Here is a 46,836-nt window from a genome sequence, read left to right on the forward strand (position 1 = left end):
CCTACAGGAAGTGAATCACGAACGTCGCCTCACTGGAATCCCCTCTCGATTCAACCTGAGCGTCCGACGCTCTAGTGTCATCATCAACGGTGAGATCATCGTGCTCAATGATGCCGCCAGACGGATTTCGCGGCTCTGCGCAAGGCCATCACGCGGCGCCGGCATGACCTCTATTTCGTCGCCTTTGATCTGCTGCATCTAAACGGCCACGACCTGCGCGACATGGCGCTGCAAGAGCGCCGCGACATCCTTGCCGGCATCATCCCGCCAAACATCCGCATCCAGTTCAGCCAGGCGCTTCCGGGCGACGCCAATGCGATCTATCACCTGGTCGACCAGGCCGGCCTTGAGGGAATGGTGTCCAAGCGTCGGGACAGCAAGTATCGCAGCGGCCCTTCGACCAACTGGCTGAAGACGAAATGCTACACGGGGAATTTGAACTGCTCGGCGTCGAGCGTGAGGCTGGAAAGCCGGCATTCGCGTTGATGGCCGAGCCTGGCACCGGCAAATACGTCGGCAGTGCCTTCGTCAGCGTCAATCGTGAGATGCGGGAACGGCTTTGGAAGCGAGTGCAGGAATACGCCGGCGAGGCGCCGAAAGACATGAAGAAGCGGCCGGCAACGCAATGGGTCAAGCGGCGAAGGAGGACCTCCGCCACGCGTCGCTGCAGGATTTTTGGCAGGGAGAATAGCCGGAATTCCGCCTCGGTTTGCGGGAGTGTTCATCAAGCGGAACATAAACTTGTGCTAACAGTTGTGGAGGATCAGTGGGCCAACCCCCCAAGATTTAGCCCCCTGCAGATCGGGCTGCAATCCGGTCGGCCCGCGCTCGGAGGAGTGAGCGCGGGCTTTGCTTGCGCTATTACCGGCTCAGCTTTTCGACCTTTCCAATTATCCTTCGCAAGCGCTTCGCCCTCAAACTGGTTCTCATATCGATCGAACAGACCTGCCCCGCCAGCATGTCGCCGAGCAAGGAAGCCGCCCTGTTATTACCGAGCCTACAGGAGATCATTGCGTTTGCGCGGGCATCTCCGGCCCTACGAATGGAGCCATGCCCCATCGGCTGTTTTGGCGTCGAAAGTAACGGGCACGCTGTGAATCACGCACGCTGCCGCCAATATCTCCTCCAACTCGTGATCGGTCGCGTTGCAAGCCGGCATGAGTTTCCGAAGGGCGCGGATTGCCTGTCCGATCGATAGGAAGCGGGCCTTGCCTATGGAAAGAACGTAGACTTCGGCGACTGTTTCAACCGTGACTGTGGGAAAAGAGTGAGTCATCGAGAATTCCTCCCTGAAACCCTGACCAACACGATTTCCGGCCAAATGTGGCGGCCTTCAACGCTCTGTCTGATTGCGGACGGTTAGGCTCGCCGACCATTTCGGCCATTGTCTGTAGGCAATTCATTGAGTTGCTGACCCCTAGAGAGGCCGGCCGGCACGGCTCATTGCCCGTGCGATCGCAAGCTGCGCCTCGACCTTGGCATTTTCCTTTTGCGTCATGTTGTCTGCGGAGATCAGCCGGCGTAGCGAGCGCATGATCTCTCCACGGGCCCAGCCTGCTTCCAGCATGCAATCTACGATCGCCTGAAAGCTTGGCTCTATGGCCCTCTCACAATCGATCTCGCGATCGGGATGTTCGCCGGGTCGTTTCGGCGGGTTTCTCACCCGGTGCCGTTTTGTCCAGCTTGCGATTGTGATCCCGCAGGCCATGCCAGCACAGTCGGCAATCCAGTCGAATACATCCGGTCCGCGCCCTATCAGTTGCGCGCCCTGAACAACTTCAATCGCCACGCCCGAAAAAGCGAGGAGAACAATCAGCCTTGCCTTGTGTTTCGTCCAGCCGACACTTGCTAGGGCCGCCAAAACGGTGAATGCGGCGGCGTGGATGAGCTTGCCATGATGCGTGAAGCTCACTTCCAAATTCCGCAAGAGCCACTCCGGAAAAAGGGCGAGCAGCAGGAGAACGCCGGCCGACGCGGCAAGGAAAGTAACCCTTGCCACGATCGGATATGAGCCTGCGCGCAACACTATAGGACAGCCCTTCATCCGAAATTTGCAGACGCCACCGCCAGCACGAAGCGGTCTAGAGCTGGGGCAGATTGTCAATTTCCAGCGGATCGGCGCATCGGCCGAATAGATGAAGGCCTTTGAAGCTGCGGCCAGATGAGGCCAAGATGCTATTCCCTTCGGACTGGGGTCCTTACCAGCCGGCCAGGAACTCTAGTCAGAGGAAACGCTCCCCCTCGGCACGGTGCTCGAGACAGAACCAGTGGGGCGTCTGCCTCGGCTTCGCAAAGCCCCATCCCGCATTCTTCCCGCAACCGGGGTGCTCGCACCCGATCCTGCTATGTTAGCGCGATGACCGACAAACCGGCGACAACTTACATTGTGGGTGTCTTCGAGAAACCGCACTGGCGAACGATGCTGACCACGAAGGACAAGGCCAAGGCAGAAGCTATGGCGAAGAGATCGGCGAGAAGGTCAGATCGAAGAGATCACGCCGAAAGGGGAAGCGCTAGCCGGTCAGCTTAGTGAAGTCGTGGCGGCGCGCGCGAACATGTGCCAGCAAATTCGTTTCATTGACGACCCCGGATTGAAAGAGAGCCAGCGTGGTCGAGGCCAGAATCTGGCCGTCTATCGAGGTGCTGTCCCATTTAGCGTCGGCGGTTATCTGGTCGACCACCCGCTGGCAGATCGCCCGATCTTCAGGTTTCAGGAACTGGCTTTCCTGTGCTCGCAGCATCTCGACGCCTTTGAAATTGTTACTGTGTGTCCCACGCGACAGCCGATGCGTGGATCTCCGAGAATGGACCGTAAACGCATTCAGACAGAAAATTGCCATTCGTTTGACCGGTGCACGCGAGGTCTTAGTCAAGAGGATTCCTACTATGCTAGGACAACCCGCTTCGCTCTAACGGGGACGGCCCAGCGGCTTTGGGGGGCCGCTGGGCCTGACCAGCGAGCCTTCGGGGGGGGCGCGCTCACATGGCTGGCGGAATACATGCGCTCAAGCTAATGGAGTCGAAACATTCGAACGAAGTACGTGGCGGCAATTCCGCTGTGTAGAACCCATAAGGTGCGCCGTAATGGGTCAACACGTCTGGCACCGCAATTGCACGGTTAGATATGGGGGAATGGGGTGGAGGCCCGTCGCTTCGCAGATGTAGCGGCGGGTCTTCTACATACCAGTCGCGTCCCAGCCTACGCGCTGCCTCCGTCTTGCTTCCTCATCAATCGCTCGGACCGGCAGATAGGCGGCCGGCATCGCAATGGGTCAAGCCGGGGATCAAAGCCCGCGTGAAGCACTTGCGTTGCGAGGAGGACCTCCGCCACGCTTCGCTGCAAGATTCTGGGAGGAGGGCTAAAGCGGGACATCTCAGATCCCATACATCAGGGCAATGAAGATCACCGGTGCAAAGATCAGGAAGATCGCCATTGCTATAATCACGGCGAGGGCGAGGCGCTCTGTTCGCCTGACGATTGCAGCGACCTCGTCGTCGCCCGACGAAATAAGATCAACCGCCGAGAAATCTGTGGGGTCAGGAGTTTGATTGTCATTGGCGGGTCGGCTTGCGACCTCATCGACATTCTGTCTGCTCTGGATAAGGGTCACAGTTCTTTCCGCCGTTAGGGTGTCATATCGGGTGCCCGCCGAAAAGGACAAACAGCGGGCACCCGGTGAACCACCGATGAAGGGACTTTGCTCGGCGGCTCAATACTAATCCGTTGCTAAGATCTTGGTTGCCAGCCTCAGCCCTCTGTCTTTGACGCAAAGACTTCAGTCTTACTGCATCATGGACCATAGCCCGGCGGCGGAACTAAGTGCCCGCCGGTCCCGTTGCCGACCAGTGATAATTCAGAATAGGAGAGATAGTGATGGCTGACGGTCCCACCGTTGTTAACTCAGGCGGAAATGGCGCCGGCACTGCTGTCGCCGTCGTTCTCGCAATTCTCGCAATCGTGATCCTGCTGTTGTTCACCGGCGTTATCAACATCAATGGCGGGGGCAGCACCGGAAAGGACGTCGACGTAAAGGTTGAGGCGCCCAGGGTTGAAGCGCCTACGGTCGAAGCGCCGAAGGTCGAAGCGCCAGCCGCGCCCGCTCCGGCAGAGCCGGCCGCACCTGCTCCAGCCGCGCCCGCTCCGGCAGCACCTGCTCCGGCAGCACCTGCTAACGGCGGCTGAAGGACCGCCTCCGTTTGCGGGAGTGTTCTCTGGACATTAGCGTGCGCTAACACATGGCTGGGACCAGCGGGTCTTCCCCCCAACTTTAGCCCCGCTGCAGGTCGGGCTGTAACCCGGTCGGCCCGCGCTCGGAGGAGGCGCGCGGGCTTCTCCTTGTGAGTCCGACGCGCCAGACGACGCTGGCGCCGCTAAGGGGAGAGTAGCATGCCCAGGGGGCCGGCCGGCGGATCGCGGGTGTCCGCCACGCACTCCGCCGTTCGGCCCCTTGCGCGGGGCGTTTGTCCTCAGCCTTTGCGCTGCTTGGACACGTCTTCTTCCGATGAGGGCTTTTCCTGTCCGGTGTTCTCGCCAATTCCGGACTTGGCTGCAAAACTATAAAGAAGACCTGCAACGACAAGCACCAAAAGCGTGCCGAGTGCCGCCACTTGCCACAGACCGAGCCCGCACGCCACGCCAATTGCCCCAGACAGCCACATGCCTGCACCGGTCGTCAGCCCGTGGACCTCGCCTCTCGAAAACAAAATCGATCCGGCAGCAAGGAACGCGACGCCAGCGGTAACCGCTTCGACAACACGAATCGGATCGACCTTCACGGAGTCCTGCAGAAACATCGGCGCGTGAACGATTTCAATCGTCAGAATACCGAAAGTAGCCGCTGCCACGCAGATCAGAATATGAGTGCGAAGCCCAGCAGGCCGATTTCGCCATTCGCGTTCGAAGCCGATCGCCGCACCGAAGATCGACGCCAGGAGAAGCCTCGCCGCAATAACGGGAAACGGGACGTATGTCGGATGGCCGAATTCTTGGAAAAGCTGTTGCATGCGTAACCCAGGCTGACCGGCCACAACGTGCTCGGGCCGGCCAGGTTCCCCACGGTCTGCCGGAGGGAGCGCGCCTAGGTGAGGGCAGAGGCTCCGCTAGCTTACCACTGACCTGACCGGTTTCCCTGCCGCTTGGGGGCCAGCGCGCAGAAGCGAAGCGGATCGAAGCGTAGGGAAAAAATCGTATGCTGGCGCGCAGTATCGCGCCCTAGCGTAGAAATGAACGTTGGCTCCCCGGACCGAACGAAACTGCGAACTACGAGCTGCCGATTCCCCTCGAAATTACGCCACAGCCCACCATCAAGATTCGGAAGCGTGACCGCGAGCGCGCCGAGCGCATCCGAATGGCCGAGCCGAGACACTCACGGTCGAAAAGACCACGCAGAACCATCTGCTCGTAAAGCCCATTTCTCCGAGCAATCTTGATCGCAATTTTTGACAAGGCTGATTGCTTTCCCTTTGTCATAAGGTCAAGCGAAATGTCTTCTTCTGACAGGAGGATGGGAGAGATCATCAGGGTCAACCTCCGTGTCGATCCAGACGCGATCGCAAATGAGCGTTCAGCCGCCACAGGTTAAGCAGGACAAAGTTCTCAGTGGACTGAGGTGTGGAGATGAGGCTGGCTGTCCCGGACGCGAAGCCAGGACTTTCTCGCGTCCGGGCTAATGGCCCATTTTGAGGCGTTTAGGCTCCCGCCGGAAATCAAGGCTGAAAATATTCATAGCAGTTCAGAGTAGTGAAAGATTTTTTGAAATCAAGAAAAACAGGCGCGCACCTGACTAGCAGAAATAATGCATTTAAACGCCATTTATTTTCGTTTGACGAACAGAACAGTCTCCTGCTTGCTGGCTGGACGCGAACAAGCCGTGTCAGAAAGTGAAAATCGAATCTCTAGACGGTCTTACAGACTTCGGCCGTCGCGATTCTATTTCAACAAGGAGATACCGAGATGAAAAAACTCGTCCTCGCAATTGCTCTGACAGTGGGCAGTTCGCTTTGCGCCGTGGCGGCGAATGAGGTCACCAAAGCTCCGCCAGCCGCTCCTTACGAACAGGTCAGCAAGCTTGTGAAACTGCCCGACTTCCTGCCGGGCATGGGCCAACTTTTCGTTGATCCGACAACATTGCCTGCCGGACCATTCCTTGCCTATGACCACGATGGCGAGCTTGTCAGCACGATTTATATGCTGCCGACCAAAGACCTCAATCCGGACAAGCGTTTTGACGACCTCGCTTCACCCGGCGGCCATGTCGACCATGTGGACGTCTACTATAATGCCGGCCATCCGGGGGTAGAAGAGCCGCATGTCCATGTCGTGCTGTGGCATGTTTCGGCTGCTGACGAGGCACAGGTCGCCAAATGACACTGACGCGTCGTGAGATACTGGGCGCTGGCGGCGGGCTCGCCGCCGCCCTTTCCCTCTCTTCTCTGGCCGGGTTGGGTGGTGAGATGGTCGAAGTCAAGATGCACGGGCGCAAAGATGGTTCCCACGTTTGGTTCGACCCGATAGGCATTCTAATCAAACCAGGACAGACGATCCGCTGGACCAATCTCAATCCCGGCAATTCGCACACGACGACGGCGTACAATCCCACAAACTTCGAGCGGCCGCTCCGCATGCCCAAGGCGGCAAAATCTTGGGACTCTGACTATCTCCTGCCCAACGAGAGCTTTTCAGTAACTTTCACCGAGCGGGGTGTCTATGACTATTATTGTATTCCGCATGAGCATGCTGGAATGGTCGGTCGTATCGTCGTCGGCCAGCCCGAGGCGCATGGCTGGACGGAGCTAACCGGAGCGAATGGAGACCTACCGGAAGAGGCTATCAAGTCGTTTCCGATGGTCGAAGACATCATGACGAAAGGGATCGTACGGCGCGCCTAGGCGTGCGTGCAGGAGGCATGACGACCAGCAACGGGAGAACCGACCCAAATACGACGATGCGAATGGGAGCGCGAGTTTCCTGTTTGTCGTCAATGATCAATAGGCGACCATCATGACTGGCGGCGCGTTTCCATACGATAATAAACTGCGAGCGAAGCACGACGAGCGCTCTCAGGAAAATATGCCTCCTTGGGCCGCAGCCCAACAACGTGAGCGTGCCACCCATCGGCTTGCCGCCTTAGGCGAAATGACTGGCGGTATTGCCCATGATTTCAGAAACCTCCTAGCAGTCATCGGATCCGGCCTGAGGCTTGCCGAAAAAAGGGCCGAGGACGCCGAAAGCGTGAGGACCTACATTGCGGCAGCGCGGCAGGGAATCGATCGAGGTATCGAACTAACGTCACTGGTACTGGCCTTCGCAAAACATCAGGAACTCGATATCCACGCTGGCAATTTGAATGAATTCCTCAGGTCTTTCGAGCCTTTCCTAAGGTATGGCGCAGGCCCCGATGTCCGCGTCGAACTGGAGCTTGGTTCCGATATCCCGGACTGCTTGATCGACCCGGCGCTGTTCGACTCTGCAGTGCTTAATCTCGTAATGAACGCACGAGATGCAATGCCAAGCGGCGGCGAGATTCGCGTCACCACTGAGCGATTGGTGCAGACGGCCCCGACGCCTGACCCGCCCGGGCCCGGAACCTACGCATGCGTTCGCGTCAAAGACCATGGTTGCGGCATGGATCCGGAAGTCTTGCGAAAGGTGTTCGATCCTTTCTTCACGACGAAGGGTGAGAAGGGCACCGGGATAGGGATGTTGCAAGTGCAGGCATTGGCGTACATGGTTGGTGGTCGGATCCGGATAAGGAGTGAAAGAGGGATAGGAACAACGGTCGACCTTCTGTTCCCGTCAATCCAAACGGTACTTTAGACGCCCAACAACTCCTACAATTTGATGTCGGCGTTCGCGACGGAATGCAATCCTGCCAGGGCAGGACCTACCACGCTCTCGTCCGCGCTTGCGGATTGCACCGCGTAAACCGGATAGGAGAACTGCGGCATTTCAGGCACAAGGTGCAGCCGGCCGGCCTCTATGTGAGGCTGCACAGAACTCATCCTGAAATATCCGGAGCCGCCAGTCGCAAGAACATAGCTCAATGCGAGCGAACCGAGATCGAAAGAAAGATCCGGCGCTGCACTCGGGAAATTCATCCCGTGGTGAAGTCCAAAATCCGGCCCCCAATCCATATAAACATAATCGGATTCGTACAGGAGGCGCGCTTCGGAATTGGTAGTCACGAGGACGAGTTTTTCCTCCAGAAGCAGATCGATCTTCAAGCCCGGTCTGTGGGGGGGCGCGTACATGATAGCTAAGTCGACCATTCCTGACGCGACCTGATTGATCAAATCCTGCGGCACATCGACGTGTACTCGAAGTGCAACATCCTGAAGCGAGCCGCGCATCCATCGGACCCAATCGAGCAGAAGAGGTTGCGCAAGGCTGACTTCGCTGCCGACCGTCAGAACAGCTCGACGTCCCGGGGGCACGGCAACCTGGTGAAGGGTGCGTTGCCATAGTTGGACGAACATCGGGGCGTGGCGCAGAAATTGCTCACCGGCCGGGGTGAGCGAAGCTCCGCCTTTGTGGCGAACAAAAAGCGCGCGGCCCAATTGCTGCTCGAGGTTGCGGATTCGTGCGCTTACGGTCGTCTGGGCGACATTCAAGCGCTCCGATGCCCGAATGAAACTCCCCGTCGAAACTATCTCGATAAAAGTGCGGGCGAGCTCAATGTCCATGGGGATATAGCATAAATATTGCGTTTAAATGTCAATCAATTTCGTTTGCTAGATAGCTAACCCCGGCACTAGGCTCGAACAATTCCACCAAGCCTAGCGCTGGATGCTGCGCAGCGCCGGTTAGGGGCTCTCCGGCACCCGATCCGAGAAGAGCGCAATCAGAAATGACCGAAAGGAATTCGACTATGTCAAAAGTGCAGCAGGAACTTAGCGTCACCAGCGGTTTGCGCACGGTTGCGCCCGCTCAGTACTATTCAAAGGTCGTGAAATTCATCAACGAGGTCGCCAAGGAGGCGGCCAACGATGCACCGACCTCGGTTGAAATCTTCTCTGACAGCGGCCACTGGTACTGCCGGGTTCGTCGCGGCGACGAAAAGACCCGGCCGATGGGTCCTGCGTGGCGGTGACATGCGCTTGTGCCACCCACCCCGGAGCCGGGGAAGTAACCGGCAAGCTCCTAGAAATTAGAGCGCTGGCACCGCCACCGTTGCGCAACCTGCAAGGAGGGCGACGCATACTAGAGTGGTAATAATTCTCATGACCACGTCCCCGGTTTCCCGGTGAGTTTGACGACAAAAACATTCGCCAAATCAAGCGAATGTACCACCACGCGATTGCCGTGGATAGGAACGCGATCGGCGGGCCAGAGGGCCAGGGCAGGGGACGCTTATCTACCCTTCAAAACCTTCGGGATGGTCGATCTCTCAGGCGGCCTGGGTCGTCGAACCCGGTGTCGAAAGCCGCCATGACTTTGTTCTCTGCGTTGTCCTGCAGCTTATCAGAACGATGGACGACGCGGAGGACAGGCCTGCCCGGTTGCGACGAGCCCGTCTCCGCCCCCAGCGCCAGCTTTGATCTCTCGCGCATTGCGGCTTCCGGCTGATAGAGCACTTCGTGGACTGTCAGCGTTTCAGGGCCGTCCGCACTCGGAATGGTCATGGATTGACCTTCGGCCAGACCAAGCAGTGCCAGACCGCGCGGATTGGTGATTGGCAAAAGCATGCCAACCAAACCGCGCATCTCACCATGTGTGAGGATGCGCATTTCGGTGGAGCCATCGTTTACCCGGTAAGCCACGCGGCTGCTGAGCGTCACGACTGTTGCCGGGATGTCTCCCCGAAACATTACGAGTGCGCTCGAAATCTTCCGGTCGAGGATAGTCAATAGCGTTGGGGTGCGGGCCGGATGGCGCTCCCGCATTACTTCCAGAATGGTGTAATCCTTTGTCGTCAGTTGGCAGCTATCGATGTTGGGCATGGTGCGTCTCCAGCCGGTCCGTGAGGAATCCAGCGTCAGGAATTGATCGCGTGTGCAAGGCTACCCCTGTGCCGGACCCATATGGGCCGGCGCAGGGGTCACACTCCTGCGATCAGGGCACCTGCATGAATGAGGAGACGGACGGAGGCACCCATGTCTAGAAGCTCGCCGCAATCGTCGGAGACGACGGTGCGAACCGATCGGCTTCATCACCTTCCGGAGCGGGCTTGTTCACGGCAAGCACCAACAATTCGTGGCGGCGCCCGTCTCGGGCGGTCCACATGATCGACTGTCCGGCCGAGAGGCCGATCAGGGCCGTGCCAATCGGTGTAAGAATTGAAACCTTGCCTTCAGAGATGTCCGCATCCCCAGGAAAAACCAGCGTGATCGTTTTCCGATCGCCGGTGTCGGGCTTGAACGTTACAGTCGAACCCATCCGGACGGTGCCGGCGGAGACCCTATCATCAGCAACGATGCGTGCGCGCTCGAGTTCGGCGAGCAGTTCATCGGAAGCCTCCGGATTTCGTACAGCCACAGTGCTCGCGAGCGCCGATAGACGTGCATGGTCAGACTGCGAGATGCGGATGTTCGGCTTACGCCGGATTTTGATGTTGTTCTGCATTTGGACACTCATATTTAGTTGGGCCAGCCGCCATCGAAGCTAGCGGAACTGGCCAATTCGGGAAAATCTTCGTCGCTGCACCCCAGAGACGGTGCAACCCTGCAGATCATCACATGTTGATTAGATGTTGCCCCTCGGCTCGGGGCGCATGGCAGCCGAGCCGGGGGTTACGATCCCGCGATGGGGCAAACCCGGAAAAGAAAATCGAAACGGATTTTGGTCGTGGCGTTCATAAGACCATACTTGGTGAAGCAATCTTGGAAGTCAAGGCAGCAGCCTCGTCAACCTCACGAACCTAGCACCTCGTTGTCAGGCTCGGTCGAAGCGGACGGGTTGCCAGTGTCGATCGCCAGCGTGAGGGGCAGCGCAGCCTGTCGCATGCACGGTGCGGGCGGTGGCGCACCTGAAGGCAAGCGGAACGGCAACTATCGCCACGGAGGCAGGACGAAACGCACAATGGCAGCCTTGGCGGTTGTCCAGGCAATGGCGCGAATATGTCGGCAGACGATCGATGATCTACCGGATTAATTGGGAACTAGTCGCCATGCTGCTCGCCGTGGCCTTCATTCGTTGGCCTGAGAAGCCATGAGGGCCGACTGCGAGACCGCGGCCGAATTGCGGGGCAGGTTAGCGTTGCAAGACCATGGATCGTTCGGGCATCCTCCGGCGTTATGGTGTCACCCAAGCGGTGATTTTCATCAGGGAAGGAGCGAAGCGATGAAAGAAATGGTTCTCGCAGGAATCGTCGTCGCGCTGTCGGCGTCAACATCGCTGGCGCAGACGAGCACTGCACCCGAGCCTACGGCTCCAGCAGCCGCTACTGCAACGCCTGCTGCCCAGCAGGCAGGCGGGCCAGCAAATCTCTGCCAAGAGCTCCTCGCCTTCATGAAGGCGCCTGCCGAAGCGCCTGCCCCGACCGCTGCTGCCCCGGCGCAGCAGTCTGGCACATCCTCTACCAGCGCAGCCGCGCCCGCCAAGCCGGAGGCAGGGACGGGCTCGGCGCAGAAAATTACCGGGCAGACTGGGGTTGCCAGCGATTCTCCACAACCGAGCAAGGAGAAGGTGGCCAACGGATCGGCGACGAACGCGCCCCAGAAGGAAAGCAGGGCCGCGCCGGTGCCCCCCGCCGATAGTTCGAGCACTCCCAAGGATGCCGTGATCAATACAGCGAAAGCGGAGGAACTGGCGGCCGCCAATGACATTGCACAATGCCAGAAGACCGCGCGGGAAATGCGAGTGGCCGGCGTCGCCATGCCGCCGCCGTTGCTTGCACTGGCGGCACTCGACCTCAAGTATCAGCAAAAATCCGGTGAGGCCCCCCAGGGCAATCCACCTGCGACGGGGCAGGATCCAGCGCAGCAGACGCAGACGCCACAATGAGGGCATGATTGCGGACTTTGAAGAGGTGAAAGGGAGAAGGCGGGATGGGTATGATCTTGACCGGAATTGTCGTTTCGATCGCAATTGCGTTCGGGGCCGGCTATTTTCTTCTGAGCGCGCAGCAGCAACAGCCGGCATGGCAGGTCTACAGCAGCGAGAGCACTCGCGTGGGTGATCCAGGACACAATCTGGTCGGTCAAAACTGGACGGGCGAGCCGGGCGCCAACTCCACCGCAGCCGCGGGCGGCGAGGAGACGCCTTCCTAGCTAGCTATATCCGAGCTAGACCTGCGCTCGCTGACGTGGACCTCGAGGCCGCGCAATGAAAGCCTCGAACACGCCAAAAAAAATGCCCGGACCAATGGCCCGGGCATTTCATTTCGGTTCCGCGCAGAAGCTACTATTCGGCCGGTTCGGCCGCCGAGCGCGGCGGTATCGCACCTTTGGCCTCCTGTCTTTCGACCCAAAGACTATGATGCTCCTTCGCCCAGTTCATATCGACCGTGCCCGAGCCCATTGCCTCATAGGCGCCTTCGATGCCGAGCGTGCCGATATAGATGTGAGCGATAATAACAGCGATCAGGATGACGCCTACAGTCGCATGAACATACTGGGCCGTCTGCATGCCGTTTATGTCGGTGAATGCGAACGGGAACAGCATGAATATGCCGGATACCGACAGCGCAATTCCACCGAGCACGACGGCCCAGAAGATGAGCTTCTGGCCGGTGTTGAAACGTCCGGCCGGCGGATGTGTCCTGTTGGATTTGTCGAAAAAGCCCCCACCGACCTTGAGCCAATGCCCGTCATGGCGATCGGGAAGGTTGTCCCAGACCCATGTCACAAGCATGACCAATATACCGAGCATGAACGCCCAGGAGACGAAGTCGTGGGCGTATTTCGCCCAAATCGACCAGGTTGAAAATGCATCGGCCCCGATCAGCGGCATCAGCAGACGTTTGCCGAAGATAAAGTTCAAGCCGGTGATGGCCAGGATGATGAACGCGGTGGCAGTCATCCAGTGGGTCAGCCGCTCAAGAGCACCGAAGCGCAAAATCCTTGCGCCCGATTCGGGCGCCAATGTGCGGATGCGGCCCCTGTAGAAATAGAACAGCGCCAGCAGCAGCAAAATGCCCAGTATCGCGATGCCGCCGATCCACGGCAGCCAGCCTTCGTGGAAGCTGCGGTAGTCGCGGCCTTGCGGCTGCTCGAGCAAGCCGGCGGCCGTATTGGGCAGGGTGACGCGCCCCTCGATCTTCTGCAGCTCATCAAGAAGCTGCCGTTCGTTCACCGCCTGTGCGGTCGGGTTGCTCCCGGATGGGGCTTGCGCGTACACGGGCCCTGCCACCAGCAGCGTGAGCGTCATGAACGCCGCGACAGCCTGCGGCGTCACTCGACCAAGCCTGTTGTCCGGCATTTCTGCGTCCTCCGTGGTAGCTCCGTTGCGCGCGGGACGAGCCCGACTGCCTCCTACACGTCGATTGTTTCTCGATAGGCCGTCTGCCAGCCCCAGGCTCCCGAACCATAGCCACGCTGCGTCACACGCTCCTTGTAGATCGCCGCGATGATCTCCCCGTCGCCGGCCAGGAGCGACTTGGTTGAACACATTTCGGCGCAAAGCGGCAGCTTGCCTTCAGCCAGCCGGTTGGCTCCGTACTTGGCATATTCAATTTCGGTGGAATCACCTTCCGGGCCTGCGGCGCAGAAGGTGCATTTGTCCATCTTGCCGCGCGAACCGAAGTTTCCCACACGGGGATACTGCGGGGCGCCGAATGGGCAGGCGTAGAAGCAATAGCCGCATCCGATGCACAGATCCTTGGAGTGGAGCACCACCGCGTCCGCCGTTGTGTAGAAGCAGTCAACCGGACAGACTGCCGCGCAAGGCGCGTCGGTGCAATGCATGCACGCCATCGAGACGGAGCGTTCGCCGGGCTTGCCGTCATTGATGGTGACGACGCGGCGGCGGTTGATGCCCCAAGGCACGTCGTGTTCGTTCTTGCAGGCGGTGACGCAGGCATTGCACTCGATGCAACGATCAGCGTCACAAAGGAATTTCATCCGGGCCATTTTTTTCCTCCCGTCACGCCGCAACGATTTGGCAGAGCGTACACTTCGGCTCCTGCATCCCCGTCACCGGGTCGTAGCCGTAGGTGGTGATGCTGTTGGCGCTCTCTCCCAGAACATATGGATCGGAGCCCTGCGGATAGTGAGCCCGCAGATCCTTGCCCTGGAACCAGCCACCGAAATGGAAGGGCATGAAAGCGACGCCCCGGCCGACGCGCTCCGTGACCAGGGCCTTCACCCGCGCCCTCGAGTTGTTCTCCGCACCATTCACCCAAACCCAAGTCCCATCGCCGATGCCGCGTTCGGACGCATCGGCCGGGTTGATCTCGACGAACATCTCCTGCTGCAGCTCGGCCAGCCATCTGTTCGACCGCGTTTCCTCGCCCCCGCCTTCATATTCGACGAGCCGGCCGCTGGTCAGGATCAGCGGGAATGTCTTGGCGATGCCCTTTTCCACCGCCGCCTGCTGCACGCTGAATCCTATGTTCGGCAGCCGGAACTGTGTGGCGTCGGGATAGGTCGGATATTTTGCGACCAGGTCCACCTTCGGAGAGTAGATCGGCTCGCGATGGATCGGCACTGGGTCGGGCAGGTTCCACGCTACTGCGCGAGCTTTGCCGTTGCCGTAAGGATGGCAGCCATGGCTGAGTACGACACGCTGGATGCCGCCTGACAGGTCTGTCGACCACGAGACCTTGTTGATGTCGTCGCCGATCTTTTCGATCACGGCGCGTTCTTCCGCCGTCAGATCCTTGTCCCAGCCGAGTTTCTTGAGCACGGCCATGGTGAACTCCGGATAGCCGTCGGTGAGTTCCGAGCCTTGCGTGTACGAACCTTCCGCCAGGAGGGTTTTGCCGTTGCGTTCGACGCCGAAGCGGGCGCGGAACGGGCTACCGCCGTCCATGACATGCAGGCCGGTGCTGTAAAGATTGGCCGTACCCGGGTGGCGGATCTCCGGCTTGCCCCAACATGGCCAGGGCAAGCCGTAATAGTCGCCACCGACCTCGGGATCATCTTTCGGAGCGCGCATCGTCACCAGGTCGAACTTGTGCTGGTTCTTCATATGCGCCTTGAGCCGCTCCGGCGACTGACCGCAATAGCCCGTCGACCAGCTCCCGCGATTCATCTCGCGCAGCACCTCCTCCGGCACCGGCCGGTCGCCCTCGACGGCTATTTTCTTGAACATCTTGTCGGCAAGCCCGAGCTTCTTCGACAAGAGATAGATGACCTGGTAATCGTCCTTCTGCTCGAAGCTAGGCTTTACGATCTGCTCGCCCCACTGGATCGCCCGATTTGAGGCGACGCGCGAGCCTGACGTCTCGAACTGTGTGCAGACCGGCAAGAGATAAGTGTTGTCCTGACGCCCCGCCTCCACCGCCAGTGATGCCCAGGTCGTGGGATGGGGATCGGCGACAACAAGCAACTCCAGGCCTGTCAAGCCTTTCATCGATTCCGGAATACGAGCGATACTGTTGCTGGCGTGGCCCTGAATGAACATAGCACGCATGCTGTCGCGCTGCCCGATTTCGTCCTTGGGCAGCGCGACGGAATCGAACCACCTTGTCAGCGGAATGCCAGGGGTTTCCATGGCTTCCTTCGAGTCGAATTGGCTCAGCAGGTCCTCGTAGGGGATCTCCCAGACGCGCGACCAATGCTTCCAGGCGCCTTCCGTCAATCCGTAATAGAAGGGCAGGGTAACCACATCGAGCCCGATATCCGTCGCGCCCTGTACGTTGTCGTGGCCACGGAAGATGTTCGCGCCCGTACCCGGCTTGCCGACATTGCCGGTGGCGAGACACAGGATGCAGCTCGCGCGCGTATTGGCGGTACCCACCGTGTGGTGTGTCTGGCCCATGCACCAGATCATCGTCGACGGCTTCTGCGTGGCGAACAGCTCGGCGACGCGCTTCACCTGATCACCAGGCACGCCGGTGATCTGCTCCACCTCCTCCGGCGTGTACTTGGCGACTTCCTTGCGGACCTCATCCATCCCGTAGACGCGCTGCGCGATGAATTCCTTGTCTTCCCAGCCGTTCTCGAAGATGTGCCAAAGCATGCCCCACAGCAGCGCTATGTCAGTGCCGGACCGGAACCGGACGTACTCGGTCGCATGGGCGGCGGTGCGCGTGAATCGGGGATCGATGACGATCAGATTGGCTTTGTTGAGTTCCTTGCCTTCCAGCAGATGCTGCATCGCTATCGGATGCGCCTCAGCCGGGTTGCCGCCCATGATGATCATGGTCTTTGAATTGCGAATATCGTTGAAGGAGTTCGTCATCGCGCCGTAGCCCCAGGTGTTGGCGACGCCGGCGACGGTCGTCGAATGACAGATGCGGGCCTGGTGGTCCTGATTGTTTGTTCCCCACAGGGCCGCGAGCTTGCGGAAGAGATAGGTTCCTTCGTTGGAAAACTTGGCCGACCCCATCCAGTAGACGGATTCCGGGCCGGACTTTTCACGGATCTCGAGCAGTTTGTCGCCGATCCCATTGATTGCGTCGTCCCAGGAGACACGCTCCCACTGCCCTGCAGCGAGCTTCATCGGGTATTTCAGTCGACGGTCGCTGTGTACGAGCTCGCGTACGCTTGCTCCCTTGGCGCAATGGGAGCCACGGTTGATCGGGCTGTCCCACGAAGGCTCCTGACCGGTCCAAACCCCGTTCTGGACTTCGGCGGTAACGGTGCAGCCGACCGCGCAATGCGTGCAGATGCTTTTCTTGAGTTCTATGGGCTCTCCCGGCTGCGGCGGACTGATGGCCGCCGCCTTTTGAACGGTGCCGAGCTGGAACGACCCGATTGCAGCCATTCCGCCGGCCACGAGACCGGAACGGCGAAGGAAGGTTCGCCGATCGATGGGAGCGGAGGCGACCGTTCCCATCAGCGTGTGCAATCTTGTGCGGTTCGCCTGACCGCTCTTGCGCTTGGTCAGCATGGCGCTCTCACTTCTTCAACGTCTCATAACCGTTCACACGGTAGAATGCCTTGACGTGATCGGTCTCGCGGTAGCGGGCTCTCGTCTCCTCCTCGCCGGGATCATAAGCTTGCGCTTCTCCGGGGCTGAGCGTCACGGCGGCCACGGCGGTCGTGGACGCGCCGCCGAAGGCGCGAAGGAAATTGCGGCGGTTCATTGCCGTCTGTTTCTTTTCCTGCATCTGCGATCCTCCCTATCTGTCGACGCGATCAGGTCACGAGCTTCGTCGCGCCTCCATGGTGAAGCCCTCGGCTTCGATGTCGATGAGAATCCGCCCCAATACGCCCACTGCCCGGTAAAACCTGGCAGACGGCGCGTTCTCCAGATCGGCGAAGAAGCGGCTCGCCCAAGGCGCGATGTGCCGTTCAAAGAAGTCCCGCTCCTCGCCAGCGGGAACCACGAAATGTGTGGCGGCAAAGCCGCTCATGATCTCGAATAGCGTGCCGAGATGATCTTCCGGGTCAAAATGACTGTCGGCGCGTTCAAGGCCGAGGCGCTTCATGTCCGCGCGTAAACGGGCAAGTGGCCGTTCGTTGAGAAAGCCCGTCAGGTAGTATGAGGCGTAGGGAAGGAGTTCGCCGCGCCCGACCCCGATGAAGAGCTTGAAATACTCGCGACTGACCGCTGTCGGGGAGGCCGAAGCCGCCGCCTGGCCGAGTGCGGCATGAGCCAGGCCGAGCGGGGTCTCGGTGTCGCCCAGCAAACCGGAAAGCCGCGCCATAAGGTTTGCATCCGGAGCGGCTAGGAGAAGCGTGGCGAGCAGCGCGTACTCATCCGCGCGTGCGCTGTTCACGTCGTCGACGTCAGCGTCTTTAACGCCGGGAACCAGAGCGTCAGCTCCGCACGACGTGCCAATTGCCTCCTCTAGGCGCAAGTCTGGGTTCATGTACTGACCTCGACCGTGCCCCTCAACGAGTGGGTAAAGTGAATACTAGTGCCCCGCCCGGCAATTGCAACAGCGACTGTGCCAAAATGGCAACAAATCCAGATCAGCGCGGCATGGCGCCGCCATGGCGTCGCTGGCGATCGATCGGCGATGATTCCGCGGCGCCGGCGCCATCGTCGCGGTCGATGGCGGTCCCGGCGCCGTCGGCCGAAGGAGATTCGGGGTTTGCCGGTTCGATCGAACTGTCCGGCGTGACAGAATCCGACCCATCGGCTGAGGCGTTCACGCCCTCGTCCGCCAAAACGGCGCTGGTCGCTGGCGCCGTCTCCGGCGCCTGCGAAGCCATGGCGGCGGGTGCCGGATCGGTCGGGTTGCCGCCGTTCGACAGGAAATCCACGACAGCTTCGCTGGATGCTTTCAAGGGGCCGAATCCCGCCATGGATCCAGGGCTGTTGAAGTCCCAGGCATATTCGGAAGGCCCGATATGATCACGAATTGCCGGATCGAGCGACCACATCTTGCGCAATGCGGCGCGCTTCAACATCTTGGGAACGCCTTTGCGCAGGAAGGCCGAAAGATCGCTTTGGGCGGTCAAATCCTCGACACGAGGGAGCGGCTCGGCAGGCTCGGCGGCCTCCGGCTCGGAAATTGCTGGTGCAAGCTGCTCCCCAACACCCGATGGCGCCACAGCTGCGTCAGGCGCAAGCTGATCCTTCTGCGGCTCCGCAGTCGCGCTGTAACGCGCCGCCTGTTTTCGGCGCGACCAGCGGGCGAAGACATTGTCACTTCCCGCGCTCATTCGGCATCATCCATCGTTCCGGAGCGAGGACCGCGCCTCGCCAGGGCGTTGCTGTCCGCCCGATCGCGCTTGCGCTTGATGAAAGGACGCTCAACGTGATGCGTCTCGATGAAGGCGGCCACCCATTGCTGAAGCTCGATCGGCATTGGCACCGCCTCAATGACGTCGGGGCCAGCCTCTGTCAGCGACTCGCCTTCGAAAGGGTCAGCGGTCACCAGGTGCAGCACAACTCCGGGTGGAGCATCGCTCGACCGGAGCGCGATCCAGAGGCTAGGCCGCCCCGAACAGAGGTTATCCCGGTACATGCCCGTGTCGCACCCGAAGAGCTCGAGCTGGAAAGTTCCGGCATAAAGGCGCGTCAGGCCGTCGGATTCGTGCAGCACTGACCATGGCGCAGCGCTCGGCGCGCCCGCCAGCACGGCCACGGGCACCCAGACATGGTCGACCCACGGGCTGTTCAGGGCCCGTCGCTCGACGATCACCCCGACTTCCGTAGCCTCCCGCACCATGGCACCAATCCTCCTAGTTCACCGTGCCCGGGGCGCGAAACGGCAGGCCTGCGACGAGGTTCTGCGGCTTCATGCGGATCGTTCGGTCGGCGGTCATGGCCATAATGAGCCAGACGGGCTTGGCACCCACTTCCGGCTGAACTTCGCCTATGTCGGAAAAAGTGAGCCGGAATAGTGCAATGACGCGCTTTGCTGCCTCCGGGTCAAGTTCACCGCCGGCCCAGAGCGTATTGCCGATGCGGGTCGCTTCGGCGTCGAGGCCGACGAACCAGACCCAGTCCTTGTCCTCGATCCGCTCCACCGGCTCGATCTCCACGCCCACCGCCACAAGATGGCGAATCCAAATCTCCATTGCGGTCGCAAGGCCGCGCCGGGCGGGGCTCCGGGCGCTGCCGAGCTTGAGCACCATATCGAAAGCGTCGCTCCTGGCGAAGTAACTCTCGGGATTCTTCTCGTCGAGTATCTCGAATTCCGTGACAGCTGGGCCACCAAGCATGTTGAGGAGCGGCGAGGCATGGCGGTTCTGTTCGTGCAGTTCGATGGTTTCAGCATCGGCGAGAAGCACAGCCCCCTCGTGAGACGTCACGCGTTGCGGCCGATAAAACAGCTCAGCGGCCCGCAGAACGCAGGCGTCGTGCTGACCATCCAACGCATTGCGCAGCACGACCTGGGCAAGCTGGTTCATGAACAGCGGCGGGATGTTTTCCGCCGAGCCACGCGCCAGCGCGAGATATGCGGCTTCGAGTGAGGGAGCGGCCAGCACATGGTCGCGAAAGGCAATCATGAACTCCCAGTTCTCGCGCGCATCCGGATCCTCCAGGGCGGCGATCTCCTCCTTTGCCACCGGCCGGCGCGGATGATGCATCAAAAGTTCGTGATGCAGGCGCAACTCCGCCGTGCAGGCGGATTCGGGGGGGAGAAGCTCTGGCCGAGCAAAATATGCCTTCAGAAAGGAGTCGGTCACGAGCAGGCGCCCGGCCTCATCTCTGTCGAGAAGGTGATGACCTGAGGAAACCCAGAAATCCTTCACTTCTGCCTCCCGGCAAGTGCAAGGAGATCGAACCTTTCCGTCGACGCGTCTTCGCCCTCGATTTCGACGAAGCGGAATGCCGTTGCCGGCTCCAGCCGGCTCGCCTTGCGATGCAGGGTGCGGAACGACTCTCGTATGCCGGCCTGTTCGCAGGTGCGGTTGACCCCAATCAGCGTGTTGGGCGGGTGGTCGCACAGCGACTGCGCGAAGGCTATCTCCTCTTCGGCGGCGGCGCGCGCCGTTTCGATGTCCGGCGCACCGCATCGCACCACAAGCTGCTCGGCCAGCCGATCGACGGCTGCCGCGCGATCATGCGCGGTCGCGTCCGTGACCACGACGAGGGTGGACCAGCCGAAGCTGTCAATGCCGAGGAACCCGGCGCGGAATGCCTGCCGTGCCTTGCCGGAAAGCGTGGTCGTATTGGCGCCGAAGAACAGGAAGGTGCCGGTCACCGCCCATTCGCCTGGTTCTGCAGCGCGCGAATAGACAAACGTGTCCGAAGCGTCGAGGCGGATCGTTCGCGGCAGCTTCAAAGCCATGGCGTTCCCGTCCTCGGATCGAGCCAGGAAGGCCTGGCAAGCGCTTCGGGCAGGCTTTTTCGCTCGCCAAGCCTTTGGGAGGCCACGTGGGAAATCAGCAGATCCCCGTTACCGGCAAGCTCTGTATGCTCATCGCCCTTTCGGGGCAGCCGATCGAGCCAGCGGCTGGCGATCGAACCGAAGCCGGTGTCGCTCCATTCGTGGAATGCCGCCATCAGATGGCGGGAGAAGCTCGCAACGATCTCACCGGCATCGAGCGCAGCGAAGCCTAGTTCGTCAAGCGCGCCACGCAGCGGACGCAGACCGGGCTCGCCGGCGCGGATGACGGCGGTGCGGATCATGCCGGAGAACACGAGCCAGTTGGGGATCTCGTGCTCCTGTGCCCCTTCTGGCCAGCCCAGGCGGGCGCCTCCGACGAGAACTCCGTCGACGCGAATGGTGTCTGGCCAGTCGAAGGTGATGGGCCGCGACGGCGGAGCATGGACCGCAAGCGCATCGGCGAGCGCGTTCATGCCTGCATAGATTGCGCGACGCGCTTCATCCAAGGGCTCCTCAGGCTCTAGCACCACTGCGAATTCGGCCAGATCGTAGCGGCGCACCCAGGCGAGCGTGCCTGCGCCTTCCTCTGCCGCGATCGCGCAGGCATGCGCGAAGGCGTCGCCAGCCTCTCTGAGCGGCACGAGGCTGTAAGGCGGTGGCAGTTGGAGGCCGCTGACAGATGGGCGCATAGGTGCCGATCCATATTTTGATGACGGCGACTGTAATGTCTTTATAATACTTCCAAGGAAGAGGCGCTACCGCGTGGGCAAGGAAGATGCCACGGGAGTCGGAATGAGCCTGGCCAAACGACCCACGGTCCTGGTCTGCTCCTGCGAGCGGAGCATGCCGGGCTTCGGCGCCAGCGTCGCCCGCGGATGCCCGGGCGCACGGGTCGAGGCGGGGGACCAGTTCTGCGGCGCGGAGCTCGACCGGGTGCGCAGCGCGCTGGGCAGCGGCGAAGCTGTCACCATCAGCTGCACGCAACAGGCGCCGCTTTTCGGCGAACTCGCCGAGGAACTCGGTTTCGCAGGCGATCTGGTTTTCGCAAACATTCGCGAGACAGGGGGCTGGTCGCAAGGCGCGGCTGCCGCCGGCCCGAAAGCGGCGGCTCTGCTCGCTATGGCTGCCGAACCCGCTTCGGCACCCGCGCTCGTTACACTTTCGAGCAATGGTGTCGTCCTGGTCTATGGCTGCGACGCAACGGCGATCGATGCGGGCCGGCAACTCGCCGAGAAGCTGGACGTCACTGTGTTGCTTAGCCGTCCAGGCGAAATTGCGCCGCACCGGGTCTGGGATTTTCCCGTCATGCAGGGCACGATCCGCAAGGCGCGGGGCCATCTTGGCGCCTTCGAGCTGACGGTCGACGATTTCGCGGCGCCCAGTCCATCTTCGCGCGATCGGCTTCGCTTCGGGATGCCGCGCGATGGTGCGGTCTCGAACGCCGACATCATCCTTGATCTCTCAGGCGGAGTTCCGTTTTTCCCTGCTCCTGAATTGCGCGACGGCTACGTGAAGGCCGATCCCGGCGATCGCGCCTCCGTCGCCACTGCGATCGCAAGGGCAGCCGACTTGCTAGGCGAGTTCGACAAGCCGCGCTTCATCGATTTCTCCGCCGATCTGTGCGCCCATTCGAGATCCCACATCACCGGCTGCACGCGGTGCCTCGACCTGTGCCCGACAGGGGCTATAACGCCTGCCGGCAACCACGTCGCGATCAATGCGGAAGTATGCGCCGGCTGCGGCAGCTGCGCGGCGGCATGTCCCACGGGTGCTGCGGCCTACGCCGTGCCGGATGCAGAATCGCTGCTCCGGCGGCTGCGGACGCTTCTGTTCACCTATCAGGAGGCGGGCGGCCTGGATGCGATCGTGCTTTTCCATGATGTCGGCCATGGCGAGCCGCTGATCGACGCTCTCGCCCGGTTCGGCGCGGGTCTGCCCGCAAATGTCCTGCCGGTCGCGGTGAACGAGATAACTCAGTTAGGGGTCGAGGCGTGGACCGCGCCGGTCGCCTGGGGCGCTTGCGCCGTAAGGGCGCTGTCCTCGGCCAAGCCAAGGCATGAGCTTACGGGGATTGCCGCAAACATCGCAATCGGCAACCTTCTGACCCGGTCTCTCGGTTATGGCGCGGAGGTCTGCGGAATGATCGAAGCGGACGATCCCGACATCCTCGCCTCGGCGCTCGACCTGATTACCCCAGACGTTGCGTCGCGGCGTCCGGCGGCATTCCTGCCGATCGGCAAGAAGCGCAGCTTGCTGACGAGCACCATGGTCGAGCTGCATCGAGCTGCGCCGACGCCTGTCGACCGCGTGGCGTTGCCTGCTGGAGCTCCGTTCGGCGGCCTGGACGTCAATGTCGACGGCTGCACGCTCTGCCTCTCTTGTGTATCAGCCTGTCCAACAGGGGCGCTTTCCGACAGCGAGCAGCAACCGGCCTTATATTTTTCCGAGAGCGCCTGCGTGCAGTGCGGCCTTTGCGCCGCGACCTGCCCGGAGAAGGTCATCACCTTGACGCCGCAGGTGGATTTCCAGGCATGGGGCGCTCGCAGCCGGGTTGTGAAGCAAGAGGAGCCGTACAACTGCATCCGCTGCGCGAAGCCGTTCGGCACAAGGAGCACTGTCGAGCGGATCGTCGCGAAGCTCGAAGGCAAACACTGGATGTTTGCAGGCGAGAACGCACGGCGGCTCGACCTTGTACGGATGTGCGACAATTGCCGTGTCGATGCGGCAATGAATGAGGGCTTCGATCCTTATGCAGGCCCTGGTCGCTCGCCGCCGCGAACCACGGAAGACTATCTGCGGGAGCGCAAGGCCTCGGGCGATGACGCGGTCTGAGCCCTAGTCAGTACGTGTCTCGGCCTTAAGAAAGCGGATCAGGGCTGCCCGGTCCTCGGCGTTGCTGATCGTCTGTTCAGGCATCTTGGTGCCGGGGGTGTAGGCGTTCGGACCCAACTCGAACAACTCCGACACGGTTTCCGGTGTCCAGACGATGTCCATTTTTCTGAAAGCGGGCGAATAGTGGTAACCCGGCACGGATGCTATTTTGCGCCCGAAAATGCCATGCAGCGTGGGCCCGGCTCGATTGCCGTCGTTCGGGTCGAGCGTATGGCAAGCAACGCAGGCGCGAAATACTTCCGCGTCCGGATTACCCGCGTATCTGGCCATCGGATCGGCTCTGCCGGCCGTAGCTGCCCCAATGCGCTCGCCCGTCTCGATGTTCCATTCCCGCACCAGATGGTCGGCGCCACCAGCCAGAAGCGTCTTGCCGCCAGCCGCGAACGCAAGCGACCATACCGCCACGCCGGATGTGTCGAGAGTGCGGATTGTGGAGAGGCTCATAGCGTCCAGCAACAGGATTTCATCACCGATGCCGGCGGCGGCGAGATAGTTCGCGTCTGGCGCAGCCGCGAGAGCAATCACCGGTTTGCGTAAGACCTGAACTTCTAACTGCACTTTGCCGCGTCGATCGAGCAACCGTACCCGCCCGTCCGCACTTCCGACGAACAGCCGGTCGCCGGGCGCTCTTACAAGCGTGTTGAGCGGCGTCGGCATGACGGCCCGAACCGGCGGCGCCCCAGCCTGGCTCGGCCAAAAGATGACTGTCGCGTCATAGCCGGCACTGACGAGGGTTGCGTCCGCCAGGAAGGCGAGTGCATTCACGTTTGCGCCATGGCCTTGCAGGACGCGCGCTTTCCCACCAGCAAGGGGCCAGAGCCGGACGGTGGTGTCCCAGGACGCCGAAGCCAGCATCGATCCGTCGGGTGACAGTTCGAGGTCGGCGACAGGTCCGGTGTGACCCTCCAGAATTTGGGCCGGCTCGCCTCGACCGATTTGCCAGATCGCGATGCGACCATCCGCACCGGCGCTGGCAAAGCGCCCGTTCGGCAGTGCGGCCACAGCACTTACCTCACCTTCATGAAAGAGCAGCACGTCGCGCGCTTCGCCGGTCTCCAGCGACCAGACGATCGCCTTGGTGTCAAAACTGCCGGTTGCCACCGCCTTTCCGTCCGGCGCCACGGAAATCGCCCGCACGGGACCGCCATGCCCGCGCAGTTCGGCACTATGTGCCGTCGCACCGGCGAGGAAAACAGCAGCGAGCAAAGCTATTGCGAGCGTCTTATGCATTGCGCATCATACGGTTCCGTGTTCCGCTGGCCGGCAGCGCCTTCGCCGGGAGAGCAGCATGCGATCGCACCCGACCAGCCGCACCGTTACAGCTATTAGAGGCAATCATATGACCCAAAACATGGAAACCGATCCCTTCAACGTGTCGATGCGCAAGTTCCTGAAGCAGGTCGGCGTAACCTCGCAGCAGGCGATCGAAAAGGCCGTGGCGGATGGGGGACTGAAAGGGCAGGGGCGCCTGACTGTGAGGGCCGTGATTACGGCTGAACGCGCCGGTCTGCACCACGTCGTCGAAGGTGAAATCGACCTTGGTTGAATAGGCGGGGCGGCGCGCCCGGCGCCCATTGACACCCACCTTAATGGAAGAACCGGACCTGCCCGGCCGCGCTCGTGTCATACCCCGTGAGTTCTGCCGCGCGCCGGGCGAAGCTGTCCTGGGTCATGAGGCGGATCAGCGCCTGGATCGAAGGCTGGAAATAGGTTCGCTGCCGCATCAGCAGATCGAAATCCTCCCACGCCAAAGATACGAACTCGAGGCCGGCGGCGCGTGCGGCGGCGCGTGTGGCGATGCCGCAATCGGCCCGCCCGGTCCGGATCGCGGCAGCGAGATCGGGCCCTGTCAGGCATGGCGGCGCGAGCCGGTTCAACCGATTCTGGCTGGCGCCGGCGCGGGCGACCAGGACGTCCAGCAGCATTTGGGCTCCGGCCCCGGTCTGACGCACCGCCATTTTGGCGCCGCTTTCAAGGACATCGGCCAGGCTGTTGAGCGATCGGGGGTTGCCCGGCGGCAGCAGCAGCCCCTGTTCTCGCCGCGTGAAACCGATCAGCACCGCATCGTGCAGCCGCGGCATTGCGCGCGCGGCCTCCACATTTGGGTCGGCTGCATCATTATGGAAATGGATCGCCGCAGCGGCGACTTCGCCACGCAAAAGACGCGCAACGCCGGCTCCCGTCCCCTCGGTCAGCGAGGCGAGGCCGGAGCCTGCCTGGCGAAGGCTCCATTCAAGCAGATCGTCCTGGCTGCCGCCGACTATGGGCGGCGGCTCGGGCGGAATCATTCCCTCAGGATGCACCAATCCCGAGAGAACCCACCGGTCGAGTTCGTTGCGCGGAAACAGCCACTTGCCCGTCACTTTGCTGCACGGGATCCTGTTGGTGGCGACCAGTTCGTAAAGCTTGCGTTCGCCCAGGCGCAAATAGTCTGAGGCTTCTGCAGTCGTCAGCAAATCCATCCTGCAAGGTTATGCATATTCCTGCGCAAGTTCAATTGTTTGACGAATGTGGAAAAAATGCAGCAAAAATAGCAGGGTGGCGCGGCGCAGGTGAACGGGAATGTCAGAAGGCCTAAGTGCATGGCAGCTTATCGCGAACGGCGACGCGACGCTGATATCGATAGTGCGTCTTTCGCTAACCATCACCATGGCCGCCGTTGCAATTGCAGCCGTCGCGGGACTGCCGCTCGGGGCGTTGCTGGCGCTGACGCGTTTTCCGGGACGTTCCGCGCTCGTCGTACTCGTTAACGGCTTCATGGGCCTGCCGCCCGTTGTCGTCGGCCTGACCGTCTACCTGATGTTATCGCGATCAGGGCCGCTCGGCGAGTTCGGCCTGCTGTTCACACCGGCCGCCATGGTCATCGCGCAGGCGCTTCTCGTCCTGCCTATCATCGCGGCGCTGACGCGCCAGACCATCGAGGATTTGTGGCGCGAATATCGCGACGAACTGACAGCGATGGGCGTCGGTCCGACAGGCAGGGTGGCGACGCTCTTGTGGGACAGCCGTTTCAGCCTCATCACCGCAATGCTCGCCGGCTTCGGGCGGGCGGCGGCCGAAGTCGGCACAGTAATAATCGTCGGCGGCAACATAGAGGGCTTTACACGAACCATGACGACCACGATCGCGCTTGAAACCTCAAAGGGAGACCTGCCGCTCGCGATGGGGCTCGGCGTCATCCTGATCGGTCTCATCCTTGCCATCAATGCCGCTGCCTGGGGCCTGCGAGCGTGGTCGGAGCAACGGGTGGCTTGATGATGCGTGCCTCGCTTACCGACCTTCCTCTCATTCTGGACCACGTCTCGCTCAGCGCCGGCGCCACGACTATGCTTGACCGCGTGAACCTGGCGATTACCCCTGGCGCGCCGACACTCGTGCTCGGTCCCAATGGGGCGGGCAAGACGTCACTGCTTAGGGTTTGCATGGGACTTGCCGCGCCTTCCGCAGGAACTGTGAGTTGGGGTGGACGTACCGATCGCGGGCTAGGGCGCCGCGCAATGCTGCTCCAGAAACCGGTTATGCTGCGCCGCTCCGTCGCCGCCAACGTGGCCTACGCACTGGCGCAAGCTGGTTGTCCGCGCCACCGTCGCGCGGCGCGCACCGAGGAACTTCTCGACCGTGTGGGGCTTCTGGGCTTGGCGGCGCGACCTGCGCGGCGCTTATCCAGCGGCGAGCAACAGCGCGTGGCGCTTGCCCGCGCACTGGCGCGCGAACCCGAGATCCTGCTGCTCGATGAGCCCACCGCCAGCCTTGATCCCGCGGCTACCCGCCATGTCGAGGAGATCATCCTCATGGCCTCCCAATCGGGCACCAAGATCGTCATGGCTTCGCACGATCTCGGGCAGGTGCGCCGGCTCGCGGAAGATGTCGTCTTCCTCGTTCGCGGCCGACTGTGCGAGCACGCCAGCGTCGCTGATTTTTTCGATCGCCCCTCATCCGCAGAAGCTGCCGCCTTTATCCATGGGGAACTCGTTCTCTGACCGCGGAAATGGAGCTTCCAGTGCTGAACCGTCGACTGTTTACCGCAATTGCGGTCATTTTGACTTTCCTCGCCTCCAGCGGCGCATCGGCCAGCGCACAGGAACAGTCGATCGTCGTGGCCTCGACGACCTCGACACGGGATTCCGGCCTTTTCGATCACATACTGCCTTTGTTCACCGCAAAGTCCGGTATCGAGGTGAGGGTGGTCGCGCAGGGAACCGGCCAGGCGCTCGACGCCGGCCGCCGGGGAGACGCGGACGTGGTCTTCGTCCATGCCAGGGCGCAGGAGGAGAAGTTCGTCCAGCAAGGTTTTGGCGTGAGACGCTTCGATGTGATGTACAATGATTTCGTCCTGATCGGGCCCAGAAGCGACCCGGCCGGAATCAAGGGTTCGCCAGATATCGCAGTCGCCTTGACATCGATCCAGAACAAGAAAGCCACTTTTGTTTCCCGCGGCGATAAATCGGGAACTCACTTTGCAGAACTCGCGCTCTGGAAGGCGGCAGGTGTCGACATCGCGGCGGTGAGGGGACCCTGGTACAAGGAGATAGGGCAGGGCATGGGCGCTGCGCTCAACACAGCCAGCGCCGTGGATGCCTATGTGCTTTCCGATCGCGCCACATGGCTGGCGTTCAAGAACCGCGGCGAACTGGAGATCGTGGTCGAAGGCGACAAAAGGCTGTTCAACCAGTACGGCGTCATGCTGGTGAATCCCGCGAGGCATCCGAGCGTCAAGGCTGAACCCGGCCAACGCTTCATAGATTGGCTGATCTCGCCTGAAGGACAGCAGGCGATTGGCGAATACAACATTGACGGCCAGCAACTCTTCTTCCCGAACGCTGAGCAGGAGCGCTTCTGAAGTCGGTTGCAAAGCGGTTCGCATCTGCCCCATCATCGGACATGATGAGAATGCAGCCATCCATCGGCGCGCTGACCGGTCTCGAGGCGGCTCTCGCCGCACTCCTCGACGGGGTGGCGCCGGTTGCGCCCACTCTTTTGCCGCTTGACCAGACGCTTGGGAAGATTGGGGCCGCTATGCCGCCCCTGGTCTACGCGCAGCCCACCCGCGACACGGCAAAGACAGATGGCTGGGCGTGTCGCGCCGTCGATCTTGCCGGCGCGTCGGCCTATTCGCCGCTGCCGCTGATGGCAATTCCGGTCTGGGTAGAGGCAGGCGGCGCCATGCCGGAGGGATGCGATTGCGTCCTCGATGCCGATCTCATCGATTGCAGCGGGCCGATGCCCCAGGCGATCGAGGAGGCAGCACCGGGCCAGGGGGTGCGACGCGCTGGCGAGGACATGGAGGCGGGCCGACCGCTTATAATCGCAGGGCACAGGCTGTCAGCCGCAGACCTTCTGGCCGTGCGAAGTGTGGGAATTGGCGAAATTGCGGTGCGGGCGCCGGAGGTGCGCCTGGTCGATGTCGCCGCGCCGGCGAGCGATACCTTCACGGCGCATCTTGTCGCCGACCTCGCAAGAGCCTCTGGCGCGACGGTGTTCGATACCGAAACGGTTAGGCGCGACGCCAGATCCGTCGCCAAGGCCCTTGCGAGTGCAGCCGGCGATTTGATCATCCTGATTGGAGGCACTGGTGCGGGGCGCGCCGACGCAACAGCCGACGCGCTTGCGGCGCGTGGCGCGTTAATCGCCCACAACATAGCGCTACAGCCCGGCCGAACCGCGGCGATCGGCCGGCTCGACGCGGTCCCCATCATTGCTCTGCCCGGCGCGCCCGATCAGGCCTTTGCCGCCTTTCTGGCGCTTGTTCAGCCGGCTATCGATCGCCTAACGGGCAGGAGCGCCCGGCGAGAGATGGTCTTGGCGCTGGAGCAAAAAATCTCTTCCACGGTCGGGCTGGCCGAGATCGTCCTCCTGAAGCAGGAACAAGACAGATGGGCGCCGCTTGCGATAGGAGATTTTTCTCTGGACGCGATCCGTATGGCGGATGCATGGGTTGCTATTCCAGGCGGCAGTGAGGGGTGTGCCGCGGGAACACCTGTCGGCGCCTTTGTGTTCGATGATCCCAGATGAGCCAGACATGACCAGACCCACCCGCCAAGATACCGGCCAGGAGCAGTTCCTGACGGTCCTGTCGCGCGACGAGGCGCTCGCCCGTTTTAAGGCGGCGCTATTTCCGCGAACGATCCCAACCGAAGAATTGATGCTTGCGGAAGCCCTTGGGCTGGCGCTTGCCGATGATGTCACGGCTCCTATCGACGTGCCGCCCTTCGACCGTTCGAACGTCGATGGTTTTGCCGTGCGCGCCGCCGACCTGGCCACCGCGTCGGAGGCCCTTCCTGCCAGGCTTCTGCTCAACGGCGAAACTATCGCCTGCGGTGTCGCCCCTCAAATACCTGTGCTCGCAGGTACCGCCACCTCCATCTCGACGGGCGGGCCCGTGCCGCGCGGCGCCGATGCCATCGTCATGGTGGAGCACACTCAACCAACCAAAGGTGATGCCATCGAGGTCAGGCGCGGAGCCTTGCCCGGCCAGTTCATCTCGCATGCCGGATCCGACATTGCCCGCGGTGAGGTTCTGCTGCGTGCTGGAACGGTGATCGGCTCGCGAGAAATCGGCATGCTTGCCGCCTGCGGAATTGCGATGGTGACGGTGGCGCGAAAGCTGCGCGTGGCGGTAATGTCGACTGGCGACGAACTGGTCCAACCGGGCGACACACTGCGACCCGCCGGCATTTACGACGCCAATGGCGCAATCGTCAGCGCGGCGATAAATGAAAATGGCGGCGAGGCGAGCTTTCTCGGCGCGTATCCGGATGACGAAGCCACGCTGGAAGCCGCCATGCGCGAGGCGCTGGCTGCCCATGACGTGCTGATACTGTCGGGTGGGACGTCCAAGGGCGCGGGTGATGTCAGCCACCGCATCGTGAACCGTCTCGGCGCGCCCGGCATCGTTGCCCATGGCGTCGCGCTGAAGCCGGGAAAGCCGCTTTGTCTCGCCGTTTGCGACGGCAAGCCGGTCGTCGTGCTGCCGGGATTTCCGACTTCGGCCATGTTCACCTTCCACGACATGATCGTACCTTTGCTGCGCCGCATGGCGGGCCTGCCGCCTCGGACCGAAGCGAAGGTCACGGCACAGGTTCCGCTGCGCATCCCTTCCGAACTCGGCCGCACGGAGTTCGTGATGGTATCGCTGGTCGAGGGTGAGCAGGGGCTGGTCGCCTATCCCACCGGCAAGGGCTCGGGGGCGATAACGTCCTTTGCCCAGGCGGATGGCTTCATCAGCATCGAAGCTTTAGCCGACAATATGCCTGCCGGAAGCGAGGCGTCGGTGACGCTGTTCACACCGCACGTCCGTGTTCCCGATCTCGTGGTGATTGGCAGCAACTGCACGGGCCTGGATCTCGTCGTCGGCATTCTGTTTCGCGCCGGCCAGACGGTGCGGTCTATCGCGGTCGGCAGCCTGGGCGGCCTGGGCGCGGCTAAGCGGGGCGAGTGCGATATCGCGCCCATCCACCTCTTCGACGCCAAGACGCAAAGCTACAATGCGCCGTACCTGAGCGACGGCGTCGAGCTCGTGGAGGGATGGCGGCGCATGCAGGGCATCGTGTTCCGCCTGAGCGACGAGCGTTTCCAAGGAGCCGGCCCAGAGGAGGCGGTGCGTGCCGCACTCGCCGATCCCAATTGCATGATGGTCAACCGCAACCAGGGCTCAGGTACCCGCATCCTGATCGACCAACTGCTTGGTTCGGCGCGGCCTGACGGATATTGGAACCAGCCCCGCTCGCACAATGCCGTCGCGGCGGCCGTGGCACAGAACCGAGCAGACTGGGGCGTCACCATTGCGCCGGTGGCGCACTCAGCCGGGCTCGGTTTCATTGCGCTGAAGGAAGAGCATTATGATTTCGCGCTGGTCTCTGCCCGCAAAGAGCGACCCGCGGTGCAGGCCTTCCTTACCGCGCTCACTTCGCCTGAATTCAAGGAGGGGATCGAGCGGATGGGTTTTACCCGACCTGGCTAAGGTGCCAGAGCCGTTCGGCCTCGACAAAATCTTCGACCGTGTTGACATTGAAGAATGGATCCACCGGCTTGGCCGGCCAGGACGCGGTGGCAACCTGGTAGCGAGCCGTCCAGAGGTCGATCTTGCGAATGCCCTCTTCTACGAGTGCATGGCGTAACTCATCGCGCATCGCCACTTGCCAGAGCCCGATGACAGGATGCGTCCGACCCGCTGACATCGCCACCGCCAGATCCGCGCCTTTCGCCATGCGCGCCCGATGCAGCCGTTCGACGAGGTCGCGCGGCAAAAAAGGACAGTCCGCTGCGACGCTGACGATCCATTCGACGTCGGGCCTGTTCTCCTTAGTCCAGTCGAGGCCCGCAAGCACGCCAGCGAGCGGCCCTGGATAGTTCTCGACCGGGTCGGCGACAACGGGAAGGCGCAAGCGGTCAAAGCGGGCAGGGTCGCCATTGGCGTTCAGCAACAGCCCGTCGCATTGCGGGCCGAGGCGATCGAGCACACGATCGAGGATCGTGAGTCCGTCGATCTGACGCATGGATTTGTCGCCACCGCCCATGCGCCGGGCAAGCCCCCCGGCGAGAACGACGCCCAGGGTGGGCACCTTCTCATTCGCCATCGGCGGCTCCCTTGCGTCTGTGACGAGGTGCTTCCTCGTCGACGGAAGCGAGGTCTTGGTCGAAGACGATCCGATCCTCGCCCGACAGCACGGCGAACCGCTTGCCGCGCGCCCGGCCGACGAGCGTCAAGCCTGCCTGACGCGCCAAATCCACGCCCCAGGCGGTGAAACCCGAGCGTGAGACGAGGATCGGAATGCCCATTCGAACCGTCTTAATCGTCATTTCCGAGGTCAGCCTGCCCGTCGTATAAAGGATCTTGTCGGCCGGATCGATGCCGTGGCGGTACATCCAGCCGGCGATCTTGTCGACGGCATTGTGGCGCCCGACATCCTCCATATAGCAGATCGGCGTGCCCTCCTTGCAAAGCACGCAGCCATGAATCGCGCCCGCGTCAAGATAGAGCGACGGCGTCGTGTTGATCGTGCGGGTCATTTGGTACAGCCAGGAGGTGTGCAGGACGGCTGCCGGCAGAGCGGTATTTTCAAGCGCCTCGAGAAGATCTCCGAAAGCCGTACCTTGGGCGCAGCCTGAAGTCTGCGTCCGTTTCTTGAGCTTCTGCTCGTAATTCGTGTTGCGCTCGGTACGAACGATCACGACCTGAAGGTCGTCGTCATATTCGACTTCGGTTACGACGTCGTCGAATTTGAGCATATTCTGATTGAGCAGATAGCCCAGCGCCAGATATTCGGGATAATCGCTGATCGTCATCATTGTGACGATCTCCTGCGCATTCAGATAGAGCGTCAGCGGGCGTTCGACGGGGACGCGGACTTGAATAGGGGCGCCCGTATGATCGATGCCGCTGACCTGTTCGGTCAATCGGATGTCCTCCGGGTTCGGCATGATGATGGCGGGGTCTGGTCGGCTTTTCATTTGCTGCATGGCGTTCTCTTGAAATTGCAATCCCGCTCACCGGGGTGGATGCCTTACCTTCGGCTTGACGTCTACTATATACCCTGTTCAAACGAAGGCCGGTCGACAAAAGCGCCTATAAGCGCAGACTGGGCTTGCCGGATGGCGCCGAGCTGCCGGTTCGGCCAGATCCACAGAGGCTGAAGGCTCGATGGCGCAACTTTCAGACGACTGCTTCGCTTTCGGCGGCCCGATGCGATCGGTCGATGATACCGCCGCACTGATTGCTTCTCGGCTGACCGTTGTGGACGAGACCGAAACCGTCCAGCTGGCAATTGCCGATGGGCGCGTCCTGGCGAGAGATCTGGTGGCGCCGCTGCCCTTGCCGCCTTTCACCAACTCAGCCGTCGACGGCTATGCACTGCGTGGCGACGACCTGCCGGGAATCGCTGAAAAAGCTTTCCTCGTGAGCGACAGGATACAGGCTGGGGTGGCGCCGGATCGGCCCGCCGCGCCCGGACAAGCTATACGCATGTTCACTGGCGCTCCGCTGCCGGAGGGGGCAGACACGGTTTACATGCAGGAAGATGTCCGTGTCGACGATACCGGCAGGGTCATTCTTCCGCCCGGCCTGAAAAGGGGAGCCAACGTGCGGCCGGCGGGCGAGGATGTCGCAGCCGGCAAGGTGGTCCTGCAGGCCGGCCAGCGCATGCGCCCACAGGATGTTGCGCTCGCCGCGGCTCTCGGCATGACGCAGGTCGATGTGCGGCGCAAAATTCGCGTCGCGATCTTCTCGACCGGCAACGAGATCGTCGCGCCGGGAAATGTTCGGGGACCGGCCCAGCTTTTCGATTCGAACCGTTTCATGCTGATGGCCATGCTCGCAAGATTGGGCTGCGAGACCACCGATTTGGGCATTCTGACAGACGACAGCAGCCTGATCGCGGATGTGCTGAGCGAGGCTGCCCCAGGGCAGGACCTGATCCTGGCCTCCGGCGGGGTCTCGACCGGGGAGGCCGACTGCGTCAAGGCCGCCATAGAGAATGTGGGCGCCCTGGTATTCTGGCGTGTGGCCATAAAGCCCGGCCGGCCCGTCGCCATGGGGGTGATCAGGGGAACAGCCTTCATTGGGCTGCCCGGAAATCCGGTGGCGAGCTTCGTCACATTCGCCCATATTGCGCGCGCCGCAATCTTGGCACTGGCCGGCGCACGGCAGCAGCCAATAATTTCGCGGCCTGTGCGGGCCGCCTTTTCCTACCGCAAAAAGCCGGGGCGACGCGAATATGTGCGGGTGAGCCTGCTTGGGACGCAGGACGGCACTTATGAAGCCGTCAAATTCCCGCGCGAGGGCGCGGGCCTGCTGTCTTCTTTGGTTCAAACCGACGGCCTTGTCGAACTCGGCGAGGAAATAGTCCAGGTAGAGCCGGGTCAGACCGTTCAGTTCTTTGCCTATTCGGACCTGAATTGACGAACGTCGTTGAGCCGACGGCACGCAGTTTGCCAAAAATGCGATGCGACGCCTGGCCGCCCTCATGCGGCAGCCGGGAGGCCGTGCCGTTGACGACCGGTGACCGGTCCGCCATGGTGCGCCACTATGACAACGAGACAGCTCGATCTGTCGGGATTGAAATGTCCCTTGCCGGCGCTGAAAACCCGCAAGGCGCTGAGCGGCACAAGGCCAGGCGAGCGTCTTGAGGTCCGTTGCACCGATCCGCTGGCGGCCATAGACATTCCCAATCTGATCAACGAAACGGGCGACCGCCTGGAGGCGATGGAACGGCACGGGGACCACATCATTTTCTTGATCGTGAGGGCGCAAACTGCCCCGGTATAGGCCGTGCGACAAATCAGGGCGCAGATCAGTTCTGTCGTGGCGCCCCGGTCTGCTAAAATTGCCAGACCGGCCTTTGGTTCAATTGTGTGCCAAGTCGTTTTTGTGCCAAGTCCCTGATCCAAGGTGCGCCGGGCTGAAGGCGGCTCACAGCCACATTGCTGGCGGCAGCCGCCTTCCTCAGACGAAGGGTCCGGGAGGAGAGAGAATGACAATGCAGCAACGGCGGGCCCCCGATCGCGGACCCAAAGGGCGGGCGCTGGATGATGTTGCCCTGGCCGAGGTCCGGGAACTTCTTGGCCAGCGCGAACGCCGCCGGGATCTGTTGATCGAGTTCATGCATCTGATCCAGGACCGCTACGGTTGTCTGTCGGCCGCGCATCTGCGCGCGCTTGCCGAAGACATGCGCCTGTCCCAGGTCGAGGTTTACGAGGTCGCGACCTTCTACGATCATTTCGATATCGTCAGGGAAGGCGAGGCGAGGCCCGCGCCGCTGACAATCCGGGTGTGCGAATCGATAAGCTGCATGCTGTCGGGCGCCGAACAGCTGATTGGCGAACTGGTCGCCAAGGCCGACCCGAAGACAATCCGCGTCATGCGTGCGCCCTGCATGGGCCGCTGCGCCACCGCCCCTGCCGCACGCATCGGCGACCGCGAAGTCGACCACGCGACAAGCCAAAAACTGTTGGCGATGGCCAGAGACGAGGACATCAGCGCAGTGGCGCCCGACTATGTCGGCCTGGATGCCTATCGCGCTGCCGGTGGTTATCAGCTCTTGCAGAAAGTGCGCAATGGCGTGCTGACCACAAATGCCATTATCGAGATCATGGAACACGCCGGTCTGCGCGGCCTCGGCGGCGCCGGCTTTCCAGCCGGCAAGAAATGGAGCTTCGTGCGCGGCTATCCAGGGCCGCGGCTGATGTCGATCAATGGCGACGAAGGCGAGCCCGGCACTTTCAAGGACCGCATCTATCTCGAAACCGATCCGCATCGGACTTTTGAAGGGGCGCTGATCGCCGCCCATGCGGTGGAGGCCGAGCGCATCTATTTCTACATGCGCGACGAATACCCAGCCGCGCTCGCCATTTTGCGCGCCGAGATCGCGGCGCTCGAGGCAGCCGGCATCGTCAAGCCACGTTTTATCGACCTTCGGCGCGGCGCCGGCGCCTATATTTGCGGCGAGGAAAGCGCGATGCTGGAAAGCATCGAGGGCAAGCGCGGCATGCCCCGCCACCGGCCGCCCTATATTGCCGAAGTCGGCCTTTTCGGACGCCCGACACTCAACCACAATGTCGAGACGCTGTGGTGGATTCGCGACATCGTCGAGAAGGGGCCCGAATGGTTTGCAGCACTTGGCAAGCCCGGCCATCAGGGAATTCGCTCCTGGTCGGTTTCCGGACATGTAAAAGAGCCGGGCGTCAAGCTGGCCCCGGCCGGCGTCACCGTGCGCGAACTGATCGAGGATTATTGCGGCGGCATGGCAGACGGGCATGAATTCAAGGCCTATCTGCCAGGTGGAGCCTCGGGCGGCATCCTTCCGGCGTCGATGGGCGACATTGAACTCGATTTCGGCGGCGAACTCGCCAAACAGGGCGCCTTTGTCGGCTCACATGCGGTGGTCGTGCTTTCGCAAGCCGACAACATCAGGGATGTGACCCTCAACCTCATGAATTTCTTCAAACATGAGAGTTGCGGGAAATGCACGCCGTGCCGGGAAGGAACCGAAAAGCTGGTAACGCTCTTGAAAGAGAAGGGCGTGCCGGATGAGACGGCGATGCGTGACCTTGAAACCGTGATGCGCGATTCCTCCATTTGCGGTCTCGGCCAGGCGGCGCCCAATCCGGTCAATCACCTTTTGACGCATTTTAGGGATGATCTTTGAAATGGCAGATGGCGTCATATTCACCCTCGACGGCAAAACGGTCACAGCCGCTGACGACGAGACGATTTGGGACGTTGCAAAGCGCGAAGGCACCAGGATTCCGCATCTGTGCCATGTCGACATGCCCGGCTATCGGCCCGACGGCAATTGCCGCGCCTGCATGGTCGATGTCGAGGGCGAACGGGTGCTTGCCGCCTCCTGCATCCGCAAGCCTTCCGCCGGAATGGTGGTGAAGACTGACACCGAACGGGCCAGGAAATCGCGCCAGATGGTGTTCGAGCTGCTCGCCAGCAACATGCGGCCGGCGGCCGACGGTCCGGATCAGCAGTCGATGTTCTGGCAGTGGGCTGGTTCGATGGGGATTTCCGGCGATCGCTATAGCTCAAAATTTGCCAGCGACGATGTTCGGCCAGAATTCGATATCACGAATCCCGCCATTGCCGTCAATCTCGATGCCTGTATCACTTGCGGCGCCTGTGTCCGGGCCTGCCGCGAAGTCCAGGTCAACGATGTGCTTGGCATGGCCGAGCGCGGCAATCACTCGCTTCCCGTCTTCGACATGCACGATCCGATGGGCCTGTCGACCTGTGTCACCTGCGGTGAATGCGTGCAGGCCTGTCCGACCGGCGCGCTCTACGAGAAGTCGCTGATGGATGAGGCAGGCAAGACCCGGGTCGTCCAGTCCTTCGACAAGGTGGTCGACACGCTGTGCCCGTTCTGCGGCGTCGGTTGCCAGACCAGCGTTGCGGTCAAGGACAACAGAATAGTCCAGGTCGATGGCCGCAATGGCTATGCCAACGAGAACCGGCTCTGCGTCAAGGGTCGTTTCGGCTTCGATTATGCGATGTCGCCTGAACGGCTGACCAAGCCGCTGATCCGCCGCGACGATGCGCCGAAGTCGGGCGATGCCGATATGCGCGGCGTCGATCCGCTGACCGTGTTTCGCGAGGCTAGCTGGGAAGAGGCGCTCGCGCGCGCCGCCGGCGGGCTGAAGATAATCCTTAGGGATCATGGCGGGCAGGCGCTGGCCGGTTTCGGTTCGGCAAAAGGCTCCAACGAAGAGGCCTATCTGTTCCAGAAGCTGGTGCGCCAGGGTTTTGGCACCAACAATGTCGACCATTGCACCCGGCTTTGCCACGCATCGTCGGTGGCAGCACTCATGGAAGGCGTCGGTTCGGGTGCGGTTTCGGCGCCCTTCAACGACGCGCTGAAGGCCGAATGCATCATCGTCATCGGCGCACGGCCGACCACCAACCATCCGGTCGCTGCGACCTATTTCAAGCAGGCGGCCAAGCGCGGCGCCAAGCTGATCGTCATGGACCCGCGCGGCCAGGACCTGATGCGCCATGCGTCGCATTCGCTGCGATTCAAGGCCGGCAGCGACGTCGCCATGCTGAACGCGCTGATCCACGTCATCGTCGAGGAAAAGCTCTACGACGAGCAGTATATCCAGGCCAACGCTTCCGGATTCGAGGCGCTGAAGGCCAAGGTGAAGGATTTTTCGCCCGAGGCGATGGCCGAGGTCTGCGGCGTCGAGGCGAGCGTGCTGCGCGACGTCGCCCGCACCTACGCGACCGCCGAGCGCTCGATCATCTTTTGGGGCATGGGCATTTCCCAGCACACCCACGGAACCGATAATGCGCGCTGCCTTATCGCTCTGGCACTGATCACCGGACATGTCGGCCGGCCGGGAACCGGCCTGCACCCGCTGCGTGGCCAGAACAACGTTCAGGGCGCGTCCGATGCCGGGCTCATCCCGATGTATTTCCCCGACTATAAATCGGTCGAGAACATCGACATCCGCGGCGCATACGAGAATTTTTGGGGCCAGACGCTGGACCCAAAACGCGGTCTGACGGTCGTCGAGATCATCGACGCCATCCATGAAGGCGAAATCAAGGGCATGTACATAATGGGCGAGAACCCGGCCATGTCCGATCCCGACCAAACCCATGCCCGGCAAGCACTGGCCATGCTCGATCATCTCGTGGTGCAGGACATCTTCCTGACCGAGACCGCTTGGCACGCAGATGTGGTGCTGCCAGCCTCGGCGCATGCCGAAAAGCTCGGCACATACACCAACACCAACCGGCAGGTGCAGATTGGGCGTCCAGCACTCGAACTGCCAGGCGAAGCGCGTCAGGACTGGGAACTGATAGTCGAATTGGCGAGGCGCATCGGCCTCGACTGGAACTATAACCATGTCTCCGAGGTCTATGCGGAAATGGCTGATGTGATGCCGTCCTTGAAACATATCTCCTGGGGCCGCATCGAGCGCGAAGGTTCGGTGATCTATCCGGCCGACGGCCCGGACAAGCCTGGCAATGAGATCATCTTCTCGTCCGGATTCCCGACCGCGGACGGACGCGGCCGCATCGTGCCGGCCGATTTGCTGCCGCCTGACGAAGTGCCCGATCAGGAGTTTCCACTGGTGCTCACCACCGGCCGCCTGCTCGAGCATTGGCACACCGGCTCCATGACCCGCCGGGCGGGCGTGCTTGACGCGATCGAGCCACACGGCATCGCTGCGATGAACCCTTACGAGATCAAACGGCACGGCCTGCGCCAAGGGGAGATGATTGCGGTCGAGACCCGGCGCGGGACGGTAGACGCCATCCTGCGAGCCGACCGGGAGGTCGCCGACGGCATGGTGTTCATGCCGTTCTGCTTCAACGAAAGCCCGGCCAACGTGCTCACCAATCCGATGCTGGACCCCTACGGCAAGATCCCGGAGTTCAAATACTGCGCCGCGCGAATAGCGCCGGCGGCGAAGGCCGAAGCTGCCGAATGAACCATCGATGCGCTGGAGCACAGCCCGGTCCATCTTGGCAACGCTGGACATTCTCGCGACTTCCGAGGCGACCTTGGCCAAATGCCAGAAGCCCGCGCGATCGCCTCGCTTCCGGCTGCGGGTGGCGAGGTGATCGCGGAATAGTAGATCGCCTTCTTCGGTCAGTTTTGGGCATCGGACTGCCTACGGCGCCTGATGTCGCGCCGTCGCTGGAGCCATCGGAAAAGCGCACTGAATATGGGGAGACCCCGGTCGTCCGCGCGAGTTGATGCTGCGGACCTTCTAGATCAATTTGGCAAAGTCGCGGTCGAATATCTCGCGCGCCGTAGCGAGAGACATCGACGGATAGGATCCGATCTTCTTTTGATGCGCTTCTTGTCGCGCCATTGTTGAGCCATCCAGTCGGCCGTCACGCAGGTCGGCGTCGGCTTCAGGCCGGGTACCATGCCCGTCGCCTTCAACAAGTGTCTTCTGCTTGCCACTTTGTTCAATCCGTCTGATTGCGGCGCCCTTTGGGTTGAGAGTGGGCTCTGTGACGGATGAATAGATGGGGTTTGCACCCACCGAAAAGTAGGGTTGGCAACTGGGTCCTGTAGGGGGTTGATCCCCGGGTTGATCCCCCTAATAGCACCCCGGATCTGCCACTAGCCGGGATACGACAAGTCAGAAAACACAGGTGAATGAGCGGGATATGGCGTGATCCTACGAGATCGCAATAGGCAGTTTTGGGTGGTTGTTCGCCAGTCTTTGCGCTGAGCCGCTCTGGTGAAGGTCATTCTAGGACGAAGTTGACGCATGCATCCGGCCGCCGGAAGCCCGCAAGCACTCTCTCACGCGCTTGGTCGAAATCGCAAGTTGCTGCCGCTTGAAATGCTGGAATGGTCCGGGCAGTTCGAGTAATCGTCACCTATCGGCCTCCTCACCGCGCGAACCTATTTTTACTGGGGTTGGCTTTACGACTACCAAACCTTGATTGCAGGGTTAGTTGCCTTAGCAGGGGCGTGGTGGGGCGTGCGCGCTCTTAACATGCAGATGAGGCAAGCAGAGATCGCAGAAAATCAGCGGCTTGAAAGTAGACGGACGGCGGCCCGTGTCACTCTATCTTTCGCGCTAAGTGCCATCTCTGAATATGCAGAAGTGTGCGCGAACCAATTGGAATACCTGATTGGCAAATGTGATGAGGACGGAGGTCTGCCTGCTGAAGTTGAGGTCCCAACCCTCCCGCCAGTGCCGACCTAGCGGCCCTGAGGGACATGACGGAGGCTGCGCGCTCCGACGAAAGGAGTGCTTTGGCCGAGCTGCTCGCAAAGGTTCAGATTCAACATTCCCGCACCGGCTCACTAATCGGTGACCGCCGCCGAACAGGCCGTATAATAGTTAAACGCAACCTACAGGATTACCTTTTGGATTCCGCTGAACTCTACGCGCGCGCTTCATCTCTGTTCGGGTTTGCCCGAGGAAATTCGGGAATGCCAGATTCGGCGATCGACGCCGCAGTCTTGCATAGTGCGCTGCACAACATCGGAATCTTTGATGAAGACGAGCTTTACGAAAGAATAAAGGGCCGTACCGCCTAATATGAGTTGGCGAAGGCCATAAATCATTTGGTGACACGAACATGACTGAAACTGCCATCGATCCACAGGCGGAAATAGCAGCCCGGAAAAAGGCGACTGACGAATTCTCCATCGCACGATCTGAAGCGATCAACGAGTACGCCCGCCTTGAGAGTCATCTGGCGATGATTTTCGAGGCCATTTCTGGGGCTGAGATTAAAAAAGCCTACGCAGTGTTTGCGTCTTTTGCGACCAATCAGGCAAGAATGAGCACGATGAAACACCTGCTCAAATCACTCACGCTGAAAAATACGACAACTTCTTTGACTCGCTATCAGTGCACCTTATGGCTATCAGCAGCACGAGGAATAAGATTGTCCATTGGATTATGGTTCACTCTTATACTGGAGAGAAGAAATTCAACTCTAAAAAAGACATTTATCTGGCGTCGCACCCAGATGTTTTTGCGAACAAACAGTTCTACAGGCACGAAATTCTCGATTTTACAAAGAAAGTTGGTTTCTTCGCGGCCATAACACATCGCTTTGCCCTGAATTTGAAGCACCCAGAACTGTCCCGCGGGAATCCTGATCTGCGGCCATGGCACGAAATATTTATCGAGAAGATATCGTATCCTCCACCCTTGAATCATCCGTACCGGAACAACCGCAAGTGAATCCGAGGCGCCTGCCCCTCAATTTTTGAATTGGAAAAATGTGCGTGTTGGGGGCGATGCGGTACGCCGAGTCGTGACCACCAAAGATGTGATATACCCGGTCCAGGCTAACTGCGGGGTGTGATCAGTGTACAAGATGCTTGATGGATCGGAAGTCTGGCGGGGCGGTGTGTCGATCGACAAGATTACGAGCGAGCACGCTGGGGTAACGTTGAAAAGTGGTGGCCCAAGTATTTCCAGAAAGAATGAAAAAGGGATCTCTTTCAGCACATCCATCGCCTCAAAGGGCGGCGGCTCTACCAGGGTGATCTTGTATATCGCTGCGTCTGCATTCCGCGAGGTAGCTCTTGCGTTGGTAGAGGCCAGCCCCCGTAGTGCCATTTCGTCGTTTACGGCTGCCCTCAATAAAGTTGCGCGACAGTTGCCGTCCGAGGGCTAGCTTCGCGAGCAGCCAAATAGCGCGCCCCACCGGGGCATTCGGTCTCTGGCGTGGCCGCCAGCCGTACCGCTCGCCAAACTCGTAGATAACGCTAACTCAGGAAATCCCCTCGCGTGCGCGCAAGCGCGCGAGGGCCTAGCGTGCATACGATCGCAACTGCGCAGCCAGCTTGCCTAGATCCGCATCAGGTGATGGCGCCGCTCCGGCAGCCGACAACGAGCGCAGCGCTGCCTGCATCTTGGCATAGGCGCGGTCCAAAGCCACCGCAGCCATAGACTCTTTCACGGTCGATACGCGTGCAAGGTCGTTGCTCGGCTCGTCGAGTATACTGACTTCCTTGAGGTCGATTTCCTCGAGCCAGCGTTTGGTCGCCCCGCGGCCAGGCGATGAGCGGTTGACACGAAATCCGATTGACAGTCCGTCTAACGCTGATCCCACCATAAGCGAGAGAATGCGCCTGCCGTAGTCTGTATTGAGGGCGAGAAGCCGGCCCTCCATATACAGGCCTTTTGGCGTCCTCGCGCATTGTGGTCCATATGCCGATTGGAAGATCGCAGCCAGAGAACGGGTTGCCGTTGCTGCCGTGCATGAGCATCATCTTGGCTTCCAGGCCACTGATGCTGACATTTGCCGCGTTGCATGTGCGGTGATCGGCTGCAACGACCTGCCAACAGGCGGGTCTTGGCCCGAAGCCCCCCGCGGGATTTTATTTCCCCGCGTAGGTCCTTCAGGTCACATAGAATGAGGCTGCGGTGAGCGAGAGATGTGGGGAAAGCGTGGCGAACTGTGTTTGAGATGCGCCGCCGGCCCCGTCGCTGTCGAAGGAGAGCGCTCCAGTCGAACTGTTGTAGATGATGTGGTCGGAACTGTCATGCGCGGCTGTACCAGCAAAGAAAGCCGCGGATGGAAGCCCTCCCAAATGAAGCCCGGCAAAAATGGCGTCGTCGAGGCGGATCTTGTCTTGGTTGAAGTCGGTAATCCTGTCGACATTGCCGTGACCAAGGGCGTTATTGAAGACGAAAGTGTCGTTGCCGCCGAAGCCGCTCAACTTATCGGCACCGCCGCCGCCGTTGACGACGTTGGCGCCGGCATTGCCCTGGATGGTTTGGGCCAACCCGTTGCCGGTCAGGTTGATTGCCGTGGTGCCGGCGTCCTTTGTGGTGCCAAGGACTTCAATCGACGAGCCGGCCGAGAGAGCATAGCTCACGGAAGCCCACACCCTGTCTTGACCTTGGCCAGAGGACTCGACCACCTTGTCGCCGGCATTATCGACGTAGTACTCATCGTTGCCGCCATAGCCGATCATCGTGTGGGCGCCGGTTTCCCGAAGTACATCGGCGCCGCTGGTGCCGTACAAAGTGCCATCGCTGGTGCCGCCGGGAGGAACGACAGTCCCGGTCCCAGACCCGGTCTCGGTCCCGATCGCGCCAGTGGTTGGGGGAGTGACGTTGGCACCTGTAACGGTGTCGCCGCTGCCTGCCTTCTGATACAGCTGGATCTCATCGACTTGCATCTGCATCGACGAGGGAGTCGAACTATTGAGAGCCGTGTGCCATCCGGCCGCGTTCGAATTCGCGACCTGATTGCTCATGATCAGCTCCATCGGTTGATTCGGAATCTGCGCCTCTGCGCTGGTCACTTGCGCCATCTGCTTCCCGTCGAGATACCAGGTGATCGACTTACCAGGATCCCAGTTGATGCCGTATGTGTGGAAGCCGGCCGTGAGGTCGACGCCGCTGTCGACGACGCCACCGTCTACCCCTGACGGCCCGTGGAGGTGGTAGGAGAACGCTTGGTTTGCCGGTCCCGAACCGGTGAATCCACCCTCCTGTATATCGATCTCAAAATTGTCGCCGCTGCTGCCGGCGCCTTTGCCGGGCATCAGCCAGAGGGCTGGCCAAGCGCCGTCGCCGCTCGGCGCCTTCATGCTGATCTGAAGGTAGCCGCCATTGAATTCGAAGTTGCCATAGCTGCTGACGACGCCGGACGTGATAGGGAATGTATATGCCGACCCCTGAGCCACGCCGTTGACGGGCTGTTTAATTGCCGTGAGATTCAACAGCCCGTTGCCCACCTTATCTTGGCTCGGCATATTGTATTCGGCATTAAACCGGTTGCCCATTCCACTTCCGCCCGATCCATTGCTGTCCCACGGCCAGCCATTGGCGGCATTGCTGGTGATGTAGGTATGCCAATCGCTGTCGAGTGCCGTACCGGAGAAGTTATCCTCGAAGACGAGGTCGCTAGAGGCAAAGCCTGTGGGTGCGGAAAGAGCCATTCCGTGATCCTTCTTTGGCGTTGAAAACAGGAATTCCACGCCGCGCATCGCCAAGGCGCGCGACATATCGCATGCCCGCTATTGGGCACCGCGAACGGATTTCAAAGTAGCGGAGATTTGGAAGTCCTCGCCCCGACATTATTGTCGAGCGGGCCGTTGACCTCGCCATCGAAGGTGGGTTTTGTCTACGGGAATGCTCATCAGACCGTCGTCCTCGAAACCATAACGGTGTCGCTGCCGACGTGCGCAAGCGGGTCAAGGAATCGAGCCGCAGCCGGATTAAAGTCGAGCGCAGCTGTTCCGGCATAAGTACCACCGGGCTTGCAGTGTAGTATGAGCACAGTAGACCCTTAGTTCGTTGCGTTCTTTTTTGTTTTCATTACGCCCGCGCCCCTAAGTCAAGTGCAGGTATTCTCGCGCCTTAATTATTCGCGCATCGTCTTGTACCTACGTGAGTTGATCACTCGAGGACGATGTACGCAACCCAACCTGCCATTTGCGGCGAGAATGAGGCTGGGCGAAAACTTATTAACACCTTCTAATGTAGGAAGTGTGTCGAACGGCCGCACCGAACAGCCTTCCGCACGCCCTATGAAAAACCGTGTCCGTCGGCTGAAATGTTGCGATGGTTTGGGCGCCCTTGGTTCTAGCCGGCCGGTCGCATATTGGATCGTCGAGAGGGACGGCCGGGATGTCTTCCGAGGCTGCGTGGCGGACGAGCCGTCGAGTCTATGGCTGGAACTGCCAGCCCGCACTGCGACCGTGCCGTTTGCCTGCCGATGCGCTTGGCTGAGGTCCGCGGTTGCGGCGTTGACTACGCTCCGGTCTCTAGACGTGTTGCTGAGCGACGTCGCCGGCGGCGATGTCCCGCATCATCCGCTTTCAATGATCAAAGCTGGAACTTGGAACCAACGGTTAGCGTGCTCTTTCGCTGCATCGTCGTCAATGCAGACTAGGTTGACCGCACCAAGAATTGGCGGTGTTCTTTCAGAGCGCAGAGCCGATAATTCGGCATCGTTCTCCGTGATCGGCGACAACATTCTACCAGCAGCGTCGCTGTGGAACGCGAAGAGTTTGGTTCTTTCTTATGAGCTACCTCAGATGGGCCGCGTGCTTTAAGGTGCCCCCCGGAAGCTTCGCAGCCGGCGGCTTGACGGCATCGAGAGTGTCGTTACATTTGTAATGACTAGGTTTTGTTTTTATCCGGTTGCGCCCACTTTCTGAGGTGCGCGGTTCGCACCTTGCGTGCAGCCCGGGGCAAGGAGGAACTCTAGAACTCTGGAGCGACCTCAAGGCGGACCGGTGCCGACCTAAGATTCGTTCATTCCCAAAATGTGAAGTTCGATCAACAGGGACGACTTAGGATTCCCGTTCTGGAGCTGGCCTTAGGGCCATGCAGAGAGCTGGTTGTTTTCATTCAAAGTCACAAGCAATTCTTAGGAAGGTCGAAGCATTCGAAGAGGAAAACTTAATCTGGCTCAAGCACACTGAGATGGGCAGAGAGATGTCAAGTAATGACCTCTATACCGGAAAAGATTATGCCGCTGCCAATCCGACCTGGCATGACGAAGACGGCGGTGTCAAGGCCGCCAGCATCGCCAAGATCGTGCGCGCCAACAATATCAGTTGCCAGAAAATCGTCGACACAGGTTGCGGGACGGGAGGTGTTCTGAAAGCCCTCCTTCAGCACGATATCTTCCGTGACTCAACGGCCATCGGCTACGATATCGCTCCCTATGCTATAAATTTTGCCAAACAGCGAGAAAGAAACAACCTAAGCTTTCACTGCAGTGACTTCCTGCAAACCAACGAAAACTACGATCTTCTTTTGTGCATCGATGTTTTCGAGCACGTCGATGACTATATTGGCTTTCTTCGAAGGCTTAGAGGACGTTCGAAATACTATGCATTTCATATTCCTCTCGACATTAGTATCGTCGGCCTTCTGCGCGGTCAGCACCTTAAGCAACGCAAGGAGGTCGGTCACCTGCATTACTTTGATCAGGCCACAGCTCTAGCGACTCTGCGCGACACGGGCTTCAAGATTATTGACGCACAGTACACTAGGACGGCGGAAGTTATCCTGCAGATCCATCCCGAATGGCGAACCACGACAGCCATCCTCGGTAACGCCGCGCGGCGCATTGTCCGGACTATTGCCGGAGAGGACCTGTCGGTGCGCTTACTCGGCGGCGCCTCACTGATGGTCCTCACTAGAGCGTCGGACGCTCAGGTTGAATCGAGAGGGGATTCCAGTGAGGCGACGTTCGTGATTCACTTCCTGTAGG

General features: G+C 60.8%; 47 protein-coding genes and 1 pseudogene. 24 read left to right on the plus strand and 24 right to left on the minus strand.

Features of this window, described 5'->3' with window-relative positions:
- Positions 1-202 (plus strand): hypothetical protein (locus AC0L25_RS25270; RefSeq protein WP_473598013.1); only part of this gene is annotated, 202 nt, incomplete at its 5' end.
- Positions 203-213: 11 nt separating this feature from the next.
- Positions 214-486 carry an ATP-dependent DNA ligase gene (locus tag AC0L25_RS25275; RefSeq protein ID WP_473598054.1) on the plus strand — a complete coding sequence of 91 codons (273 nt, stop codon included), beginning with the start codon at positions 214-216 and terminating at the stop codon, positions 484-486.
- Between the two features lie 931 nt (positions 487-1,417).
- On the opposite strand, the gene AC0L25_RS25280 is transcribed toward AC0L25_RS25275, so the two are convergent.
- From AC0L25_RS25280 to AC0L25_RS25290, 3 genes are all read right to left on the minus strand, one after another.
- Positions 1,418-1,918, minus strand: coding sequence for a VanZ family protein (locus AC0L25_RS25280; protein WP_473598014.1), 501 nt, complete (start codon positions 1,916-1,918; stop codon positions 1,418-1,420).
- 595 nt (positions 1,919-2,513) lie between these two features.
- Positions 2,514-2,741, minus strand: coding sequence for a hypothetical protein (locus AC0L25_RS25285; RefSeq protein WP_352964348.1), 228 nt, complete (start codon positions 2,739-2,741; stop codon positions 2,514-2,516).
- A gap of 633 nt (positions 2,742-3,374) precedes the next feature.
- Positions 3,375-3,611 (minus strand): hypothetical protein, encoded by a 237-nt coding sequence (locus tag AC0L25_RS25290; protein ID WP_473598015.1) that lies wholly within the window; start codon positions 3,609-3,611, stop codon positions 3,375-3,377.
- A 263-nt stretch (positions 3,612-3,874) separates the two neighbouring features.
- Between AC0L25_RS25290 and AC0L25_RS25295 the strand changes: the two genes are divergently transcribed.
- Positions 3,875-4,183 (plus strand): hypothetical protein, encoded by a 309-nt coding sequence (locus tag AC0L25_RS25295; RefSeq protein WP_473598016.1) that lies wholly within the window; start codon positions 3,875-3,877, stop codon positions 4,181-4,183.
- A 284-nt stretch (positions 4,184-4,467) separates the two neighbouring features.
- Here AC0L25_RS25295 and AC0L25_RS25300 read toward each other — a convergent pair whose 3' ends face one another.
- A complete protein-coding gene (locus tag AC0L25_RS25300; RefSeq protein ID WP_473598017.1) occupies positions 4,468-5,004 on the minus strand; it encodes an MgtC/SapB family protein in 537 nt (178 codons plus the stop codon).
- A gap of 949 nt (positions 5,005-5,953) precedes the next feature.
- Between AC0L25_RS25300 and AC0L25_RS25305 the strand changes: the two genes are divergently transcribed.
- The 3 genes from AC0L25_RS25305 (at position 5,954) to AC0L25_RS25315 (ending at position 7,816) form a co-directional block, all read left to right on the plus strand.
- Positions 5,954-6,367 (plus strand): DUF5602 domain-containing protein, encoded by a 414-nt coding sequence (locus tag AC0L25_RS25305; protein WP_473598018.1) that lies wholly within the window; start codon positions 5,954-5,956, stop codon positions 6,365-6,367.
- A complete protein-coding gene (locus AC0L25_RS25310; RefSeq protein WP_473598019.1) occupies positions 6,364-6,888 on the plus strand; it encodes a plastocyanin/azurin family copper-binding protein in 525 nt (174 codons plus the stop codon). The genes AC0L25_RS25305 and AC0L25_RS25310 overlap by 4 nt, the downstream gene beginning before the upstream one ends.
- Before the next feature lie 112 nt (positions 6,889-7,000).
- Positions 7,001-7,816, plus strand: a complete 816-nt coding sequence (locus AC0L25_RS25315; protein WP_473598020.1) for a two-component system sensor histidine kinase NtrB — start codon at positions 7,001-7,003, stop codon at positions 7,814-7,816.
- Positions 7,817-7,830: 14 nt separating this feature from the next.
- Here the strand turns inward: AC0L25_RS25315 and AC0L25_RS25320 are convergent, their stop codons facing one another.
- Positions 7,831-8,682 (minus strand): LysR family transcriptional regulator, encoded by an 852-nt coding sequence (locus AC0L25_RS25320; RefSeq protein WP_473598021.1) that lies wholly within the window; start codon positions 8,680-8,682, stop codon positions 7,831-7,833.
- Between the two features lie 185 nt (positions 8,683-8,867).
- Here AC0L25_RS25320 and AC0L25_RS25325 point away from each other — a divergent pair, with 185 nt between their 5' ends.
- Entirely contained in the window at positions 8,868-9,089 is a 222-nt protein-coding gene (locus AC0L25_RS25325; protein ID WP_473598022.1) for a hypothetical protein, read from the plus strand.
- 271 nt (positions 9,090-9,360) lie between these two features.
- On the opposite strand, the gene AC0L25_RS25330 is transcribed toward AC0L25_RS25325, so the two are convergent.
- Together AC0L25_RS25330 and rnk are read right to left on the minus strand one after the other, a co-directional pair.
- Positions 9,361-9,939 carry a GreA/GreB family elongation factor gene (locus AC0L25_RS25330; protein ID WP_473598023.1) on the minus strand — a complete coding sequence of 193 codons (579 nt, stop codon included), beginning with the start codon at positions 9,937-9,939 and terminating at the stop codon, positions 9,361-9,363.
- Positions 9,940-10,096: 157 nt separating this feature from the next.
- Entirely contained in the window at positions 10,097-10,561 is a 465-nt protein-coding gene (gene rnk, locus AC0L25_RS25335; protein WP_473598024.1) for a nucleoside diphosphate kinase regulator, read from the minus strand.
- A gap of 717 nt (positions 10,562-11,278) precedes the next feature.
- Here rnk and AC0L25_RS25340 point away from each other — a divergent pair.
- Together AC0L25_RS25340 and AC0L25_RS25345 are read left to right on the plus strand one after the other, a co-directional pair.
- The gene (locus AC0L25_RS25340; RefSeq protein ID WP_473598025.1) at positions 11,279-11,941 is read left to right on the plus strand and encodes a hypothetical protein; all 663 of its coding nucleotides are present in this window, start codon (positions 11,279-11,281) and stop codon (positions 11,939-11,941) included.
- Between the two features lie 44 nt (positions 11,942-11,985).
- The gene (locus AC0L25_RS25345) at positions 11,986-12,207 is read left to right on the plus strand and encodes a hypothetical protein (protein WP_202366491.1); all 222 of its coding nucleotides are present in this window, start codon (positions 11,986-11,988) and stop codon (positions 12,205-12,207) included.
- 133 nt (positions 12,208-12,340) lie between these two features.
- Here the strand turns inward: AC0L25_RS25345 and AC0L25_RS25350 are convergent, their stop codons facing one another.
- From AC0L25_RS25350 to AC0L25_RS25395, 10 genes are all read right to left on the minus strand, one after another.
- Positions 12,341-13,357 (minus strand): formate dehydrogenase subunit gamma, encoded by a 1,017-nt coding sequence (locus AC0L25_RS25350; RefSeq protein ID WP_473598026.1) that lies wholly within the window; start codon positions 13,355-13,357, stop codon positions 12,341-12,343.
- A gap of 53 nt (positions 13,358-13,410) precedes the next feature.
- Entirely contained in the window at positions 13,411-14,007 is a 597-nt protein-coding gene (gene fdh3B, locus AC0L25_RS25355; RefSeq protein ID WP_027151217.1) for a formate dehydrogenase FDH3 subunit beta, read from the minus strand.
- 13 nt (positions 14,008-14,020) lie between these two features.
- Positions 14,021-16,933 carry a formate dehydrogenase subunit alpha gene (locus tag AC0L25_RS25360; protein ID WP_473598027.1) on the minus strand — a complete coding sequence of 971 codons (2,913 nt, stop codon included), beginning with the start codon at positions 16,931-16,933 and terminating at the stop codon, positions 14,021-14,023.
- A gap of 7 nt (positions 16,934-16,940) precedes the next feature.
- Complete coding sequence (locus AC0L25_RS25365) at positions 16,941-17,153, minus strand: formate dehydrogenase (protein ID WP_473598028.1); 213 nt, start codon at positions 17,151-17,153, stop codon at positions 16,941-16,943.
- A gap of 33 nt (positions 17,154-17,186) precedes the next feature.
- A complete protein-coding gene (locus AC0L25_RS25370) occupies positions 17,187-17,858 on the minus strand; it encodes a TorD/DmsD family molecular chaperone (protein WP_473598029.1) in 672 nt (223 codons plus the stop codon).
- A 103-nt stretch (positions 17,859-17,961) separates the two neighbouring features.
- On the minus strand, positions 17,962-18,657 hold the full coding sequence (locus tag AC0L25_RS25375; RefSeq protein ID WP_473598030.1) for a DUF3306 domain-containing protein: 696 nt from the start codon (positions 18,655-18,657) through the stop codon (positions 17,962-17,964).
- The gene (locus AC0L25_RS25380; RefSeq protein ID WP_473598031.1) at positions 18,654-19,166 is read right to left on the minus strand and encodes a DUF3305 domain-containing protein; all 513 of its coding nucleotides are present in this window, start codon (positions 19,164-19,166) and stop codon (positions 18,654-18,656) included. The genes AC0L25_RS25375 and AC0L25_RS25380 overlap by 4 nt, the downstream gene beginning before the upstream one ends.
- A 13-nt stretch (positions 19,167-19,179) precedes the next feature.
- Positions 19,180-20,196 carry a DUF6352 family protein gene (locus AC0L25_RS25385; protein ID WP_473598032.1) on the minus strand — a complete coding sequence of 339 codons (1,017 nt, stop codon included), beginning with the start codon at positions 20,194-20,196 and terminating at the stop codon, positions 19,180-19,182.
- Positions 20,193-20,735: a DUF6505 family protein gene (locus tag AC0L25_RS25390; protein ID WP_473598033.1), complete on the minus strand. Its 543-nt coding sequence runs from the start codon at positions 20,733-20,735 to the stop codon at positions 20,193-20,195. Before AC0L25_RS25390 ends, AC0L25_RS25385 begins: the two co-directional genes overlap by 4 nt.
- Entirely contained in the window at positions 20,726-21,463 is a 738-nt protein-coding gene (locus AC0L25_RS25395; RefSeq protein WP_473598034.1) for a biotin/lipoate--protein ligase family protein, read from the minus strand. Before AC0L25_RS25395 ends, AC0L25_RS25390 begins: the two co-directional genes overlap by 10 nt.
- A gap of 103 nt (positions 21,464-21,566) precedes the next feature.
- On the opposite strand from AC0L25_RS25395, the gene AC0L25_RS25400 reads away from it, so the two are divergent.
- Entirely contained in the window at positions 21,567-23,606 is a 2,040-nt protein-coding gene (locus AC0L25_RS25400; protein WP_473598035.1) for a 4Fe-4S binding protein, read from the plus strand.
- Between the two features lie 3 nt (positions 23,607-23,609).
- On the opposite strand, the gene AC0L25_RS25405 is transcribed toward AC0L25_RS25400, so the two are convergent.
- A complete protein-coding gene (locus tag AC0L25_RS25405) occupies positions 23,610-24,896 on the minus strand; it encodes a hypothetical protein (RefSeq protein ID WP_473598036.1) in 1,287 nt (428 codons plus the stop codon).
- Between the two features lie 109 nt (positions 24,897-25,005).
- Here AC0L25_RS25405 and AC0L25_RS25410 point away from each other — a divergent pair, with 109 nt between their 5' ends.
- Positions 25,006-25,212 (plus strand): DUF6494 family protein, encoded by a 207-nt coding sequence (locus AC0L25_RS25410; protein WP_029350232.1) that lies wholly within the window; start codon positions 25,006-25,008, stop codon positions 25,210-25,212.
- A 40-nt stretch (positions 25,213-25,252) separates the two neighbouring features.
- Here AC0L25_RS25410 and AC0L25_RS25415 read toward each other — a convergent pair whose 3' ends face one another.
- On the minus strand, positions 25,253-26,128 hold the full coding sequence (locus tag AC0L25_RS25415; RefSeq protein ID WP_473598037.1) for a substrate-binding domain-containing protein: 876 nt from the start codon (positions 26,126-26,128) through the stop codon (positions 25,253-25,255).
- Between the two features lie 100 nt (positions 26,129-26,228).
- Here AC0L25_RS25415 and AC0L25_RS25420 point away from each other — a divergent pair, with 100 nt between their 5' ends.
- Genes AC0L25_RS25420 through AC0L25_RS25440 form a run of 5 tightly spaced genes read left to right on the plus strand, consistent with a single transcriptional unit; the run spans position 26,229 to position 31,626 of the window.
- Positions 26,229-26,921: an ABC transporter permease gene (locus AC0L25_RS25420; protein ID WP_473598038.1), complete on the plus strand. Its 693-nt coding sequence runs from the start codon at positions 26,229-26,231 to the stop codon at positions 26,919-26,921.
- A gap of 2 nt (positions 26,922-26,923) precedes the next feature.
- Entirely contained in the window at positions 26,924-27,646 is a 723-nt protein-coding gene (locus AC0L25_RS25425; protein ID WP_473598055.1) for an ATP-binding cassette domain-containing protein, read from the plus strand.
- 8 nt (positions 27,647-27,654) lie between these two features.
- On the plus strand, positions 27,655-28,506 hold the full coding sequence (locus AC0L25_RS25430; protein WP_473598039.1) for an ABC transporter substrate-binding protein: 852 nt from the start codon (positions 27,655-27,657) through the stop codon (positions 28,504-28,506).
- Positions 28,507-28,556: 50 nt separating this feature from the next.
- Complete coding sequence (locus tag AC0L25_RS25435; protein WP_473598040.1) at positions 28,557-29,678, plus strand: molybdopterin-binding protein; 1,122 nt, start codon at positions 28,557-28,559, stop codon at positions 29,676-29,678.
- Between the two features lie 7 nt (positions 29,679-29,685).
- Positions 29,686-31,626 (plus strand): molybdopterin biosynthesis protein, encoded by a 1,941-nt coding sequence (locus tag AC0L25_RS25440; RefSeq protein ID WP_473598041.1) that lies wholly within the window; start codon positions 29,686-29,688, stop codon positions 31,624-31,626.
- Here the strand turns inward: AC0L25_RS25440 and mobA are convergent.
- Both mobA and fdhD read right to left on the minus strand, forming a co-directional pair.
- Positions 31,610-32,242 carry a molybdenum cofactor guanylyltransferase MobA gene (mobA, locus tag AC0L25_RS25445; protein WP_473598042.1) on the minus strand — a complete coding sequence of 211 codons (633 nt, stop codon included), beginning with the start codon at positions 32,240-32,242 and terminating at the stop codon, positions 31,610-31,612. The two genes, AC0L25_RS25440 and mobA, sit on opposite strands and share 17 nt — an antisense overlap.
- Entirely contained in the window at positions 32,232-33,125 is an 894-nt protein-coding gene (gene fdhD, locus AC0L25_RS25450; protein ID WP_473598043.1) for a formate dehydrogenase accessory sulfurtransferase FdhD, read from the minus strand. Before fdhD ends, mobA begins: the two co-directional genes overlap by 11 nt.
- 181 nt (positions 33,126-33,306) lie before the next feature.
- On the opposite strand from fdhD, the gene AC0L25_RS25455 reads away from it, so the two are divergent.
- From AC0L25_RS25455 to fdhF, 4 genes are all read left to right on the plus strand, one after another.
- On the plus strand, positions 33,307-34,563 hold the full coding sequence (locus AC0L25_RS25455) for a molybdopterin molybdotransferase MoeA (RefSeq protein ID WP_473598044.1): 1,257 nt from the start codon (positions 33,307-33,309) through the stop codon (positions 34,561-34,563).
- Between the two features lie 126 nt (positions 34,564-34,689).
- On the plus strand, positions 34,690-34,929 hold the full coding sequence (locus AC0L25_RS25460) for a sulfurtransferase TusA family protein (RefSeq protein WP_473598045.1): 240 nt from the start codon (positions 34,690-34,692) through the stop codon (positions 34,927-34,929).
- A gap of 205 nt (positions 34,930-35,134) precedes the next feature.
- Entirely contained in the window at positions 35,135-36,808 is a 1,674-nt protein-coding gene (locus tag AC0L25_RS25465) for an NAD(P)H-dependent oxidoreductase subunit E (RefSeq protein ID WP_473598046.1), read from the plus strand.
- A 1-nt stretch (position 36,809) separates the two neighbouring features.
- Positions 36,810-39,599 carry a formate dehydrogenase subunit alpha gene (fdhF, locus tag AC0L25_RS25470; RefSeq protein ID WP_473598047.1) on the plus strand — a complete coding sequence of 930 codons (2,790 nt, stop codon included), beginning with the start codon at positions 36,810-36,812 and terminating at the stop codon, positions 39,597-39,599.
- A gap of 285 nt (positions 39,600-39,884) precedes the next feature.
- Here the strand turns inward: fdhF and AC0L25_RS25475 are convergent.
- A pseudogene (locus AC0L25_RS25475) lies at positions 39,885-40,148 on the minus strand (hypothetical protein); the annotation flags it as partial.
- A gap of 740 nt (positions 40,149-40,888) precedes the next feature.
- On the opposite strand from AC0L25_RS25475, the gene AC0L25_RS25480 reads away from it, so the two are divergent.
- The 3 genes from AC0L25_RS25480 (at position 40,889) to AC0L25_RS25490 (ending at position 42,270) form a co-directional block, all read left to right on the plus strand.
- Complete coding sequence (locus AC0L25_RS25480) at positions 40,889-41,176, plus strand: hypothetical protein (RefSeq protein WP_473598048.1); 288 nt, start codon at positions 40,889-40,891, stop codon at positions 41,174-41,176.
- A 41-nt stretch (positions 41,177-41,217) separates the two neighbouring features.
- Positions 41,218-41,691: a hypothetical protein gene (locus tag AC0L25_RS25485; protein WP_473598049.1), complete on the plus strand. Its 474-nt coding sequence runs from the start codon at positions 41,218-41,220 to the stop codon at positions 41,689-41,691.
- Between the two features lie 267 nt (positions 41,692-41,958).
- A complete protein-coding gene (locus AC0L25_RS25490; protein WP_473598050.1) occupies positions 41,959-42,270 on the plus strand; it encodes a hypothetical protein in 312 nt (103 codons plus the stop codon).
- Positions 42,271-42,405: 135 nt separating this feature from the next.
- On the opposite strand, the gene AC0L25_RS25495 is transcribed toward AC0L25_RS25490, so the two are convergent.
- Both AC0L25_RS25495 and AC0L25_RS25500 read right to left on the minus strand, forming a co-directional pair.
- Complete coding sequence (locus tag AC0L25_RS25495; RefSeq protein WP_473598051.1) at positions 42,406-42,768, minus strand: HK97 family phage prohead protease; 363 nt, start codon at positions 42,766-42,768, stop codon at positions 42,406-42,408.
- A 229-nt stretch (positions 42,769-42,997) separates the two neighbouring features.
- A complete protein-coding gene (locus tag AC0L25_RS25500; RefSeq protein WP_473598052.1) occupies positions 42,998-44,614 on the minus strand; it encodes a glycoside hydrolase family 16 protein in 1,617 nt (538 codons plus the stop codon).
- A 1,438-nt stretch (positions 44,615-46,052) separates the two neighbouring features.
- Between AC0L25_RS25500 and AC0L25_RS25505 the strand changes: the two genes are divergently transcribed.
- Complete coding sequence (locus tag AC0L25_RS25505; RefSeq protein WP_473598053.1) at positions 46,053-46,835, plus strand: class I SAM-dependent methyltransferase; 783 nt, start codon at positions 46,053-46,055, stop codon at positions 46,833-46,835.
- Position 46,836 lies beyond the last annotated feature (1 nt).

Source organism: Mesorhizobium sp. WSM4813, assembly GCF_055811555.1.

Excerpts from the sequence above, each read along its gene's own strand:
- AC0L25_RS25410 (WP_029350232.1), top strand. The coding sequence starts at position 25,006 with ATGACCCAAAACATGGAAACCGATCCCTTCAACGTGTCGATGCGCAAG.
- AC0L25_RS25430 (WP_473598039.1), top strand. The coding sequence starts at position 27,655 with ATGGAGCTTCCAGTGCTGAACCGTCGACTGTTTACCGCAATTGCGGTC.
- mobA (WP_473598042.1), bottom strand. The coding sequence starts at position 32,242 with ATGGCGAATGAGAAGGTGCCCACCCTGGGCGTCGTTCTCGCCGGGGGG.
- AC0L25_RS25465 (WP_473598046.1), top strand. The coding sequence starts at position 35,135 with ATGACAATGCAGCAACGGCGGGCCCCCGATCGCGGACCCAAAGGGCGG.
- AC0L25_RS25360 (WP_473598027.1), bottom strand. The coding sequence starts at position 16,933 with ATGCTGACCAAGCGCAAGAGCGGTCAGGCGAACCGCACAAGATTGCAC.
- AC0L25_RS25285 (WP_352964348.1), bottom strand. The coding sequence starts at position 2,741 with ATGCTGCGAGCACAGGAAAGCCAGTTCCTGAAACCTGAAGATCGGGCG.
- AC0L25_RS25485 (WP_473598049.1), top strand. The coding sequence starts at position 41,218 with ATGACTGAAACTGCCATCGATCCACAGGCGGAAATAGCAGCCCGGAAA.
- AC0L25_RS25390 (WP_473598033.1), bottom strand. The coding sequence starts at position 20,735 with ATGGCTTTGAAGCTGCCGCGAACGATCCGCCTCGACGCTTCGGACACG.
- AC0L25_RS25365 (WP_473598028.1), bottom strand. The coding sequence starts at position 17,153 with ATGCAGGAAAAGAAACAGACGGCAATGAACCGCCGCAATTTCCTTCGC.
- AC0L25_RS25340 (WP_473598025.1), top strand. The coding sequence starts at position 11,279 with ATGAAAGAAATGGTTCTCGCAGGAATCGTCGTCGCGCTGTCGGCGTCA.
- AC0L25_RS25435 (WP_473598040.1), top strand. The coding sequence starts at position 28,557 with ATGCAGCCATCCATCGGCGCGCTGACCGGTCTCGAGGCGGCTCTCGCC.
- AC0L25_RS25320 (WP_473598021.1), bottom strand. The coding sequence starts at position 8,682 with ATGGACATTGAGCTCGCCCGCACTTTTATCGAGATAGTTTCGACGGGG.
- AC0L25_RS25395 (WP_473598034.1), bottom strand. The coding sequence starts at position 21,463 with ATGCGCCCATCTGTCAGCGGCCTCCAACTGCCACCGCCTTACAGCCTC.
- AC0L25_RS25420 (WP_473598038.1), top strand. The coding sequence starts at position 26,229 with ATGTCAGAAGGCCTAAGTGCATGGCAGCTTATCGCGAACGGCGACGCG.
- AC0L25_RS25505 (WP_473598053.1), top strand. The coding sequence starts at position 46,053 with ATGTCAAGTAATGACCTCTATACCGGAAAAGATTATGCCGCTGCCAAT.
- AC0L25_RS25315 (WP_473598020.1), top strand. The coding sequence starts at position 7,001 with ATGACTGGCGGCGCGTTTCCATACGATAATAAACTGCGAGCGAAGCAC.
- AC0L25_RS25425 (WP_473598055.1), top strand. The coding sequence starts at position 26,924 with ATGCGTGCCTCGCTTACCGACCTTCCTCTCATTCTGGACCACGTCTCG.
- AC0L25_RS25500 (WP_473598052.1), bottom strand. The coding sequence starts at position 44,614 with ATGTCGCGCGCCTTGGCGATGCGCGGCGTGGAATTCCTGTTTTCAACG.
- AC0L25_RS25380 (WP_473598031.1), bottom strand. The coding sequence starts at position 19,166 with ATGGTGCGGGAGGCTACGGAAGTCGGGGTGATCGTCGAGCGACGGGCC.
- fdh3B (WP_027151217.1), bottom strand. The coding sequence starts at position 14,007 with ATGGCCCGGATGAAATTCCTTTGTGACGCTGATCGTTGCATCGAGTGC.
- AC0L25_RS25440 (WP_473598041.1), top strand. The coding sequence starts at position 29,686 with ATGACCAGACCCACCCGCCAAGATACCGGCCAGGAGCAGTTCCTGACG.
- fdhF (WP_473598047.1), top strand. The coding sequence starts at position 36,810 with ATGGCAGATGGCGTCATATTCACCCTCGACGGCAAAACGGTCACAGCC.
- AC0L25_RS25325 (WP_473598022.1), top strand. The coding sequence starts at position 8,868 with ATGTCAAAAGTGCAGCAGGAACTTAGCGTCACCAGCGGTTTGCGCACG.
- AC0L25_RS25305 (WP_473598018.1), top strand. The coding sequence starts at position 5,954 with ATGAAAAAACTCGTCCTCGCAATTGCTCTGACAGTGGGCAGTTCGCTT.
- AC0L25_RS25350 (WP_473598026.1), bottom strand. The coding sequence starts at position 13,357 with ATGCCGGACAACAGGCTTGGTCGAGTGACGCCGCAGGCTGTCGCGGCG.
- AC0L25_RS25455 (WP_473598044.1), top strand. The coding sequence starts at position 33,307 with ATGGCGCAACTTTCAGACGACTGCTTCGCTTTCGGCGGCCCGATGCGA.
- AC0L25_RS25495 (WP_473598051.1), bottom strand. The coding sequence starts at position 42,768 with ATGGAGGGCCGGCTTCTCGCCCTCAATACAGACTACGGCAGGCGCATT.
- fdhD (WP_473598043.1), bottom strand. The coding sequence starts at position 33,125 with ATGCAGCAAATGAAAAGCCGACCAGACCCCGCCATCATCATGCCGAAC.
- AC0L25_RS25295 (WP_473598016.1), top strand. The coding sequence starts at position 3,875 with ATGGCTGACGGTCCCACCGTTGTTAACTCAGGCGGAAATGGCGCCGGC.
- AC0L25_RS25370 (WP_473598029.1), bottom strand. The coding sequence starts at position 17,858 with ATGAACCCAGACTTGCGCCTAGAGGAGGCAATTGGCACGTCGTGCGGA.
- AC0L25_RS25405 (WP_473598036.1), bottom strand. The coding sequence starts at position 24,896 with ATGCATAAGACGCTCGCAATAGCTTTGCTCGCTGCTGTTTTCCTCGCC.
- AC0L25_RS25330 (WP_473598023.1), bottom strand. The coding sequence starts at position 9,939 with ATGCCCAACATCGATAGCTGCCAACTGACGACAAAGGATTACACCATT.
- AC0L25_RS25460 (WP_473598045.1), top strand. The coding sequence starts at position 34,690 with ATGACAACGAGACAGCTCGATCTGTCGGGATTGAAATGTCCCTTGCCG.
- AC0L25_RS25415 (WP_473598037.1), bottom strand. The coding sequence starts at position 26,128 with ATGGATTTGCTGACGACTGCAGAAGCCTCAGACTATTTGCGCCTGGGC.
- AC0L25_RS25375 (WP_473598030.1), bottom strand. The coding sequence starts at position 18,657 with ATGAGCGCGGGAAGTGACAATGTCTTCGCCCGCTGGTCGCGCCGAAAA.
- AC0L25_RS25300 (WP_473598017.1), bottom strand. The coding sequence starts at position 5,004 with ATGCAACAGCTTTTCCAAGAATTCGGCCATCCGACATACGTCCCGTTT.
- rnk (WP_473598024.1), bottom strand. The coding sequence starts at position 10,561 with ATGCAGAACAACATCAAAATCCGGCGTAAGCCGAACATCCGCATCTCG.
- AC0L25_RS25310 (WP_473598019.1), top strand. The coding sequence starts at position 6,364 with ATGACACTGACGCGTCGTGAGATACTGGGCGCTGGCGGCGGGCTCGCC.
- AC0L25_RS25345 (WP_202366491.1), top strand. The coding sequence starts at position 11,986 with ATGGGTATGATCTTGACCGGAATTGTCGTTTCGATCGCAATTGCGTTC.
- AC0L25_RS25400 (WP_473598035.1), top strand. The coding sequence starts at position 21,567 with ATGAGCCTGGCCAAACGACCCACGGTCCTGGTCTGCTCCTGCGAGCGG.